This window comes from Chromobacterium sp. CCUG 30098 (genome assembly GCF_059916605.1).
The window spans coordinates 1-57,671 of the sequence record NZ_JAUCGS010000016.1 but is presented as its reverse complement, the minus strand read 5'-3'; the positions used below and the strand labels follow the sequence as shown (position 1 = coordinate 57,671).

Annotated in this window: 47 protein-coding genes (1 of these 47 running past the window's edge); 27 read left to right on the top strand and 20 right to left on the bottom strand. The window is 66.4% G+C overall.

Translation table 11 applies throughout. The features are described from left to right. On the top strand, positions 1–967 hold the 3' portion of the coding sequence (locus QUG03_RS22280) for a phage late control D family protein (protein ID WP_500821022.1). The gene continues 98 nt to the left of window position 1, outside the view; the window shows 967 of its 1,065 coding nt (coding positions 99–1,065); its start codon lies off the left edge, out of view; it ends in the stop codon at positions 965–967. Continuing rightward, positions 964–1,617 carry a phage baseplate assembly protein V gene (locus QUG03_RS22275; protein ID WP_227106023.1) on the top strand — a complete coding sequence of 218 codons (654 nt, stop codon included), beginning with the start codon at positions 964–966 and terminating at the stop codon, positions 1,615–1,617. Before QUG03_RS22280 ends, QUG03_RS22275 begins: the two co-directional genes overlap by 4 nt. Positions 1,618–1,704: 87 nt before the next feature. On the opposite strand, the gene QUG03_RS22270 is transcribed toward QUG03_RS22275, so the two are convergent. Next, positions 1,705–2,043, bottom strand: coding sequence for a hypothetical protein (locus QUG03_RS22270; protein WP_107801526.1), 339 nt, complete (start codon positions 2,041–2,043; stop codon positions 1,705–1,707). 433 nt (positions 2,044–2,476) lie between these two features. Between QUG03_RS22270 and QUG03_RS22265 the strand changes: the two genes are divergently transcribed. The 10 genes from QUG03_RS22265 (at position 2,477) to QUG03_RS22220 (ending at position 14,607) form a co-directional block, all read left to right on the top strand. After that, on the top strand, positions 2,477–3,502 hold the full coding sequence (locus QUG03_RS22265; RefSeq protein WP_500821021.1) for a hypothetical protein: 1,026 nt from the start codon (positions 2,477–2,479) through the stop codon (positions 3,500–3,502). Positions 3,503–3,512: 10 nt separating this feature from the next. Continuing rightward, positions 3,513–5,501 (top strand): hypothetical protein, encoded by a 1,989-nt coding sequence (locus tag QUG03_RS22260; RefSeq protein ID WP_500821020.1) that lies wholly within the window; start codon positions 3,513–3,515, stop codon positions 5,499–5,501. A 13-nt stretch (positions 5,502–5,514) separates the two neighbouring features. Beyond that, positions 5,515–6,576, top strand: a complete 1,062-nt coding sequence (locus QUG03_RS22255) for a ferritin-like domain-containing protein (RefSeq protein WP_227106029.1) — start codon at positions 5,515–5,517, stop codon at positions 6,574–6,576. 140 nt (positions 6,577–6,716) lie between these two features. Further along, positions 6,717–7,949, top strand: coding sequence for a 3-dehydroquinate synthase (locus tag QUG03_RS22250; protein ID WP_500821019.1), 1,233 nt, complete (start codon positions 6,717–6,719; stop codon positions 7,947–7,949). Then, the gene (gene eboE / locus QUG03_RS22245; protein WP_500821018.1) at positions 7,936–9,171 is read left to right on the top strand and encodes a metabolite traffic protein EboE; all 1,236 of its coding nucleotides are present in this window, start codon (positions 7,936–7,938) and stop codon (positions 9,169–9,171) included. Before QUG03_RS22250 ends, eboE begins: the two co-directional genes overlap by 14 nt. Continuing rightward, a complete protein-coding gene (locus QUG03_RS22240; protein WP_500821017.1) occupies positions 9,168–10,109 on the top strand; it encodes a UbiA family prenyltransferase in 942 nt (313 codons plus the stop codon). The genes eboE and QUG03_RS22240 overlap by 4 nt, the downstream gene beginning before the upstream one ends. Before the next feature lie 16 nt (positions 10,110–10,125). Next, positions 10,126–10,824, top strand: a complete 699-nt coding sequence (locus QUG03_RS22235; RefSeq protein ID WP_107801522.1) for an EboA domain-containing protein — start codon at positions 10,126–10,128, stop codon at positions 10,822–10,824. Continuing rightward, positions 10,811–11,701 (top strand): TatD family hydrolase, encoded by an 891-nt coding sequence (locus QUG03_RS22230; protein WP_500821016.1) that lies wholly within the window; start codon positions 10,811–10,813, stop codon positions 11,699–11,701. The genes QUG03_RS22235 and QUG03_RS22230 overlap by 14 nt, the downstream gene beginning before the upstream one ends. A 4-nt stretch (positions 11,702–11,705) precedes the next feature. Further along, on the top strand, positions 11,706–13,121 hold the full coding sequence (locus QUG03_RS22225; RefSeq protein ID WP_500821015.1) for an alkaline phosphatase family protein: 1,416 nt from the start codon (positions 11,706–11,708) through the stop codon (positions 13,119–13,121). A 1,036-nt stretch (positions 13,122–14,157) separates the two neighbouring features. Continuing rightward, positions 14,158–14,607, top strand: coding sequence for a hypothetical protein (locus QUG03_RS22220; RefSeq protein WP_500821014.1), 450 nt, complete (start codon positions 14,158–14,160; stop codon positions 14,605–14,607). Positions 14,608–14,783: 176 nt separating this feature from the next. On the opposite strand, the gene QUG03_RS22215 is transcribed toward QUG03_RS22220, so the two are convergent. The 3 genes from QUG03_RS22215 to QUG03_RS22205 all read right to left on the bottom strand — a co-directional run bounded on the left by QUG03_RS22215 (position 14,784) and on the right by QUG03_RS22205 (position 18,158). Then, a complete protein-coding gene (locus tag QUG03_RS22215) occupies positions 14,784–16,316 on the bottom strand; it encodes a catalase (RefSeq protein ID WP_500821013.1) in 1,533 nt (510 codons plus the stop codon). 125 nt (positions 16,317–16,441) lie between these two features. Then, positions 16,442–17,020, bottom strand: a complete 579-nt coding sequence (locus QUG03_RS22210) for a TMEM175 family protein (RefSeq protein WP_474455226.1) — start codon at positions 17,018–17,020, stop codon at positions 16,442–16,444. Positions 17,021–17,165: 145 nt separating this feature from the next. After that, positions 17,166–18,158 (bottom strand): sensor histidine kinase, encoded by a 993-nt coding sequence (locus QUG03_RS22205; protein ID WP_227106033.1) that lies wholly within the window; start codon positions 18,156–18,158, stop codon positions 17,166–17,168. 159 nt (positions 18,159–18,317) lie between these two features. Between QUG03_RS22205 and argH the strand changes: the two genes are divergently transcribed. From argH to QUG03_RS22190, 3 genes are all read left to right on the top strand, one after another. After that, positions 18,318–19,703, top strand: a complete 1,386-nt coding sequence (gene argH / locus QUG03_RS22200; protein ID WP_107801515.1) for an argininosuccinate lyase — start codon at positions 18,318–18,320, stop codon at positions 19,701–19,703. A gap of 653 nt (positions 19,704–20,356) precedes the next feature. Beyond that, positions 20,357–21,961: an EAL domain-containing protein gene (locus QUG03_RS22195; RefSeq protein ID WP_227106035.1), complete on the top strand. Its 1,605-nt coding sequence runs from the start codon at positions 20,357–20,359 to the stop codon at positions 21,959–21,961. Between the two features lie 120 nt (positions 21,962–22,081). Further along, complete coding sequence (locus tag QUG03_RS22190) at positions 22,082–22,849, top strand: DeoR/GlpR family DNA-binding transcription regulator (protein WP_019103455.1); 768 nt, start codon at positions 22,082–22,084, stop codon at positions 22,847–22,849. A gap of 166 nt (positions 22,850–23,015) precedes the next feature. Here the strand turns inward: QUG03_RS22190 and QUG03_RS22185 are convergent, their stop codons facing one another. After that, a complete protein-coding gene (locus QUG03_RS22185; protein ID WP_227106036.1) occupies positions 23,016–24,605 on the bottom strand; it encodes a GGDEF domain-containing protein in 1,590 nt (529 codons plus the stop codon). Between the two features lie 113 nt (positions 24,606–24,718). Here QUG03_RS22185 and QUG03_RS22180 point away from each other — a divergent pair, with 113 nt between their 5' ends. Continuing rightward, positions 24,719–26,626 carry a ribonuclease catalytic domain-containing protein gene (locus QUG03_RS22180; protein ID WP_500821012.1) on the top strand — a complete coding sequence of 636 codons (1,908 nt, stop codon included), beginning with the start codon at positions 24,719–24,721 and terminating at the stop codon, positions 26,624–26,626. Positions 26,627–26,692: 66 nt separating this feature from the next. On the opposite strand, the gene QUG03_RS22175 is transcribed toward QUG03_RS22180, so the two are convergent. From QUG03_RS22175 to edd, 3 genes are all read right to left on the bottom strand, one after another. Then, a complete protein-coding gene (locus tag QUG03_RS22175; protein ID WP_500821011.1) occupies positions 26,693–27,514 on the bottom strand; it encodes an HDOD domain-containing protein in 822 nt (273 codons plus the stop codon). Between the two features lie 184 nt (positions 27,515–27,698). Further along, on the bottom strand, positions 27,699–28,325 hold the full coding sequence (locus tag QUG03_RS22170) for a bifunctional 4-hydroxy-2-oxoglutarate aldolase/2-dehydro-3-deoxy-phosphogluconate aldolase (protein ID WP_048408066.1): 627 nt from the start codon (positions 28,323–28,325) through the stop codon (positions 27,699–27,701). A 2-nt stretch (positions 28,326–28,327) separates the two neighbouring features. After that, entirely contained in the window at positions 28,328–30,178 is a 1,851-nt protein-coding gene (gene edd / locus QUG03_RS22165) for a phosphogluconate dehydratase (RefSeq protein WP_488906840.1), read from the bottom strand. Between the two features lie 254 nt (positions 30,179–30,432). Between edd and zwf the strand changes: the two genes are divergently transcribed. The 5 genes from zwf to pgi all read left to right on the top strand — a co-directional run bounded on the left by zwf (position 30,433) and on the right by pgi (position 36,274). Continuing rightward, the gene (zwf, locus tag QUG03_RS22160; RefSeq protein ID WP_500821010.1) at positions 30,433–31,911 is read left to right on the top strand and encodes a glucose-6-phosphate dehydrogenase; all 1,479 of its coding nucleotides are present in this window, start codon (positions 30,433–30,435) and stop codon (positions 31,909–31,911) included. 159 nt (positions 31,912–32,070) lie between these two features. Beyond that, a complete protein-coding gene (gene pgl, locus QUG03_RS22155) occupies positions 32,071–32,748 on the top strand; it encodes a 6-phosphogluconolactonase (RefSeq protein ID WP_500821009.1) in 678 nt (225 codons plus the stop codon). Beyond that, positions 32,729–33,754, top strand: coding sequence for a glucokinase (locus QUG03_RS22150; RefSeq protein ID WP_500821008.1), 1,026 nt, complete (start codon positions 32,729–32,731; stop codon positions 33,752–33,754). Before pgl ends, QUG03_RS22150 begins: the two co-directional genes overlap by 20 nt. Positions 33,755–33,758: 4 nt before the next feature. After that, on the top strand, positions 33,759–34,610 hold the full coding sequence (hexR, locus tag QUG03_RS22145; protein ID WP_048415130.1) for a transcriptional regulator HexR: 852 nt from the start codon (positions 33,759–33,761) through the stop codon (positions 34,608–34,610). Positions 34,611–34,615: 5 nt separating this feature from the next. Continuing rightward, complete coding sequence (gene pgi, locus QUG03_RS22140; RefSeq protein ID WP_107801507.1) at positions 34,616–36,274, top strand: glucose-6-phosphate isomerase; 1,659 nt, start codon at positions 34,616–34,618, stop codon at positions 36,272–36,274. 192 nt (positions 36,275–36,466) lie between these two features. On the opposite strand, the gene QUG03_RS22135 is transcribed toward pgi, so the two are convergent. The 6 genes from QUG03_RS22135 to QUG03_RS22110 all read right to left on the bottom strand — a co-directional run bounded on the left by QUG03_RS22135 (position 36,467) and on the right by QUG03_RS22110 (position 42,061). Further along, the gene (locus QUG03_RS22135) at positions 36,467–37,144 is read right to left on the bottom strand and encodes an META and DUF4377 domain-containing protein (protein ID WP_227106041.1); all 678 of its coding nucleotides are present in this window, start codon (positions 37,142–37,144) and stop codon (positions 36,467–36,469) included. A gap of 65 nt (positions 37,145–37,209) precedes the next feature. Then, entirely contained in the window at positions 37,210–37,884 is a 675-nt protein-coding gene (locus QUG03_RS22130) for an META domain-containing protein (protein ID WP_500821007.1), read from the bottom strand. Positions 37,885–38,058: 174 nt separating this feature from the next. Beyond that, positions 38,059–39,435 (bottom strand): NAD(P)(+) transhydrogenase (Re/Si-specific) subunit beta, encoded by a 1,377-nt coding sequence (locus QUG03_RS22125; RefSeq protein ID WP_107801504.1) that lies wholly within the window; start codon positions 39,433–39,435, stop codon positions 38,059–38,061. Between the two features lie 9 nt (positions 39,436–39,444). Continuing rightward, complete coding sequence (locus QUG03_RS22120; RefSeq protein WP_019101645.1) at positions 39,445–39,741, bottom strand: proton-translocating transhydrogenase family protein; 297 nt, start codon at positions 39,739–39,741, stop codon at positions 39,445–39,447. A 10-nt stretch (positions 39,742–39,751) separates the two neighbouring features. Beyond that, entirely contained in the window at positions 39,752–40,873 is a 1,122-nt protein-coding gene (locus QUG03_RS22115) for a Re/Si-specific NAD(P)(+) transhydrogenase subunit alpha (RefSeq protein ID WP_107801503.1), read from the bottom strand. Positions 40,874–41,335: 462 nt separating this feature from the next. Continuing rightward, complete coding sequence (locus tag QUG03_RS22110) at positions 41,336–42,061, bottom strand: substrate-binding periplasmic protein (protein WP_500821006.1); 726 nt, start codon at positions 42,059–42,061, stop codon at positions 41,336–41,338. Positions 42,062–42,388: 327 nt separating this feature from the next. Here QUG03_RS22110 and QUG03_RS22105 point away from each other — a divergent pair, with 327 nt between their 5' ends. Then, on the top strand, positions 42,389–43,324 hold the full coding sequence (locus tag QUG03_RS22105) for a GlxA family transcriptional regulator (RefSeq protein ID WP_107801501.1): 936 nt from the start codon (positions 42,389–42,391) through the stop codon (positions 43,322–43,324). Positions 43,325–43,332: 8 nt separating this feature from the next. Here QUG03_RS22105 and QUG03_RS22100 read toward each other — a convergent pair whose 3' ends face one another. From QUG03_RS22100 to QUG03_RS22075, 6 genes are all read right to left on the bottom strand, one after another. Then, positions 43,333–43,803 (bottom strand): thioesterase family protein, encoded by a 471-nt coding sequence (locus QUG03_RS22100; protein ID WP_500821005.1) that lies wholly within the window; start codon positions 43,801–43,803, stop codon positions 43,333–43,335. Further along, positions 43,796–44,758: an L-carnitine dehydrogenase gene (locus QUG03_RS22095; RefSeq protein ID WP_107801499.1), complete on the bottom strand. Its 963-nt coding sequence runs from the start codon at positions 44,756–44,758 to the stop codon at positions 43,796–43,798. Before QUG03_RS22095 ends, QUG03_RS22100 begins: the two co-directional genes overlap by 8 nt. Before the next feature lies 1 nt (position 44,759). After that, on the bottom strand, positions 44,760–45,662 hold the full coding sequence (cdhC, locus tag QUG03_RS22090; RefSeq protein WP_107801498.1) for a 3-dehydrocarnitine:acetyl-CoA trimethylamine transferase CdhC: 903 nt from the start codon (positions 45,660–45,662) through the stop codon (positions 44,760–44,762). Further along, positions 45,659–46,615, bottom strand: coding sequence for a choline ABC transporter substrate-binding protein (choX, locus tag QUG03_RS22085; RefSeq protein ID WP_500821004.1), 957 nt, complete (start codon positions 46,613–46,615; stop codon positions 45,659–45,661). Before choX ends, cdhC begins: the two co-directional genes overlap by 4 nt. A 230-nt stretch (positions 46,616–46,845) precedes the next feature. Beyond that, positions 46,846–48,918: a M60 family metallopeptidase gene (locus QUG03_RS22080; protein ID WP_500821003.1), complete on the bottom strand. Its 2,073-nt coding sequence runs from the start codon at positions 48,916–48,918 to the stop codon at positions 46,846–46,848. A 392-nt stretch (positions 48,919–49,310) separates the two neighbouring features. Next, the gene (locus QUG03_RS22075; RefSeq protein WP_107801495.1) at positions 49,311–49,796 is read right to left on the bottom strand and encodes a putative pterin-binding protein; all 486 of its coding nucleotides are present in this window, start codon (positions 49,794–49,796) and stop codon (positions 49,311–49,313) included. Between the two features lie 567 nt (positions 49,797–50,363). Between QUG03_RS22075 and QUG03_RS22070 the strand changes: the two genes are divergently transcribed. The 5 genes from QUG03_RS22070 to QUG03_RS22050 are packed head-to-tail and all read left to right on the top strand — an operon-like array spanning position 50,364 to position 57,339. Beyond that, positions 50,364–51,554: an MFS transporter gene (locus QUG03_RS22070; RefSeq protein WP_235085396.1), complete on the top strand. Its 1,191-nt coding sequence runs from the start codon at positions 50,364–50,366 to the stop codon at positions 51,552–51,554. A gap of 29 nt (positions 51,555–51,583) precedes the next feature. Next, on the top strand, positions 51,584–52,735 hold the full coding sequence (locus QUG03_RS22065) for a LuxE/PaaK family acyltransferase (RefSeq protein ID WP_500821002.1): 1,152 nt from the start codon (positions 51,584–51,586) through the stop codon (positions 52,733–52,735). Position 52,736: 1 nt separating this feature from the next. Next, complete coding sequence (locus QUG03_RS22060; RefSeq protein ID WP_500821001.1) at positions 52,737–55,160, top strand: acyl-CoA reductase; 2,424 nt, start codon at positions 52,737–52,739, stop codon at positions 55,158–55,160. Then, a complete protein-coding gene (locus QUG03_RS22055; protein WP_500821000.1) occupies positions 55,157–56,431 on the top strand; it encodes a phenylacetate--CoA ligase family protein in 1,275 nt (424 codons plus the stop codon). The genes QUG03_RS22060 and QUG03_RS22055 overlap by 4 nt, the downstream gene beginning before the upstream one ends. Then, complete coding sequence (locus QUG03_RS22050; protein ID WP_227106064.1) at positions 56,428–57,339, top strand: GNAT family N-acetyltransferase; 912 nt, start codon at positions 56,428–56,430, stop codon at positions 57,337–57,339. Before QUG03_RS22055 ends, QUG03_RS22050 begins: the two co-directional genes overlap by 4 nt. Positions 57,340–57,671: the final 332 nt, after the last annotated feature.

Sequence of the window (57,671 nt, the reverse complement as noted above, 5' to 3'; positions counted from 1 at the left end):
CGTCAGCTATACCGATCACCTGAGCGGCGAATCCGACGAGCTGGACGTGGAATTGGAAGACGTGGACGGCCGCTGGCTGGACGGCTGGTATCCGGACAAGGGCGCCACGCTGGCGTTCAAACTGGGCTATCGCGGCGCGGCGCTGGTGGCGGCGGGCAGCTTCGACATCGACGAAGTGGAATACCGCTCGCCGCCGTCCACCGTGCGCATCCGCGCGTTGGCCACCGGCGTGCAGCACCCGCTGCGCACCAAGAACGGCCGCGCCTATGAGCAGATCACGCTGCAAGCGCTGGCCCAGCGCATCGCCAAGCGCCACCGGATGAAGCTGCAGGGCAAGATCGAGACGGTGAACATAGACCGGCTGACCCAGTACCACGAAACCGATCTGCAGTTCCTGCAACGGGTGGCGGACCAGCACGGCTATGTCTGCAAGGTGATGGACAACAACCGCAAGCTGGTGTTCTGGAAGCGTAGCGACCTGATGCGGAGCGCCAGCGTGCGCCGCTACACCCCGGCCCAGCTGATGGCCTGGCAGGCCCAGGACCAGCTCAGCAAGGTGCCGGCCCAGGTGGACGTCAGCTATCACGACCCGGCCAAGCGCGCGCTGCGCACCGCCAGCGTGCGCGCCGACGCCAAGGCGCCGGGCGGCAAGGCCAGCAGCGCGGACACCGTCAAGCTCACCCGCAAGGCCGCCGGCAAGCGCCAGGCCGAACAGATGGCGGCGGCGGAACTGGAGCGCCGCCAACTGGACCGCACTCGCATGTCCATCACCGTGGACGGCTCGCCGCAGCTGGCCGCCGGCAGCAATATCGATCTGGACGGCTTCGGCAAATTGTCCGGCCGCTACCAGATCCAGCGCGCCAGCCACCGCATCAGCCGCCAGGACGGCTATGTGTGCGAGCTGGAATTGAAACGGGTGAGCGCCGGCGCCGCCCAAAACCCGCAAAAAGAGAGGAGCAAGCCATGATGGACGTACCCCTGCCGGAAGCGCTGGCCACCCTCAAGTTCGGCAGCGTCTCCGCCGTGGACGCCAATACCCAGCGCGTCCGAGTGCGGCTGCCGGAGTTGGGGCGTCTGCGCACCGCCTGGCTGCCGGTGCTCAGCCGCAAGAGCGGCCGCGACAAGGACTACTGGCTGCCGGACATCGGCGAGCAGGTGGCGGTGCTGCTGGACGCGCGCGGCGAGGACGGCGTGGTGTTGGGCGCCATTTTCTCCGCCGCCGACGCGGTGCCGGTGGCCAGCGTCGATAAATGGCATCGCCGCTTCGCCGACGGCGCGACGCTGGAATACGACCGCGCCGCGCATCAGCTCACCGTCAGCGGCGGGGTGCAAAAAGTGGTGGTGGAGGCCGGGGCGGAAATCGTCCTCAAGGCGGGGGCCAAGGTCAGCATAGACGCGCCGGCCACCGAGATCAGCGGCACCTTGCTGGTCAAGGGTCTGCTCACCTATCAGGGCGGCCTGAACGGTTCCGGCGGCAGCGGCGCCAGCTTCTCCGGCAACATCAGCCAGAGCGGCGGCAGCTTCAACAACGCCGGCGGCGACGTGGTGGCCAGCGGCAAGAGCCTGGCCGGCCATGTGCATCCGGCGCCGGGCGGCATGACGGGCGGGCCGGTGTAGGCGCGGCGCTTAGCTGGGCCGCGGCGTCAACAAGCCAGCCCCGACGGATCTCTCCGTCGGGGCTGGCTTGCGTGTTGAATCAATCCCTTAGAGCAAGCGGTTCAACTCGCTGGCCGCATTCAGCTGCATCGCATGCAGCGGTTCCAGCATGAAGGCGAGGTGCTGGTCTTGCGTTCCGCCGTCTGCGCTCTGCCACAGCAGTTGCAAGGCCGCGCCCAGGCTGCTGTTGGCGGCGTCCAGTTCCAACAGGTGGCGGCTGGCGATCTGGCGTATGGATTGGCGGCAGCGGCTCAACTCGTCTATCACCGCGTCCAGCACGCCCAATTCCGTATGTTGCTGACGCAGCGCCTGCAATTGGGCGATGGCCTGCCCCAGCTGACGCGTGGCTTGGCCTTCGGCGGCGGAGGGGAGGGAGGAGAGGGCCATGATGAGGTTTCCAATTGATGTCGGCGCAGCCTGTCCGGGACCGATCGGAAGCGGGCAAGTCCATGGCGGGGCGGCTGCCGGCCTGCGCGGGCCGCGTTCCCGGCGTCGGGAACGCCGGCGCGTCGTGGATTGTCGTCCAGCGCCGAGCTTGGGGTCAAGGCCGGGAAGAGGACTGTCGCGCCCGCGTCGTTTTAGTCCGCATTTCACATTTTCCTTTGCGACTGATCCGCCGCCGGCTATAACCACACTTACAAGTCATGATAAAAGCATGTGTTTTTCTGTGTGTTAATACTAAGTGACTATACGTAGTGCGCTGCATCAGGGAGGGCGGGTCAGCCGCCCGTGAAGCGGCGCCGTCCGTAGCGCGTCGGGCAGGAAGCGGCGGCCAAGGGGGCGGATGGCACCGGGGGTTCCAATACAAGGAGCACGATCGATGTCATTGCAACAGTCTGTCACCGCCAGCGCGCGCTGGGGGTGGCTGCTTCTGGCCTGCGTCGCCGCCGGCGCCCAGGCCGCCGACATGCCGGAGGCCTCCGCGGCCGCCGCGCTCAAGGCCTTGAAAAGCACGCCGGCTGGGCGTCACAGCTATTACACCGGCGGCGTGCACAACACCGTAGGCTGTCTGTTGCCGGGCAGTTGCGTCTATCCGCGCAAGCCCGGCGAACCCAGTGATCCGTTGTTCCCCGAGTGGTGGGTCAGCGATTGGACCATGTATCGCATCTTCAATCAGGCGGCGATCCAGCAATACCCGCCGCCGTACGCCTCGCCGCCAGCCGGCATGAGCGAGGGTCAGGACTACGAAAAGTCCTACGGCGCCAGCTACTACGACGCCAGCTATGTGCCGGCGGACGGCGACGGCCGCGGCGCGATGATGGAACACTATGAAAAACGCTGCCTGCCCATCTTCCCCGGCAGCAACCAGTACAGCTGCTCCTTCGTGTCCTTGGGCAACAAGGCTTATTTCCTGCGCTACGCGGACCGGCCCAAGGGCACGCCGCAGTGCTGCCAGTTCTCCTTGGACAATCACCCGCCGCGCCGCGACTTCATCAAGCATCTGCCGTACAACGCCGAGCAGAGCACGCACCTGAACGGCAGCGTCCAGGCGTACTCGCGGATAGTGCAGCCGGGCAGCATCCTGTTCGGCTACGCCTTCTACAAGCAAGCGACCCGCGACGGCGGCAAGGGCGCGCCGTACCGGCACCCGCAGTCCTTCTTCTTCTCAGGCGATCCCGGCTCTCCGCCGGACGCGCCCATGGTCAGCCAGAACTACAGCCACTTCCGCGCGCAGAAGCCGGACCCGAAACGGACCTGGCTCAAAGTGGCCGAGATGTGCCCGGCCAAGCCGGAATGGTGCTGCCTGTTCGCCACCGATTGCCCGGACAAGGGCAAGACCGACGCGCCGGCGGCCGACAAGGGCAACGCTCAACCCGACCCGAGTTGGGCCACTTTGCAGCCGTAAAGGAACCGCCATGAGTTATCTCGACTCTCCCCGTATTCACTTTTCCGGCTACTTCCAGTCGGACGTGTCCACCGTCAACAACAATGTCTGTTATTACGATTCCGACGCCTTCAAGGAGGAATACCAGCAGTTGTCCACGACCGGCGGCGACGGCGGTTGGAACCCGCAGGGCACCGCCATTTTCCGCTTCGTCAGCTGCAGCGTCACCGGCGCCAGCCTCAACGGCAAGCCGGTCACCAGCAGCGCGCAGGACCCCATCATCGGCATGGCGATGGAAAACGCCGATTGCCGCGCGCCGGGCAAAATGGCGGACCTGGACCCGCAGCAGCAAATGGTGTCCCAGATCTGGGCGCTGCAAGTGCGGCTGACCGACAATGTCGAGCGCGCGTTGTTCATCGGCGACATGCTGCCGGTGGGCTTCATGAATCTGTGGCAGCGCCAGCAGCAGGGCATCCGCTCGGACCAACTGCTGGCCGCCAACTACCAGTCCATCCTGGAAAACGTCCAATGGCACGGGCACAGCCACTCGCCGGTGTTGGAGGCACTGCGCAAGGCCAGCCAGCACGGCCTGCTGGCCATCGAGTTCAATCTGTTCGGCTACGGCCGCGACCCGTCCATTCCCCGCTATACCCAGGGCCATATCGTCGGCACCATCGGTCCTTACCACGACCGCGAACCCCGGTACTTCGTCATGGGCCGGCAAATGACCGCGCAGTTGGACCCCAACCCCAATGAATATCCGATGGTGCCCTCCGGCGGCGTCTACAGCTTCCAGTGCCAGAACCACCCGGAGCGCCAGACGCTGACCGCGGACTTCGGCAACGCGCTGCCCATCGTCGACGCCAGCGGCGCCTTCGTCGACATGGGCACCTTGACGCTTGGGGTGTTGAAACAGCCGGCGCATGCGCCGATCAGCGGCAATCTGCCCAAGGACCAGGTCATCGTGCTGGGCCAGGTGGCCTACGACCCGCCGCAGCCGGGCGCGGCGGCCAGCGACGAGCCGTCCGAGTGGTATCGCCAGACCGCGGCGATCCAGGACTTCGATTACTCGGCCATCCCCGGCGCCAGGCAGGCGCTGGAAGCTTGCCCGGTGTTGCTGCTGGCGCCGTCCGGCGGTGTGTTCCAGGTGCTGGTGCAAGAGTCCATCGACGGTCTCTATGTGCGTTCCGACGAACACGTGCTGCGGCTGAACGCCGGCCAGCAGCTGCCGGTCAGCTTCTTCGCCAGCCGCTACGGCAAGCCGCTGTCCGCGCAGGTGAACGTGGGACTGCTGCCCAACGGCGCCACCCTGATGGGCGGCGGCCAACCGTTGCCGCCGTCGCCGCCGCACAATAAACCGGTGCTGCCGCCCAGGATCAGCGTGCCGGCGGACGCGGTGCACTATCCGGCCTGTTTCCACACCAACGACAACGGCCACGGCCGCGCGGAGATAGGCGCGATCCCGGCCGGACCGGGCAATCCGCGCGGCTATATCGACGGCCAGCTGTACGGCATCGGCTACCAGCTGCAGCATCAGCCGCAGGGTTATGTCAGCAATTACTGGAACTTTGTCAGCGTACTGGCCTTCAACCGCGTGCCGGTGCCGGAACACCCCACCTGGTACGACGATATCCGGCCCATCTTCGTCCAGTACGGCAACCTCTATCCCATCATGAGCAAATACGTGGTGGACCTGGGCGATTACGACTCCGTAGTGCGCCATGTGGACATCCTCAAACTGGCGTTCGCCCTGCCGATGAGCGACCCCAATCACATGCCGGTGACGCGCGACCTGTCCGAAGACAAACGCGCCATCATCCTCAAGTGGCTGAACCAGACCGACGCTCAGGGCAAACCGCTCAAGGGCGCGCCGCCAGCCAAGGCCGCCGTCCTGCCCGCGCCGCAAGCGGTGGACACCGACGCGGTGGCGGTGAGCCTCGACGCCTTGCAAGTTGCCGGCAAGACCGCGGTGGTGATGCAACGCCAGGCGCAGCGCAAAGCCGCGCCGTCCAAGGATTGAGGGAGAACAGGCCATGATTCGCTTGCAACGCAGCATCATCCACGGCATCCGCGCCGCCAAGACCGCGGCCGAACTGCACTACTACCTGCAAAACGCGGTGGAACTGGAGCACGCCACCATCCCGCCCTATCTGACCGCGATGTTTTCGCTGAAGCCGGGCTACAACGAGGAAATCCGCCAGCTGATCCACAGCATCGTGATGCAGGAAATGCTGCACATGTGCATCGCGGGCAATATTCTGATCTCCATCGGCGGCCACCCACAGATCAACAAGCCGCCGTTCATCCCCAAGTATCCGGGGCCCTTGCCGATGTCCATCGGCGGCGATGACTTCATCGTGGGCATCGAGCCCTTTTCCAAGGAGCTGGTGTTCAACACCTTCATGGTGATAGAGGAGCCGGAAGACCCGGTGCCGGTGGAAACGCCCAAGCTCGCCGCCGAGGACGAGCCGGACTACGCCACCATCGGCGAGTTCTACGACGCGATCAAAAAGAAGATCAAGGAACTGGGCGACGGCATCTTCATTCCGGCCACCGTGCCCAAGCAGGTGCTGGGCTGGTTCTCGCCGGAGCGGCTGTTCCCCATCAAGGACATCGCCAGCGCCCTGCACGCCATCAACATCATCATCGTTGAAGGCGAGGGCACCAGCACCAATCCGAACCAATCACCGGGCAACCCGGCGCACTACTACAAGTTCGGCGAAATCTACTACGGCCGCCGCATCGTCAGCACCCCGGACGGCGGCTACGCCTACGCCGGCGCGGAAGTGCCCTACGACCCGGCCGGGGTCTATCCCATGGTGTCCAATCCGCAGGATTACGACTACCAGGACAACACCCAGGCCAAGGTGAGGGTGGAAGCCTACGCCTACAGCTACAGCAGCCTGCTCAACGCCCTGCACCAGGCTTTCAACGGCGAGCCCAAGCGCATCGACACCGCCATCGGCCTGATGTACGACCTCAAGGTGCAGGCGGTCAGCCTGATGGAGACCCCGGTGGCGCCGGGCAGCGCGCAGACGGCCGGGCCCAGCTATCGCTACGTCAACACGCAAGGAGGCATGGACACCAGCGATTAAACGCGTCGGCGGAGGAGTAGCGCCCAAGCGGTCCGGTTAGCGCCGGACCGCGTTTGCCGTCTCTTCCGCCTCGTCGGCGCGCCGCGCGAGGATGTCGCGGCGCGCGGCGGATCATGAACCGGTTTTCTAGGAGCACAGCCATGCCACTGTCAGCCAGCAAGCCAGGCCTCAGCGACGCCGCGGGCGGCCGCAGCGCCGGGGCCATGACCATGCAGCGTTTCAGCGTGCCGTTCGAATACCCGGTGTATTTCGGGCGCGGCCTGCTGAGCGACCCCGGCAACCCGCTGTTGCGGCAAGCCATCTGCCGGCGGGAGCCGGAACGGCGGCACCGCTTCGTGGCGCTCATCGACCAAGAGGTGGCCGCCGCCCACCCGCAGCTGCCGGCCGCGTTCGAACGCTACGCCCGGCGTCACCGCGCCGCGCTGGAACTGGCCGCGCCGCCGCGTCTGGCCCAGGGCGGCGAGGCGTGCAAGAACGAACCGGAGCAGCTGTTCGCGCTGCAAAGCTGGCTGCAGCAATGCCATGTGGACCGCCACAGCTGCCTGGTCATCGTCGGCGGCGGCGCGTTGCTGGACATGGCCGGCTTCGCCGCGGCCACCACCCATCGCGGCGTGCGCGTGGTGCGCATGCCCACCACCGTGCTGGCGCAGAACGACTCCGGCGTCGGCGTCAAAACCGCGGTCAACGCCTTCGGCGCCAAGAACTTCCTCGGCGCCTTCGCCCCGCCGTTCGCCGTGCTCAACGATTACGACTTCATCGCCAGCCTGCCGCGCCGCGACCGCATCGCCGGCATCGCCGAGGCGGTGAAAGTGGCGGCGATACGCGACCGCGCCTTCTTCGACTGGCTGGACGCCAACGCCGAAGCGCTGGCCGCCGGCGACGACGAGGCGATGCAATGGATGATACGGCGCTGCGCCGAACTGCACCTGAACCACATCGGCCAGGGCGGCGACCCCTTCGAGTTCGGCAGTGCCCGGCCGCTGGATTTCGGCCACTGGGCCGCGCACAAGCTGGAAGCGCTGAGCGGCTACGCGCTGCGCCACGGCGAGGCGGTGGCGATAGGCCTGGCGCTGGACTGCCGCTACGCGGTGCTGACCGGCCTGTTGCGCGAAGCCGCCCAGCTCAGCCTGCACCGGCTGCTGCTGCGGCTGGGCTTTGCGCTGTGGCACCCGGCGCTGGACTGGCGCGACGGCGAGCGCCGCCAGGTGCTGGCCGGGCTGGATGAGTTCCGCGAACACCTTGGCGGCGATCTGACCATCACCCTGCTGCAGCGTCTGGGGCAGGGGGTGGAAGTGCACGCCATCGACGCGGATCGGATGAACGCGGCCATAGACTGGCTGCGCGACAGGAGCGATGACCATGTTGCTGCTTGACCCCCAACAACGGCCGGACAGCGTGTCGGCCCCCCATTTGCCCGCGGTCCACATGAGCTACTGCAGCAATATCCATCCCGGCGAAAGCTGGCAGGAATTGCGCGCTCAACTGGGCTTCCACCTGCCGCGCATCAAGGCGCGGGTGGCGCCGGACCGGCCGTTCGGCCTTGGCCTGCGGCTGTCCGCGCTGGCGGCGCGGCAACTGGAAGAGCCGCCGGCGCAGGCGGAATTCCGCGATTTTCTGGCCGAGCACCAATGCTATGTGTTCACCCTCAACGGCTTCCCCTTCGGCGCCTTCCACCGCCAGGCGGTGAAGGACGGCGTCTACCTGCCGGACTGGCGCGACCCGCAGCGGCTGATCTACAGCAACCGGCTGGCCCAGCTGCTGGCGGATCTGCTGCCGGCGGAACTGGAATACGGCAGCGTCAGCACCGTGCCCGGCGGCTACCGCCAGCATCTGAGCGGCGACGGCAGCGGCGCGCTGTGGATCGCCACCCATCTGCTGGAGCACGCCGCCTTCCTGCACCGGCTGCGGCAGGACAGCGGCCGCCGCATCGTGCTGGCGCTGGAACCGGAACCGGACTGCCTGCTGGCCACCAGCGAAGACGCGGTCGCCTTCTTCGAACTGCACCTCCTGAGCCGGGCCGCGCTCAACCAGGTGGCCAAATGGTGCGGCGTCAAACGCGAGGAAGCCGAAGCCATCGTGCGCCGCCACCTGGGCGTATGCCTGGACGCCTGCCATGCCGCGGTGGAGTACGAACAGCCGGAAGACGCGGTGGCGCGGCTGGACCAGGCCGGCATCGCCATCGCCAAGCTGCAGCTCAGCGCCGGCCTGCGCGTGACCCGGCCGGACCGGATGGCGGCCGAGGCGCTGCGCGCCTTCGCCGAAGACACCTATCTGCACCAAGTGGTGGCGCGGCGCGGCAGCGAGCTGTGGCGTTATCCGGACCTGCTGGCGGCGCTGGCGGCGCTGCCGCGGCAGCCGGCCGACGAATGGCGCATCCACTTCCACGTGCCCATCTGCCACGCCGCGCTGGGGCCGTTCGCCAGCACCCAGGATTTTCTTTCGCGGCTGCTGGCGCTGCAACGCCAGCGCCCGCTGAGCGGACATCTGGAAGTGGAAACCTATAGCTGGGGCGTGTTGCCGCCGGCCCACCGCCAGGGCGACCTGGGCGAGGCGATCTGCCGGGAACTGCAATGGGCGGAGGGCCAGCTGCGATGAGCGGACAGCCCGCGCTGCCCATACCCAAGACCAGCGCCCGGCGGCGGCTGTCGCGGCGGCACGCGCGCCAGACCCGCCGGCGCGTGGCCGGGGTCTGGTCGCTGGCGCTGCGGCTGGGACGGGTGTCCAACCTGCCCACGGTGTGGAGCAACGTCCTCGTCGGCGCCGCGCTGTCCGGCCACGTCGCGGCCGGCGGCCCGCTCGCCTTGCTGCTGTTGTCGCTGTCGCTGATCTATGTGGCCGGCATGTATTTGAACGACGTCTGCGACCGGCACATCGACGCGCGCGAACGGCCGGAACGGCCGATACCCGCCGGGCTGGCGTCGGCCCGGCTGGTGCTGCTGGCCGGCTCGGCGCAGTTGGCCGTCGGCGTCGCCCTGTTGGCGGCGCTGGGCCTGTCCGCCTTGCTGGCCGGCCTGTGCCTGGCCGCCACCGTGGTGCTTTACGACCTCTGGCACAAGGGTAACCCCTTGAGCCCGCTGCTGATGGGCCTGTGCCGGATGCAGGTCTATCTGATCAGCGGCCTGGCGCTCGGCGCCGGCGCGCTGTCCGGCCCGCTGCTGCTGGCGGCGCTGGCGCTGCTGGCTTACCTGATCGCGCTGACTTACGTGGCCAAGCAGGAAGGCCGCGCCGGCCTGGGCCGCGTGGCGCCGCTGCTGGGCCTGGCCGCGCCGCCGCTCTACCTGCTCAGCCAACCGTTCCAGCCCTGGGCGTTGCCCTTCCTGCTGCTCAGCCTGGGCTGGAGCGCGCATTGCCTGCGGCTGGCCCGGCCCGGACCCGGCCGCGACATGCCGCGCGCCGTCGGCGGCCTGATTGCCGGCATCGCCCTGGCGGACGCCTTGTTCATCGCCGCCGCGGGCCTGCCGCAGTGGGCGGCGCTGGCGGTCCTGGCCGCCTGGCTGACCCGGAGCTGGCAACGCCGGGTGCCGGGCACTTGAACGGAGAATCTGCGCGATGGAAACGCAAACCATGCTGGCGGACCAACTGCACGCCAGCCTGCTGGACGCGGCGGACCGCCACAACGCCGCCCAGGCGCTGGTGTGGCTGGAGTCCTGTCGCCGTCTGACCGCCGCCGTGCCGGAGCCCGCCGCCGCGCGCCGGCTGTTCAGCGTGGCCAACCGGCAACTGGCGGCGCTGACCCTGTTGCCCAAGGGCGCGATCAAGGCCTTGCAGGCCCAGCATGTGCTGGCCGCCGAAGCCTGGTCGCCCGGCGACGCCGGCCGTGCGCTGCTGCTGCTGCGCGCCCTGGCCGCCGGCGCCGGCGCGGCGCTGGCCTTCGATCTGTATCGCGGCGGCGACAGCCTGGAACAGCAGGCGGTGGTCAAGGCGCTGATCCTGCTGCCCAGGCCGGAAGACTGGCTGGCGCTGGCCACCGACGCCAGCCGCAGCCACGTGGCCGGCGTGTTCCAGGCGCTGGCCTGCGACAACGCCTACCCGGCGCAACAGTTTCCCGATCTCAATTTCAACCAGCTGGTGCTCAAGGCGCTGTTCACCGGCGCGCCGGCGCGGCACATCGCCGGCCTGGAGCGGCGCTGGAGCCCGGAGCTGGAACAGATGGTGGCCGCTTACGCCAGCGAGCGCCGCGCCGCCGGCCGCAGCGTGTCCGACGACGTCGTTTTCCTACTGCAAGGACTGCATCATGAAAATGTTTGATCCGCACATCCACATGACCTCCCGCACCACCGACGATTACCAGGCGATGAGCCGGGCCGGCATCAGCGTGGTGGTGGAGCCGGCGTTCTGGATGGGCCAGCCGCGGCGGCACGTCGGCAGCTTCGACGATTATTTCCTGTCGCTGCTGGGCTGGGAGCGCTTCCGCGCCGCGCAATTCGGCATCCGCCACTTCTGCACCCTGGGCCTCAACCCCAAGGAAACCAACAACCCGGACGTGGCCGACGGCGTGATGGAGCTGCTGGAGCGTTATCTGGACAAGGACGGCGTGGTGGCGGTGGGGGAAATCGGCTTCGACGACGAAACCGAGGCCGAGGAGCGCTACTTCGCCCGCCAGCTGGAACTGGCGATACAGTTCGACCTGCCGGCGCTGGTCCACACCCCGCACCGCGACAAGAAGGCCGGCACCCTGCGCAGCCTGGCCCTGGTGCGCGACAGCGGCATCGCGCCGGAACGGGTGCTGATAGACCACAACACCGAAGAAACCCTGCCGCTGGTGCTGGACTCCGGCTGCTGGGCCGGCCACTCCATCTATCCCAACACCAAGATGGACGAACCGAGGATGGTGGCGCTGGTGCGCCAGTACGGCAGCGAACGCATCATCATCAACAGCGCGGCCGACTGGGGCGTCAGCGACCCGCTGAAAGTGCCCAAGACCGTGGAGGCGATGCGCGCCGCCGGCATCGCCGAGCGCGACATCGAAACCATAGTCTGGCGCAATCCGCTGGACTTCTTCGCCCAGAGCGGCCGTCTGGACATCGAGGAAGCCAACAGCCCGCTGGCGGTGGACCAGCGCCGGCTGTACCAGGGCAACTCCGTGCTGCGCGGCCAAAATCCGCAGGTGGACATCGTGGACTGACATCATGCAACGCACCCTCGTTCTCAACGTGGTGGGCCTGACGCCGCAGCTGCTGCGGCACGCGCCGCACCTGAGCCGGCTGGCGGAGCGCGGCGCGCAGCGCCCGATCACCGCGGTGACGCCGGCGCTGACCTGCCCGGCGCAGGCCACCTATCTGACCGGTCAGCTGCCGCAGGCGCACGGTTGCGTCGCCAACGGCTGGTATTCGCGCGAACTGGCGGAGCCGCTGTTCTGGAAGCAGAACAACGCCTTGATCCAGGGCGAGAAACTCTGGCACGAGGCCCGGCGCCTGCACGCCGGCTTCAGCTGCGCGCAATTGTTCTGGTGGTACAACATGTACGCCGACGTGGACTGGAGCGTGACCCCGCGGCCCATCTACAAGGCAGACGGCCGCAAGCTCCCGGACTTTTACTGCAACCCGCCGGAACTGCACGCGGAACTGCGCCAGAAGCTGGGCGATTTCCCGTTATTCCACTTTTGGGGGCCGGCGGCGGATATCCGCTCCAGCCGCTGGATCGCCGACTGCGCCTTGCATCTCTACCGTTCGCGCCAGCCCACGCTGACCCTGGTTTACTTGCCGCATCTGGATTACTGCCTGCAAAGGCTGGGGCCGGACCATACGGAGGTGGCGGCGGAGGTGGCTGCGGTGGATCAGTTGTGCGGCGAGCTGATCGAGCAGGCGGAGCGCGACGGCAGCCGCGTCATCGCGCTGTCCGAGTACGGGGTCACGCCGGTCAGCAACGATATCGCGATCAACCGCATCCTGCGCATGGCCGGCTGGCTCAAGGTGCGGGAGGAGCAGGGCGAGGACAAGCTGGATTGCGGCGCGTCGGCGGCCTTCGCGCTGGTGGACCATCAGATCGCACATGTCTATGTGCGTCAGCCGGAGCTGGTGCCGGAGGTGAAGGCCTTGTTGCTGGAGCTGGACGGGGTGGAGATGGTGTTGGATCAGGCCGGCAAGCGTTTGCTGGGGCTGGATCATCCGCGCTCCGGCGAGCTGGTGGCGGTGAGCCGGCCGGATCGCTGGTTCAGTTATTACTATTGGCTGGACGACGCGCACGCGCCGGACTTCGCCCGCACGGTGGATATTCACCGCAAGCCGGGTTACGACCCGGTGGAGTTGTTCCTGGACCCGACCTTGAACTGGCCGAAGTTGAGCATTGGCTGGACTTTGCTCAAGCGCAAGCTGGGCATGCGCAGTTTGTTGGAGGTGATTCCGCTGGACCCGTCCTTGGTGCGGGGTTCGCATGGCCGTCCCACCTTGAACCCGGAGCACGGGCCGTTGATGATCAGTTCCTTGCCGGACAGTTTGCCGCCGGGGTCGGTGCCGGCGACGGCGGTGCGGGACATCATCATGGATCATATGTTTGGGGAGGTGGAGACGCGGCTGGCGTATGGGGAGCATGGGGTGATGGAGTAGGGCGGAGGCCCCGCGTGGGCTTTTTTATGGGGTTTGTGCCTTTGGGGGCTCTGTGTTTGGAGAGGATTGTTTTGTTGAATCCGCTGTGCGGATGATGATTTTGATTGCCGGGGCTGCCCGGCTGGCAGGAAGGGGAATTTGCTCGGCCAAATTCCCCTTCACCCCAAAGGCCGCCCTGCAAGCCTGGCCTACGGCTTCCCGCCGGGGCCCGTCAGGCCCGAGGCGCGGCTGAACTCGCGATTTGCTAACGTCAAATCGCTCAAACAGGGCAGCCGCTTAAGACCTCGGGCCTGCTACCCGTCAGCAGGCTTGAAGGGACTAGGGGTGCGTCGAATACGTGGTTTCTTCTTGGTTCTTTGGAGATATCCACAGACCGGGTGGAATTGGAGAGTTATCCCCCAAAGGGACTCACCCAGCCAAGTCATTGATCTTTTTTTAAGAGAGCAAACCACCTCGTGCAGCACCCAGGTGTCCCCTCGGGGCGCGCCGGAGAAAAAGGGGTCTGCAAGGTTTTAAGCGGCTGCTTTGTTTGAGCGATTTGACGCTAGCAAATCGCGAGTTCAGCCGCGCCTTGCAGGCCCCTTTTTCTTCGGGGTTTCGCGTTCTGGGGGACGAGGGGGGATGAAAGGGGGCGGCGGCCCGCCCCCTTCCCGTTCGCCGCGCGGAAAGCGGCACCTAAATCAATATCCGCGTAGCGGATTCAAAACCAGACCATCCAACAAATAAGCCACGCTCAATCTAAGCAACCACCCCACCTTGACCCCGCCCGCCCCCTCGGCAACAATCCCCCCGTTGCCGCCAAAACAAGCGGCACACGGGATTGGCGTCCCGTTACTTAACTATCGATTTGCTTGCGCGGAGCACTGCGCAAGCAGTTTTTCTATGCCTACGCACTCTTGGCAGGTGCGTGGTGGGGGAGTGCCATGCACTCGCCGGTTTGATAGTTAAGTCCGGTACGCCAATCCTGCCACGCGCCTGCCTCACCTCAGTCTTCCCCGGCAGGTGGTTTATCTTGTGTCACAGCAGGAGAAACACCATGCAACACGCTCAAAACTTTCCCCCGCGCCGTCGCTACAAACTGAACGCTCTGGAACAACAAAGCGCACTGCTGCCCTTCGTCCGCTTCTGCCCCGGCCGCACCTACCCGCATTACTGGCAGATGCCCGCGCCCAGCAAGGATCTCCTCGCCGACCACGCCTATGGCCGCGAATGCGCGGCTCACCTGTTGCAATGGCTGAAGGACAATCGGGAATACGTCGGTAAAGGCCTGCTCAGCCGCGTGGCGCGCGACATCGATTTTGACGACCGCGACGGACGCGGCCAGTGGATGGGTTTCTTCAACTATCTGGAAATCATGATGCTGCTGGGGGCCGACCGGGTTCGGGTTTACCGCCATGTCGATAGCCAACACCAGATCTACCTGGCGCTGGGACAGCGCTTCAGCCTGGAAGCGCGCTTCCGCCGCATCCGCCTGCGAAACCGCTAAGCACCTTGCGGTGGGTATCGCTGCGCTCCACCCACCCTACGGCAGGCGGTTTGTAGGGTGGGTGGAGCCGAAAGGCGATACCCACCAAACCCCGCCGACACCGCTGCCACGGCGCGGCGCGCACGCAAAAAAACGGGGCGGCCATGGGCCGCCCCGCTTCACTCAAGCGGCAGAGCTTATTCCTGCAACAACGCCGCCCTGCGCTCAATCCCCTTCGCGTCCACCTTCAAGGCCTTGGCCAGGCGCTCGCCGTATTGGCGGTCCGCCTTGTAGAAGTGCGACAGCATGATGTCGCGGGTCTCGACATTGCGCACCTTGGCCAGATCGCCGGACAGATTGCGGATCAGGTCCGCCTGGTTCTGCGCGCTCAGCGAGCGGTAGAACTCGCCGGCCTGCTGGAAGTTCAGCGTCTTGGCGATGGCCTCCTGCTGGGTGTTGCCCTGCAAGGGCAGGCGGCTGTGCTTGAACTGCGGGTCCTGCGGCTTGGGAGCCAGCCGGCTGGGCTCGTAATTGACGCTGCCCTGGCGGCCGGAGGCGTTTTGCGCGCCGTCCTGATTATTGTTCACCACCTCCACCCGCGGACGGTTCACCGGCAGCGCCTGGAAATTGGTGCCGACGCGGTGCATCTGAGTGTCCAGATAGGAGAACAGCCGGCCTTGCAGCAAACGGTCTTCCGAGGCCTCGATGCCCGGCACCAGATTGGCCGGCGACATCGCCACCTGCTCGGTGGCTTCGAAGAAGTTGGCCGGCACCTGGTTCAGCGTCATGGTGCCCACCTTGCGCTCCGCCACGCCGGTCCACACCTTGGTGGGGTCCAGCGGGTTGAAGGCGAAGCGGTTCATGTCCTCGGGCTGGATCAACTGCACGTACAAGTCCCAGGACGGGTAGCGCTTCTGTTCTATGCTTTGCAGCAGGTCCGCGGTGGCGTGGCTGACCGATTGGCCTTGCACCTTGGGCAGTTCGTCCGGGCGCAGATTGCGCTCGCCCTGATGCGATTTCCAGGTGAACTTGGCGTATTGGTAGCGGCCGTCCGCGGCCACCAGCTTCAGCGCGTGCACGCTGCTGCCGTTCATTTCACGGTAATTGGCCGGGGTGCCGTAGTTGGAGTACACCCGGGTCAGCATATGGGTGGATTCCGGCAAATGGGAGAAGAAGTCGAAGACGCGGTTGGGGTCTTGCTCATTGCTGACCGGGTCCGGCTTCAGCGAATGCACCATGTCCGGGAACTTGATCGCGTCGCGGATGAAGAACACCGGCAGGTTGTTGCCCACCAGGTCCCAGTTGCCCTGGGCGGTATAGAACTTGGTGGCGAAGCCGCGCGGGTCGCGGTCGGTTTCCGGCGCGCCGCGGCTGCCGATCACGGTGGAGAAGCGCACGAACACCGGCGTTTTTTCGCCTTTGCGGAATACCAGGGCGCGGCTGACGTCCTGCAAGCCTTCGCTGGCGACGAAGACGCCGCCGGCGCCCGCGCCGCGCGCGTGCACCACGCGTTCCGGGATGCGCTCGCGGTCGAAGCGCTGCAGTTTTTGCAGTAGTTGAATGTCTTGCAGCAGGGTGGGGCCGTTGGGGCCGGCGGTCTGGCTGTTCTGGTTGTCGCCCACCGGCGCGCCGTTGTCCTGGGTCAGGTTGGCGGCTTGGCTCAGAGCGGCGCTACAAGCCAGCGCCAGGGTGAAAAGCTTGCGGTTCACGGAAAAGGTCAGAACTGACATTGGCACTCCCATAAATTATTAGAACATTTACTAAGGGAGCGGCCATTATCGGAAGTGACGATAGTTTTGTTAAATCTTAAATTACAATTTGTTTGATAGTGTTTATTAATGGAACGAAGACGTCCTCATTTCTCCGCCAGCAGTCGTTCTATGCGGCGGTCCGGCACCAGCCAGATCAGGGCCATCAGCACATACATCGCCGCGGACAGCCATTCCCAGTAAAAGGCGGCGGCGATGCCGATCAGATAGCACAGCGGGGAGATCTTGCCCTTGATGTCCTTGCCCAAGGCCTCGGACAGCCGGGTGCGGTTGCCGGGCAGGCACAGCAGCGATTGCTGCATCAGCCACCAGGCCAGCGCGCACATCAGCAACACCACGCCGTACAGGGCCAGCGGCAGCGGGGCGAAGTGGTTTTCCCCCATCCAGCCGGTGACGAAGGGAATCAGCGACAGCCAGAACAGCAGGTGCAGATTGGCCCACAGCACGCGGCCGTCCACGCGCTGGATGGCGTGGTAGAAGTGGTGGTGGTTGTTCCAGTACAGGCCCACGTAGAGGAAGCTGAGCACATAGCTGAGAAAGACCGGCCAACGGTCTTGCAGCGCCGTCCAGCTGGTGTCGTGCGGCACTTTCAGTTCCAGCACCATGATGGTGATGATGATGGCGAGCACGCCGTCGCTGAAGGCTTCCAGCCGGTTCTTTCCCATGATGTCCCTATCAGCTGTTTCAAGTGGATGATGGGGTCAGTATAGACGGCTTTCAGAGCGTGTTTACGATCGGGCGAGCAAGGGCGGGACAAGGCGTACTCACCGCGCAACGCTCCGCGACGCGCAGCAGATCGTCAACAGGTTCTTAGCCCGGCCGCTGGGCCGGCGCCGGGCGATAAGGCAGGCGGATGCGGGTGATGAAGCGTTCGCCGTCCAGCCGGGCGCTGAGCGAGGCCTCGGCGTCGAAATACAGCTCCAGCCGCTCGGCCAGATTGTCCAGCGCCATGTGGTGGCCGGGCGCGGCCGCCGCCGGCTCCGGATTGACCGGATTGCTCAGCGTCAGCTCCAGCTGATGTTCTAGCTGGCGCGCCTGGATGCGGATTTCGCCGCCGTCGGCCAGCCGTTCTATGCCGTGGAACACCGCGTTTTCCGCCAGCGGCTGCAGGATCAGCGGCGGCAGCGCCGCGTCCAGCGGGGCTTGCACGTCCCAGCTCACTTGCAGGCGCGCGCCCAGCCGTTCGGCCTCGATCGCCAGATACATCGCCGCCAGTTCGATTTCGCGGCCCAGCGTGGATTGCCGCGCTGGATCGCCCAGCTGGGCGCGGAACAGATCGGCCAGGTTTTCCAGCACCATTTCCGCCTTGTCCGGCTGCTTGCCGATCAGCGCGATGGCGGCGTTGAGGCTGTTGAACAGGAAATGCGGGCGGATGCGCGCCTGCAGCGCGATCAGCCGCGCCTCCGACAGCGCCGGGGACAAGGCGCGCGCGCGCAGATTGAGGTAATGCTGCATCAGCCCGCCCACCGCGCCGGCCAGCAGCACCTGGCCCCAGGGCATGGGCGCCAGCGGGTTGAGCAGACGGCCGCAGAAGGCAAAGGACAGCAGGCAGATGGCGGCGGCGCTCAGCGTCACGCGCCGGCCGCGGTAGAGGCGGCGGCCCAGCAAGGCCAGCAGGCCCAGGCTTAGCAAGGCGCCGGGCACCAGCAGGCTGGACAGGCGCAGCAGCCGCCAGGGCAGCGGCTCGCCGCCGTCGTCCAGCAACAGGCCGCCCAGCAGGAACAGGCCGAGCAGCAGCAAGGCGCGCAGCAGCACGCCCAGGTTGCGGTAGTCGGGCAGGTCGGACGGGGGCGGTAGCGGCATGAGGGCGCGGCCGGAAATAGGATAGCCGCATCATAGCAAGGAAAACCCGCACTGGCCGAAGGCGCTCGCCGCTGGCATAGTAGGGGATTCCCGGCGGCGCCGCGCGCCCCCGGAGTTTCGCCAAGTTTTTCGTCCGCAGCCATCGTAGAAAGCATCGCCATGCAAGATCAACACGCCTGGTCCGGCCGTTTCTCGGAGCCGGTATCCGAACTCGTCAAGAAATACACCGCTTCGGTGGATTTCGACCGACGACTGGCCGAATTCGACATCGAGGGCTCGCTGGCCCACGCCGCCATGTTGCAGCGCGCCGGCGTTCTGTCCGCCGAAGACCTGGCAGCGATCCGACGAGGCATGGGCGAAGTGCTGGACGATATCCGCGCCGGCCGCTTCGAGTGGAGCGTGGATCTGGAAGACGTGCACATGAACGTGGAGCGCCGGCTGACCGACAAGATCGGCGACGCCGGCAAGCGCCTGCACACCGGCCGCAGCCGCAACGACCAGGTGGCCACCGACATCCGCCTGTGGCTGCGCGCGCAGATCGACGCCATCGTCGGCCTGATCGGCGAGTTGCAGCACAGCCTGCTGGACCTGGCCGAGCAGCACGCCGAAACCGTGCTGCCCGGCTTCACCCATTTGCAGGTGGCGCAGCCGGTGACCTTCGGCCACCACATGCTGGCCTATGTGGAAATGCTGGCGCGCGACGCCGAACGCATGAGCGACTGTCGCAAGCGCGTCAACCGCCTGCCCTTGGGCGCGGCGGCGCTGGCCGGCACCACCTTCCCGATAGACCGTCATTACACCGCCCAGCTGCTGGGTTTCGACGATGTCTGCCACAACTCGCTGGACGCGGTGTCCGACCGCGACTTCGCGATTGAATTCACCGCCGCCGCCAGCCTGGTGATGGTGCATCTGTCGCGGTTGTCCGAGGAGCTGATCCTGTGGATGAGCCCGCGCGTCGGCTTCATCGACATCGCCGACCGCTTCTGCACCGGCAGTTCCATCATGCCGCAGAAGAAGAACCCGGACGTGCCGGAGCTGGTGCGCGGCAAGTCCGGCCGCGTGGTGGGCCACCTGATCGCGCTGGTGACGCTGATGAAGGCGCAGCCGCTGGCTTACAACAAGGACAACCAGGAGGACAAGGAGCCGCTGTTCGACACCGCGGACACCTTGATCGACACCCTGCGCATCTACGCCGACATGATGCGCGGCGTCACCGTCAAGCCGGAGGCGATGCGCGCGGCGGTGCTGCAAGGCTTCGCCACCGCTACCGATCTGGCCGACTACCTGGTGAAGAAGGGCGTGCCCTTCCGCGACAGCCACGAGGTGGTGGCGCTGACGGTGCGCCACGCGGAGCAGCAGGGCGTGGACATCGCCGACCTGTCGCTGGCCAAGCTGCGCGAGTTCTCGCCCTTGATCGACGAGGACGTGTTCGCGGTGCTGAGCCCGGAAGGCAGTCTGGCGCAGCGCGACCATGTGGGCGGCACCGCGCCGCGCCAGGTGCGCTTGCAGATCGAGCGCCATCGTCAACGCCTGCAGCCGCGTTAAGCCCCTTAGAACCTGTTCAAGGTCGGCTGCGCTTCCTGAGATGCGGCGCGCGGAGCGCCGCTCCGTCTCGCTCTTGCCCGCAAGCCTTTGAATAGGCCTTTGATGGCCGTCAGGCCGCGCCCCGCCATCCCGGTGGCGCGCGGCCTGTTCTTGTTTGGGGGCCTGCCGATTGCGGCAATTTATATCAAACAACAGTCAATCAAAGACATTTTATTAAATAAATCTTTCTAATTAGCTTTTCTGTCTCCGGCTAAACCGTTATCTTTAGCGCCAGACTTGCGGGAGCTTCGAAAAATCGCGACGGCGGCCGACACGCCGCGCGGCTGGTTTTCCAAATTTCTCCAAGAACGTGTTTACGATCCAGCGAGCCAGAGCGAGACCAGGCGTTGCGGTTGAGAAAGCGGAATGCACACGTGGTGCATGAGTGTTTCGAAGCGCTGCTCACCGTGTCGCGTCTCACGGCGCGCGGCAGATCGTAAACAGGTTCCAAGGGACGGCGCGGCAACGCCCGCCTATCCCTCATCCTGGCAGTCCCCGTCTATCCATGCTGTTCTCGCCAGCGCCAGCCGTGCCGCGGATTGGCGCGCGCCGCCATGGCCGGACGCGGGGCCGCTTCTTGTCATTACAGTCACTCAGTCACGCCGGGGAACAATGTGTTTTGTCGCCATCGCTTCCGTCACCTGATCAGCCGAGGCAATCAATTCCGCGGCAGCCTCAACGCCGCGGAATGGGCCTTGGTCTTGCTGGTGGCCGTGTTGCCGGCGGTGATAGGCCTGCCCCTGACCTGGAACCGCTACCAGCTGGACGTGCAGGCGCAGCTGCAAAGCGCGGCGGGGCGCGCGGTCAATTCGGTGGACCGGGTGTTCAGCCAGGTGGACCGCTCATTGCGGGAGGCCGCGCCGTTGGCCGGCCAGCCCTGCCCGCAGGCGCGCGGCAAGCTGGTGTCGCTGGCGGCCTTCGATCCCTATATCCGCTCGCTGGGGCTGATGGACGGCCGCCGCCTGTACTGCACCTCGGTGCTGGGCGCGCAGTACTCGGATCTGCCCTTCACCCCGTCGGCGCCGCAGCAGCTGATCTACCGTCTGGACTCCGGCCCCTTGTACCCCAAGCGTCCCTTCCTGATGCGCACCTTGCTGGGGGAGCGGGGGCAGGCCGTCGTCGCCAGCGTGGAGCTGGCCTATTTCAGCCCTCTGCTGCCCTGGCAGGCCGACGACGGCCACAGCGGTTCGCTGCTGGTGCTGAATCACAAGGAGGCGGTGCAGTCAACATTGCCGGGCGCCGCCGAGGTGCCGGCCAGCGCGGTGCTGCGGGTGATCGCGGCTTCGGAGCGCTTTCCGCTGGCGGTGCACAGCTGGGTGGACGCCGACTACCTGTGGCGCGGCGCGTCGGCGCGTCTGCTGCGCGCCCTGCTCTTGTTGCTGCCGGTGGGCGTGGTCGGCGCGGTCCTGCTGCTGGGTTATCTGCGCAAGCGCGGCTCGGTCAGCGGGGAAATCCTGCTGGCCTTGCGCAATCAGGAGTTCCTGCCTTACTACCAGCCGGTGTTCGACGCCTGCGGCCGCCGCTGCATGGGGGTGGAGGTGTTGCTGCGCTGGCAGCATCCGCGTCAGGGGCTGACGCCGCCGGATCTGTTCATCCCGGTGGCGGAGGCCTCCGGCATGATCATCCAGATCACCCGCTATCTGATGCGGCGGGTGGCCGCCGACATGGCGTCGCTGCCCTTGCCCGATCGCTTTTTCGTGGCGCTGAATCTGTCGCCCAGCCATCTGCAGCATGCGCAACTGGTGGAGGACTGTCAGGCGTTTTTGCGACACTTCCCGAAGACGCCGCCGCGGCTGGTGCTGGAAGTGACCGAGCGCGAGCCCATCCGGGTGACGCCGCAAAGCCAGCAGGTGATGGCCGCGCTGCGGCGGATGCGGGTGCAGATCGCCATCGACGACTTCGGCACCGGCCACAGCAGCCTGGCCGAGCTCAACCGCATTCACGCCGATCATCTGAAGATAGACCGGGTGTTCGTGGCGGCGATAGGCAGCGACTCCATCGCCAACCGCATCCTGGAGATGATCATCGACCTGGCCAAGCAGCTGCGCATCTCCATGGTGGCCGAGGGCGTGGAAACCGAACAGCAGCGCGCCTATCTGCAGCAAAGCGGCGTGCATTATCTGCAAGGCTATCTGCTGGCGCGGCCGATGCCGCTGGAACAGCTGCGCGATTTTCTGTGGGGGCGTCCGCCGCTGACCGAGGGCCAGCCGGTCTCCTGAGCAAAAAATACGCAATAAACGAACACTATTGGCCGATATCAAGCCGGAATAGTGGTTCTGTTTGCCGCTGACCCGCAAAATATGTTACTAAAGTGACGTGATTTTCGATTCCGAATAGTTATGAGCCGCTCACCCCGTCACGACAAGATTCTGCAGCTGGTCCGCGAAAACGGCTTCATGCCGATCGAAGAGTTGGCCAGACTGCTCGATGTCACCCCGCAAACCATTCGCCGCGATATCAACCAGCTGTGCGAGGCCAATCTGTTGCGCCGCTACCACGGCGGCGCCGCCCTGGGCAGCAGCGTGGAGAATGAGGACTATTTCGCGCGCAAAGGAAAATTCCAGAGCGAAAAAGCGCATATCGCGGACATGATCGCCAGCAGCATTCCCGATCACGCCTCGCTGTTCATGAGCATAGGCACCACCATAGAGGCGGTGGCCCAGGCGTTGACCAGCACGCACAAGGGTTTGCGGGTGATCACCAACAACATCCACGTCGCCTCCATCATGTCCACCAATCCGGATTTCACGGTGATGATCACCTCCGGCACGGTGCGCGCGTCCGACGGCGGCATCACCGGCGTGGCCACGCTGGACTTCATCAACCAGTTCAAGGTGGATTACGCCATCATCGGCGTGTCCGGCATCGAGCCGGACGGCTCGCTGCTGGACTTCGATTACCGCGAGGTGCGGGTGGCGCAGGCGATGATGTCCAACGCCCGTCACCGCTACCTGGCGGCGGACCACAGCAAGTTCGGCCGCAACGCCCTGGTGCGCATGGGACACATCAGCGAGTTCCACACCGTGTTCACCGACGCGCTGCCGCCGGAGCCGGTGACCAAGCTGCTGGAAGAGCAGGGCGTGCGCCTGGTGCTGACCGAGGCCTGAGACGCTTCCAAAGCCGCTTCGGCGATACGGCGTTAACAGGTTTTGAGCACGCGTATCGTCAACAGGCGTCCTGGATGCGGCGCTGAGCGCCGCGCCCGAAAAAAAGCCCGGAACCTCTCGGTGGTCCGGGCTTTTTCGCGTCCGGGCGGGGGCCCGGCGGCGGGGCTCAGTCCTGCATGATCTCCACCCGGTTGCGGCCGTTGGCCTTGGCCCGGTACAGCATTTCGTCGGCCTGGCGCACCAGCTCGGTGCTGCTGGCGGCGGTGTCCAGCGAGCTGATGCCCACGCTGAAGGTCTGGCGGAAGTCGCCGTCCGGCGCGCGCTGCTCTATCTGGCTGAAGTCCTGGCGCAGCTGGTCCATCAGCTCGCGCGCCTGCGTCTGATGGGTGCCGGGCAGCACGATGGCGAACTCCTCGCCGCCGTAGCGGCCCACCAGATCGCTGCTGCGCAGCCGTTCCTTGAGGAAGCGCGCCAGATTGATCAGCAGCTCATCGCCGGCCGGATGGCCGTGGCTGTCGTTGATGGTCTTGAAGAAGTCCAGGTCCAGCATCGCCAGCGACAGCGGCCGCTGATCGCGGCGCGCGCGCTGGATGCCGTACTCCAGCTGGCCGTGCAGATGGGAGTGGTTGAGCAGGCCGGTGAGGCTGTCGTTGATGATGTAGGAGCGCAGCTTGCGGTAGCGGCGCGCGCGGTTGATCACGGTGACGATCAACTCCTCCGGCGCCACCGGCTTGGTCAGGAAGCCGTCTATGCCCAGGGTCAGCGCGTCCAGCTGCACCGCCTGGCGTTTTTCCACCGACAGGAACACCACCGGGATGCCGTCCAGCAGCCGCTGCTGGCGGATCACCTTGGCCAGCTCCATGCCGCTGCACTGCGGCATGTACATGTCCATCAGGATCAGGTCGGGGCGGAACTGCTCTATCATGTCCAGCACCCGTTCCGGCTGGGTCTCCTCGCGGGTTTCCACCCCCTGGGCGTTGAGCACGCTGGAGTAGAGCCCGGCCAGCGATTCCATGTCCTCGACGATCAGCACGCGCAAGGGCTCGCGCTTCTCGCCCAGATCGCTGAAGCTCAGCTGGTCAATCAGCTGATGCGCTTGCAGCGGCCAGTCCAGCAGGCTGCCGGCGCCGGCGCGCACCGCCGCCAGCCGCGCCTGGAAATCGTGCAGCGGCGAGGTCAGGATCAGCGGACAGATGCTGCTGATGGTGGGGGCCAGCAAAAGGATGGGGTCGTTGGCGGCGAACTCGGTGAAAGCCACCACCGCTTCCGGCGCCTTGTCCTGCAGCGCCTGGGCCAGCTTGGCCGCCTGCTGGATCACTTTGGCGTGGATGCCGTAGCAGGACAGCTGCTGGATCAGCGGCGTGGCGTCCACGTCTTGCGGCAGCCATAGATAGAGGGTGACCAGGCCGCCGCCCAGCAGGGCGTCGTAGTCGATCTCCGGCAGGCCGTCCTTGCGCTCCATCATGCCCAGCTGGCTGACCAGGCCCAGGTGGTGGCGCAGCCGGTTGTAGCGCTCGCTTTCCGACGGCGCGGTCTGCGGTTGCTGGATCCAGCCTTGCAGCAGCCGCGACAGGGTCTGGATTTCCCCGGTGATTTCGTTGAGGTCCTGCTCGCGCACCATGTCCTCCAGCCGCAGGATAAGCGACAGCAGGTGGGCGGCCAGCGGCCGCTCCCAGCGGGTGACGAGCAGGTGGCCGATGCGATCGATTTCCTGTGCCAGATGCACACGTTGTTTGAAAGCCTGATGTTGCGACATGATCAAGTATTCCCCGGTGGACCCGGTCGTCCAATATTCAAGTTCTGAAGCCGCGCCTGAGGCGCGCTGTTATAATCCGCCGTTGGATTGCAACGGCCTGGCAAAAATTTTTAATGAACGTTTTTTACGAAGAGAGCGGCGGCTTTAAGGTCGGCAGCATCGTTTCGCGCAATGACGCTAGTCTGCAAGTGGATACCCAGCATGGCAAGCGCGCCAAGATCAAGGCGGCGAATGTTTTTCTGGAGTTTAGCTCCGCATTGGGCGATTTTCTGCCCATGGTAGAGCAACTTGCCGCGGATATTGACCTGGATTTCCTGTGGGAATGCTGCCCGGACGACGAGTTCGGCTATGAGGCGCTGGCGGCCGATTACTGGGGCCGCGCGCCGTCGGCGGCCGAGGCCGCCGCCATCGTGTCGCGGCTGTACGGCGCGCCGATGTATTTCTACAAAAAAGGCAAGGGCCGCTACAAGAAGGCGCCGGAAGACGCGCTGAAGGCGGCGTTGGCCGGGCTGGAGCGCAAGAAACGCGAGCAGGAGCAGATCGACCAGTGGGTGGCGGAGCTGAAAACCGGCCAGCTGCCGGAGGCGATCCGCGGCCAGCTGATGACCTTGTTGTGGAAACCCGACAAGAACACGCTGGAGTTCAAGGCCTTCGACCAGGCCTCGCGCGAGCTGAGCCTGCCGCCGCTGCGGCTGGCGGACAAGGTGGGCGGCATCTCTTCGGTGCCGGACTATCTGATGGCCGGCTTCATGCTGGAGTTCTTCCCCAAGGGCCGCGGCTTCGGCAAGTACGAACTGCCCACGCTGCCGGAAGAGCTGCCGCTGTCGCCGGTGCGCGCCTTCTCCATTGACGACGCCAACACCACCGAGATCGACGATGCCTTGTCGGTGCAGGATTTGCCCAACGGCAACAAGCGCGTCGGCATCCACATCGCCGCGCCGTCGCTGGGCATAGAGATAGGCTCGCCGCTGGAAAAGCTGCTGCTGTCCCGGCTGTCCACCGTGTATTTCCCCGGCGACAAGATCACCATGCTGCCGGACGATCTGGTGGAGATGTTCACCCTCAAGGAAGGGCACGACTGCCCGGCGCTCAGCCTCTACGTGGAGGTGACGCCTGAGTTCGAGCCGGTGGCCTACGAGAACCGCATCGAGAAGGTGCATATCGCTGCCAACCTGCGCCACGCCGCGCTGGAGCAGTTCTTCAACGAAGAGACGCTGGCTTGCGATCCGGGCGTGGACTATCCGTTCAAGCAGGAACTGATCTGGTTCTGGCAGTTCGCCGAGGCGCTGGAGAAGCGCCGCGGCAAATACGACCCGACCCGGCCGGTGCAGATGGATTACAACTTCGACGTGGTCGACGGCAAGGTGCTGATCACCTTGCGCAAGCGCGGCGCGCCGATGGACAAGCTGGTGTCCGAACTGATGATTCTGGCCAACAGCGAGTGGGGCCGGATGCTGGCCGAGGCCGACATCCCCGGCATGTACCGCGCGCAAAGCATGGGCAAGGTGAGGATGACCACGCGGCCCGAGCCGCACACCGGCTTGGGCGTGGCTCAATACGCGTGGGCCACGTCGCCGCTGCGTCGCGCCACCGACTTCATCAACCAGCGCCAGCTGATGTCGATGATCCGCGGCGAGAAGCCGCAGTTCGAGCAGGGCGACGCGATGTTGTTCGCCATCCTGCGCGATTTCGACACCACTTACTCCGCCTACCTGGGCTTTCAGGACCGGATGGAGCATTTCTGGTGCCTGCGCTGGTTCAGCCAGGAAGGCGTGTCCGATCCCACCGCCGCCTTCATCAAGGAGGACTTGGTGCGCATCGACGGCCTGCCGATGCGGGTGCGCATCCCGGGCCTGCCGGAGCTGGCGCGCGGCGACCGCATCCAGCTGGCGGTGATCCGCATCGACGAGCTGATGCAGGAGATCGAGCTGCGCTGCGTCGGGGTGCTCGGCCATGTCGACGCCGCTGAGGACGAGGCGTCCGAAGCGGAGGCGAGCGAGGCGGACGGCCAGGCCGGTTGAGTCCGCAGTGCGAGAAACGCGAAAAGGCGGCTTAGGCCGCCTTTTTTGCGTCTGGCTGGACGGCGCTTAGAACATCTCGTCCAGCGCGGTGCAGGCCTCGCGCAACTCCGGCAGCGCCTCCGCCAGCCCCTCGCGCGGCAGGCCGGCGCGCTCCATCACGCTGACCGGCAAGGTCGCCAGCATGTCTTCCTCGCTCATGTCGTGGTTGAAGCCGGAGGTCATGAAGGAGGCCAGGCCGATCAGCAGCGCGAACGGCGACACTTCCTCGTTCAGCAGATCGTGCTGGTTGAAGATGGCTTCCTGGATCTCGTCCGGGAAATTCCAGCGCCGCGCCAGCTCGGCCCCCACCTCGGTCAGGTCCATGCCCAGCAGCATGCGTTCGGTGGCCACCCGATCGGCGCCGCCGGCGACGATGCGGTCTATCTGCAGCGCCTGTTCCGGCACCGCCACATAGAGCACCAGTTCGCCGATATTGGACAGCAGGCCGCAGGTATAGCCCAGCTGCGGGTCCAGCCGGGCCAGCTTGGCCAGCCGTTTGGCGGCGTTGGCCATCGCGAAGCTGCGCTGCCAGAACGCCTTCATGTCGAAGCCCTGGATGCCCAGCGTGGCGCCGGTGACGCCGGAGGCGATCACCAGCACCCTGAGGTTGTCGAAGCCGAGCAGGATGATGGCGTCGTCCAGAGAGCCCACGCGCCGGCTGCCGCCGAAGCGCGCGGTATTGGCCAGCCGCAGCACGCGCGCGGTCAGCACCTGGTCATGTCCCACCTTGTCGGTAATTTCATCGATGTTCACGTCGGTGCGGTGAAAACTGGCCACCAGCTCCTGGACCACTTTGGGCACCATGGGCAGTTTGCCCGACGCTTTTTCAAATATTTCCGCCACTTGCATAGGGGTCTCCAATAGGTGAGCCGTCGCCGGCGCGGGCGTGGGCCGGCAGGCGATGAAGTCCTGCTTCTTGAGCTTAGGCAATTGGCGGGGGAAAGGAAGGACAAAACCGGACAGGGGCGGGCCGGCGGCGGGCGGCCCGCCAAAAAAAACAGGGCCGGGAGGCCCTGTAAAGAAGCAACGTCGTTTAATTCCTGTGCAGCTGGCTCGCTTCCAAGGCCAGCTGGGTGATGCGGTCCCAATCGCGGTTGGCGATGGCGTCGTCCGGAGTCAGCCAGCTGCCGCCCACGGCCAGCACATTGGGCAGCGCCAGGTATTCCGGCGCTTTCTTGATGTCGATGCCGCCGGTGGGGCAGAAGCGCAGATCGGAGAACGGGCTGGCCAGCGATTTGAGCAGCTTGACGCCGCCCACGGCCTCGGCCGGGAACAGCTTCTGGATGGTGAAGCCCTCGTCCTGGGCGCGCATCGCCTCGGACGGGGTGGCGATGCCGGGAATCAGCGTCAGATTGGCGGCGCGGGCGGCGGCGCCCAGCTCCGGGGTGAAGCCGGGGCTGACGCCGAACTGCGCGCCGGCGTCGATGGCGGCTTCCACGTGGGCGCGGGTGCGCAGCGTGCCGGCGCCGACGATGGCGCCCGGCACTTCGTCGCGCATGCGGCGCATCGCCGCCAGCGCGGCCTTGGTGCGCAGCGTCACTTCCAGCACGCGCACGCCGCCGGCCACCAGCGCCTGGGCCAGCTCAACGGCCACGGCCGCGTCGTTGACGATGATCACCGGAACAACCGGGCCTTGGCGCAGCAGGGTCAATGCGTCCATATTCATTTTCTCCAAGAAGCGGGGTGGAAGTCGGGATGGCGGAAGCTGGTGGCGCCGGCTTCGGCGTGGTCGGCCACCGAACGGAACACCGCGAACAAGTCCCGTCCCATGCCAAAATCATTATGCGTCAGGTCGGCCTGCGCCGGTTCGCGCGCGGCCCATTCGGCCTCGTCCACCAGCACGGTCAACTCGCCGCTATTGGCGTCCAGCCGCACCGGGTCGCCGTCGCGCACCTTGCCGATCGGTCCGCCGGACAGGGCTTCCGGCGAGACGTGGATGGCGGCCGGCACCTTGCCGGAGGCGCCGGACATGCGGCCGTCGGTGACCAGGGCCACCTTGAAGCCGCGCTCCTGCAAAATGCTCAGGGCCGGGGTCAGTTTGTGCAGTTCCGGCATGCCGTTGGCGCGCGGGCCCTGGAAGCGGATCACCGCGATGAAGTCTTTTTCCAGCTCACCGCGCTTGAACGCCGCCAGCATGTCGTTCTGGTCGTGGAAGATCAGCGCCGGCGCTTCCACCACCCGGTGTTCCGGCTTGACCGCGGACACCTTGATCACTGCGCGGCCCAGCTTGCCGGACAGCAGCTTGAGGCCGCCGTCGGCGGAGAAGGGGTCGGCGGCGGTGCGCAGCACGCTGTCGTCGCCGCTGTCGGCGGGCGCGTCCCGCCATTTGAGTTCGCCCTGATCCAGCCACGGTTCCTGCGCGTAGCGAGACAGGCCGCGGCCGGCTACGGTGCCCACGTCCTCGTGCAGCAGGCCGGCGGACAGCAGTTCGCGGATCACGAAGCCCATGCCGCCGGCGGCGTGGAAGTGGTTCACGTCGGCCTTGCCGTTGGGGTAGGCGCGGACCAAGAGCGGCACGACGGCGGAGAGCTCGTCGAAATCGTCCCAGTTCACATCGATGCCGGCGGCGCGGGCGATGGCGACGATGTGCATGGTGTGGTTGGTGGAGCCGCCGGTGGCCAGCAGGCCGACGATGGCGTTGACGATGGACTTCTCGTCTATCATCTCGCCCACCGGGGTGAAGGCCTTGCCCTGGGCGGCGATCTTGGCCGCCTGATGGGCGGCGGCGCGGGTCAGCGCCTCGCGCAGCGGGGTGCCCGGGTTGACGAAGGCGGCGCCGGGCAGGTGCAGGCCCATGATCTCCATCAGCATCTGATTGGAGTTGGCGGTGCCGTAGAAGGTACAGGTGCCGGGGCCGTGGTAGGACTGGCATTCGGATTCCAGCAGCGCGTCGCGGCCCACCTTGCCTTCGGCGTACAACTGGCGCACCTTGGCTTTTTCATCGTTGGCGATGCCGGTGGTCATCGGACCGGCGGGAACGAACACCGCCGGCAGGTGGCCGAAGGACAGCGCGCCTATCAGCAGGCCGGGCACGATCTTGTCGCACACGCCCAGATACAGCGCGGCGTCGAACATCTGGTGGGACAGCGCCACCGCGGTGCTCATCGCGATGATGTCGCGGGAGAACAGGGACAGCTCCATGCCCGGCTGGCCCTGGGTCACGCCGTCGCACATCGCCGGCACGCCGCCGGCGAACTGGGCGGTGGCGCCGGCCGCCAGCGCCGCCTCCTTCAGCTGCGCCGGATAGGTTTCCAGCGGCTGGTGGGCGGACAGCATGTCGTTATAGGAAGAGACGATGGCCAGATTGGGGCGGTGCTCTTCCTTTAGATGTATCTTGATGCCGTCGGGCATGGCGGCGAAGGCGTGGGCCAAATTGGTACACGACAATTGCGAGCGCTCCACCCTTCCCTGATGGGCTGCTGCGCGCAAGCGGTCCAGGTAGGCGGCGCGCGTTGCCCGGCTCCGGTTGACGATGCGCTCGGTAACGGCGGACAGGGTGGAATGCAAGGCCATGATGACGTTCCGTGTTGAAGTGGGTTGATAGTAGTTTTACTACACTCAAAATGCAAGACGCGCTCCAGCGCCGTCCCGCCATGATACGCCCGGCGGCGCGAGGCAACACCCGCCAGTGCTGCGATTGGGAGAATTGTTTGCTTTGGGGCAAAAGGTGTTGCAAAAGCGGCCTGCGTCAGTGAGATGACATGGACAAGGTAAAAGCTGGTGGTAATATAACTACATCTACAAACGTCTCGAGATGGAAGATCAGGATGGATACCCGTACTATGCCAACCCCGGCCTTCGATATGGTCTTGTTCGGCGGCGCCGGCGATCTGGTGATGCGCAAGCTGCTGCCCTCCTTGTATCAGGCGCACGCCGCCGGCCTGCTCAATCAGCAGGGCCGCATCCTGGCGCTGGGCCGCAAGGACTTGAGCCGCGACGACTACCTGGCCTTTGTCGAGAAGAACTCGCGCCAGCACGTCAAAGCCCATTTCGACGCCGCCGCCTGGGACAGCTTCTGTGCGCGGATCGAATACCTGAAAGTGGACGCCTCGCAGCCGCGGGATTTCCCGGCGCTGGCGGACAAGCTCAAGGGCGACGACGACCGCGTGGTGGTCTGTTATCTGGCCACCGCGCCCAATCTGTTCGCCGGCATCTGCGAGAACCTGGCGGCGGTGGGCCTCAATAGCGGCAATGTGCGCGTGGTGCTGGAAAAGCCGCTGGGCACCGACCTGGATTCCTCCAACGAGATCAACGACGACGTGGCGCGCTTCTTCAAGGAAGAGCAGCTGTACCGGATCGACCACTACCTGGGCAAGGAATCGGTGCAGAACCTGATGGCGATCCGCTTCGCCAACGCGCTGTTCGAGCCGCTGTGGCGGCGCGAATGGATACACGATGTGCAGATCACCATCTCCGAAGATCTGGGCGTGGGCAGCCGCGGCGACTTCTACGACGGCACCGGCGCGCTGCGCGACATGGTGCAGAACCACCTGTTGCAACTGCTGTGCATCGTGGCGATGGAGCCGCCGGCCAATATGGAAGCCGACGCGGTGCGCGACGAAAAGCTCAAGGTGTTGAAGGCCCTGCGCCCGTTCAGCGAACAGGACGTGGCGGCCAAGACCGTGCGCGGCCAGTACAAGGCCGGCGCCGTCGGCGGCCAGCCGGTGGTCGGCTATCTGAACGAGCAAGGCATCCCCGCCGACAGCCAGACCGAAACCTTCGTCGCGCTCAAGGCCGAGATCGACAACTGGCGCTGGGCCGGCGTGCCTTTCTTCTTGCGCACCGGCAAGCGGATGCAGGAGCGGGTCGCCGAGATCGTCATCAACTTCCGCGACGTGCCGCACCAGCTGTTCAACGGCCCGATGAGCGGCAGCCACACCGCCAACCGGCTGGTGATCCGCCTGCAGCCGGAAGAAAGCATCCGCCTGTACTTCCTGGCCAAGGAGCCGGGCGACAATATGCGCCTGCAGTCGGCCTACCTCGACCTGGACTTCTATAAAGCCTTCAAAGTGCGCCGCGCCGACGCCTACGAACGCCTGCTGCTGGACGTGATCCGCGGCAAGCTGGCGCTGTTCATGCGCCGCGACGAGCTGATCGAGGCCTGGCGCTGGGTGGAGCCCATCATGGACAGCTGGAGCCGCAGCAGCAATCTGCCGCCCAAGCAGTACACCGCCGGCACCTGGGGCCCGGCGGCGTCCAGCGCTTTACTATCACGCGATGGGATAGGCTGGCACGAGGAATGCTGAGCCGTATAGAGGCATCCATCTGCTGCGCGTCCCGACCTCGAATGCTGCGGTGCTCGCCGTACTACCGTACGGCTGCGCGTCTCGCTTCGACCTCGGGCCGCTCGCGACGATGACCGCACCAGTGTTTGACCTTCACTTCTTACCCGCGGAGCGCCGCTGATGAACTGCGTAGAATTCTCCGATAGCGAGCAACAGTCCACCGCGCTGGCCAATAGCGTGGCCTCGCGCTTGTCCGCCGCCATCGCCAGCCAGGGCGCCGCCGTGCTGGCGGTGTCCGGCGGTAAATCGCCGATCCCCTTCTTCCATATGCTCAGCACCATGGCGATAGACTGGTCCAAGGTGACCGTCACCCTGGTGGACGAGCGTTTTGTGCCGGACAGCCATCCGGACAGCAACGCCGCGCTGGTGCGCGTCCACTTGCTGCGCGACCGCGCCGTGGAGGCGCGCTTCCTGCCCCTGGTCGGGGACGCCGCGGACATCGACGCCGACGTGGCGCGCGCCAACGCCGCTTTCGTTCCGCCCACCGTCGCCATCCTGGGCATGGGCGAGGACGGCCACACCGCTTCGCTGTTCCCCGGCGCCGACGAGCTGGCGGCCGGCCTGGACCCGGCGTCCGCCGCCGCCTTCCTGGCGGTGGAGCCCAAGACCGCGCCGCACCGCCGGGTGTCGATGAGTTACGCCGCGCTCTTGCGCGCCGGCTGCCTGATCCTGTCCATCCAGGGCGACAAGAAGCGTCAGGTGCTGGACGCCGCCGCCCAGGGCGTCAGCGATGCGTTGCCCATCAGCCATTTCCTGGCCCAGAACAAGGTGGAGCTGGATGTCTACTGGTCTGCCTGAGCAATGGCCGCGGCTGCTGGCCGACATCGGCGGCAGCAACGCCCGCTTCGCGCTGGAGACCGCGCCCGGCGTGATCGAGGACATCGAGGTGCTGCCCTGCGCCGGCCATCCCACGCTGCTGGACGCGGTGCGCGCCTATCTGGACCTGGCCGGTGCGCGTGCGGTCGCCCACGCGGCTTTCGGCATCGCCAACCCGGTGCTGGGCGACTGGGTGCAGATGACCAATCACCATTGGGCCTTCTCCATCGAGGCCACGCGCCAGGCGCTGGGCCTGACCACGCTGTTGGTGATCAACGATTTCACCGCGCTGGCGCTGGCCCTGCCGCATCTGCCGGCGAGCGAACTGCTGCACATCGGCGGCGGCGAGGCGGAAGCCGGCGCGCCGCTGGCGCTGATCGGCCCCGGCACCGGCCTGGGCGTGTCGGCGCTGATTCCCTATCCGGGCGGCCATGCGCCCTTGTCCGGCGAGGGCGGCCACGTCGGCTTCGCCCCCTTCGACGAGCGCGAGGCCGACATCTGGCTTTACGCGATGCGGCGCTTCGGCCACGTGTCCGCCGAGCGTCTGTTGTCCGGCTCAGGCATCCCCTTGATTTATCAGGCCTTGTGCGAGCGGGCCGGCGAAACGGCCGCGGCGCTGGACCCGGCCGAGGTCACCGCGCGCGGTCTGTCCGGCGCCTGCCCGCGTTGCCGCGAAACCCTGGAAGTGTTCTGCGGCATGCTGGGCGGCGCGGCGGCGAATCTGGCCCTGAATCTCGGCGCCCGTGGCGGCGTGTATCTAGGTGGTGGTATCGTGCCGCGTCTACGCGGTTTTTTTGAACAATCACCATTCCGCCGCCGCTTCGAGGATAAGGGACGGATGTCCGGCTATCTGGCCGCGATTCCGGTCTATCTGATCGTCAGCTCCTACCCGGCTTTGCCGGGCGTGGCCGCCCATCTGGCGGCCGAACTGGCGAGCGCCCGCGCCCGACTCCGGGCGCATCCTGACGACGGCGCGGCAGGAGAGTAAATACATGCTTGAACGTATCAGGAGCCAATTGGAGATCCTGTCCTCGGCCGAGCGCAAAGTGGCCGAGCTGGTGCTGGAACAGCCTTACACCGTGATCCAGGCGGCGGTGGCCGACATCGCCAAGAACGCCGGCGTCAGCCAGCCCACCGTGATCCGCTTTTGCCGCACCGTGGGCTGTTCCGGCCTGCCGGACTTCAAACTGAAGCTGGCCGGCAGCCTGGTCACCGGCGTGCCCTATGTGCATTCCAGCGTGCGCCCGGAAGATCCGACTTCGGAAATCGTCGCCAAGGTGTTCGACAACACCGTGTCCGCGCTGCTCAAGTGCCGCAACGACGTTAATCCGCAATCGATAGAATCCGCGGTCCGCTTGTTGACCGACGCGCGCCGCATCGAATTCTACGGCCTGGGCAACTCCGGCATCATCGCCGCGGACGCCCAGCACAAATTCTTCCGCTTCGGCATTCCCACCGTCGCCTATTCCGACACCCACATCCAGATGATGGCGGCCTCGGTGCTGGGCCCGGGCGACGTGCTGGTGGCGATCTCCAGCTCCGGCCGCACGCTGGAATTGCTGGAGGCCGTGGACGTGGCGCTGTCCGCCGGCGCCAGCGTGGTGGCGCTGACTACCAGCGGTTCGCCGCTGGCGCGCCGCTCCACCGTGGCCTTGATCGCAGACACGCTGGAAGACAATGAAACCTATAGCCCGATGATTTCGCGCATCGTGCATCTGGTGCAGATCGACATCCTGGCGGTGAGCGTGGCGCTCAAGCGCGGGCCGGGTCTGATCAGCCAGCTGGAAAAAACCAAGCACAGCCTGAAGAACCGAAGGCTGGACAACAAAACCGAAGAGGATTGACCATCATGAGCGAACTGACCGAACTACCGGCCTGGCAGGCACTATGGGACCATTTTGCCGAGGCCAAGCACCAGCACATGCGCGATTTGTTCGTCTCCGATCCGGAGCGGGCGGAGCGCTATGCGCTGGAGGTGGGCGGCCTGTTCCTCGATTACTCCAAAAACCGCATTACCGACGACACCCTGAAAGGCTTGATGCAGCTGGCGCGCGAAGCCGGGCTGCCGGCCAAGATCAAGGCCATGTTCAAGGGCGAGAAGCTCAACAGCACCGAAAACCGCGCGGTGCTGCACGTGGCCTTGCGCAACCGCACCAATTCGCCCATCCACGTGGACGGCGAAGACGTGATGCCCAAGGTCAATTCGGTGCTGGAGCGCATGGGCAAGTTCGCCCACGCGGTGCGCTCCGGCGAATGGCTGGGCTATACGAATCAGCCCATCACCGACATCGTCAACATCGGCATCGGCGGCTCGGACCTGGGCCCGCTGATGGTCTGTAGCGCGCTCAAGCCCTTCGGCCACCCGCGGCTGAACATGCACTTCGTCTCCAATGTGGACGGCGCCCAGCTCAAGGAAACGCTGAAAAAGGTTCATTCCGAGACCACGCTGTTCGTGGTGGAGTCCAAGACCTTCACCACCCAGGAGACGCTGACCAACGCGCTGACCGCGCGCGACTGGTTCTTGCAGCGCTCGCGCGATGAAAGCGCGGTGGCCAAGCACTTCGTCGCGGTGTCCACCAACCAGAAGGCGGTGGCGGACTTCGGCATCGACCCGTCGAATATGTTCGAATTCTGGGACTGGGTGGGCGGCCGCTACAGCCTGTGGTCGGCCATCGGCCTGCCCATCATGCTCTATCTGGGCGAGGAGAACTTCACCGAACTCCTCAACGGCGCCCACATCATGGACCAGCATTTCAGAAACGCGCCGTTCGAGCAGAACATGCCGGTGCTGCTGGCCATGATAGGCGTCTGGTACATCAACTACTACGGCGGCGGCAGCCATGTGATCGCGCCCTACGATCAATACCTGCACCGTCTGCCGGCCTTCATCCAGCAGCTGGACATGGAGTCCAACGGCAAGCAGGTGATGCTGGACGGCCAGCCGGTGAATTTCGAAACCGCGCCCATCATCTGGGGCGAGACCGGCATCAACGGCCAGCACGCCTTCTTCCAGCTTTTGCACCAGGGCACCCATATCTCGCCGATCGACCTGATCGCCTCGGTGCAGAACTGCTCCAGCCTGCCCGGCCACCATGAAATCCTGCTGGCCAACGTCTTCGCCCAGGCCGAGGCCTTCATGCGCGGCAAGACCGCGGACGAGGTGCGCGCGGAGCTGGCGGAGCAGGGCCTCAAGGGCGAGGCGCTGGAAGCGCTGGTGCCGCACAAGGTGTTCGGCGGCAACCGCCCCACCAACACCTTGCTGATGAGCCGCTTGAACCCGCGCAATCTGGGTTCGCTGATCGCGCTGTACGAGCACAAGATCTTCGTTCAGGGCGTGATCTGGCACATCAACAGCTTCGACCAGTGGGGCGTGGAACTGGGCAAGCAATTGGCCAAGACCATACACGCGGAACTGACCGGCAAGCTCAAGCACGCCGAGCACGACAGCTCCACCCGCCGTTTGATCGAGCTGTACCGCCAGGTCAACGCCGACGACTGCAAGTGCTGAGCCGGACGGCGGACCAATGAAAACGCGAGGCCTGGGCCTCGCGTTTTGTTTGGATCACGCCCGCTGTGCACGATTTGCCGCGCGGCGGCGATACGGCGTTGAAAACAGCCTCGAAATGCTCATGCGCCCTGTGCGCGCTCCGCTTTCTCCGCCGCAACGCCCGGTCTTGCTCGCGAGCTCGTGAATGGGCTGTTATTTCTTAACGACTTCCTGCTCCACCACCATGTCCAGCACCCAGCGGAGGGACGAAGCGTCGGCCGGCGGGTTCGCCACCTTGAATTCCTTCAGGCGCAGACGGTAGGCGATGCCCGGCTCCGGCTTGAAGCCCTCGATCTCGCCGTAGTGCAGCTGCCACGGCTGATCCTTGCTTTCGCGGATCTGCAGGCATTGCATCGGCGCCACGCCGGTGCAGGGCTTGCGCTCGGCGGCCACGTAGACGAAGCGGGTGACGCCGCCTTCCAGCGAGGGCTGGCGGTCAAAGCTCAGCGTCTTGTCGCCGGCCTGCAGGGTCAGCTTGTCGCCGGCCAGCTTGACCGCGGGCTTGGCGCCCAGGAAGGCGGCCAGCGCGCGGTCGCGCTCCATCGCCTCCGGCGGACACATCATCAAGGTGCTGGCCAACTGCTTGCTGACCAGCTTGCCGCCTTCCAGCGACACCGGGCCGAACATGCCGTTGCAGCCGGCGCGGGCGGACACGCCGCCGTCCTTGAAGCTGAGGGTGATCGGGTGTTCGGCGGCGTCCTGCTTCCATTGGCCGGCCAGCGCCTCCAGTTTGATATCCGCTTGAGCGTCCATTTTGGCTCCGGTTTGCGGGGTGGCGCAGGCGCTCAGGGCGGCTGCGGTCAGTGCGGCGAGCAAAAGCGATTTTTTCATTATCGATGTTCCGTGGTTAAGGGCAGGGACGGGCTGCACTTGGAGCGCCCGCCGTTCTCAAGAGTTCAGCGCAGTTTGCTGACTTCCTCGCTGTAGACGATGCGTTCCAATGTCCAGCGCGAGCCGGCGTCGGCCTGCGCCGCCGGTTTCAGCTTGATGTAATAGCTGACGCCGGGCTTGGGGTGGAAGCCGGCGATTTCGCCTTGCAGCGGCCGCCAGCTCTGTTCCGCGCGTTCGCGCACCTGCAGGCAGTCGCGCGAGGCTTCGCCGTTGTGGCAGGCCTGGCGTTCCGGCGCCACGTACAGGTATTGCAGCTTGGCCGGCTGCGTCGCCGGATCGGCGTCCGGGGTCAGCCGCACGAAGCGGTATTCGGCGCGCTCCGATTTCAGCACCAGTTTCTGCGCGCGGCCGTCCGGCAAGACGCGGAAGGGGCTGGAGAGGAAGGCGACGAAGTGCTGCTCCATCTCCATCAGCGGCGGCCGGCAGGCCATGCGGGTGGTGGCCACCTGCGGCTTGCCCTGGGCGTCCAGGGTGCGGACGAAGCGGTTGCAGCCGGCGAAGCCGGTCATCTTGCCCGGGTGGAAAGCCAGGGTGGGCGCCGTTTGGCCCACCGGCGCGGGCTCCACCATCCGCCATTCGGTTCCCTGCAGATTGGGCATGGCCAGCGCCGGCAGCGGCAAGGCCAGCGCGCCCAGCCACAGCGCCGCCAGGCGACGGGCGGAGAAGCCAGTATTTTGCATTGCCATACTCCATGTATAAACAAAAACTAATATTTGTTTACAATACACCGGGCGGGCGCCGCTTGTGAAGCGCGGCGGGGCGGAAAAGCGGGGATAGAAATAGATGGAAACAAAAAACCGCCCAAGCTTAAAACATTGGGCGGTTTTGAAATGCCGGAGGCATGGGGCGGAGCCTTACAGCTGCTCCACTCCCCTGAGCAGTTCCTCCACCACCTTCTTGGCGTCGCCGAACACCATCATGGTCTTGTCCATATAGAACAGCTCATTGTCCAGACCGGCGTAGCCGGCGTTCATCGAGCGCTTGACCACGATCACGCTGCGCGATTTGTGCGCGTCCAGGATGGGCATGCCGTAGATCGGGCTGGTCTTGTCCTTCTGCGCGGCCGGGTTGACCACGTCGTTGGCGCCTATCACCAGCACCACGTCGGTGTTGGAGAAGTCGGAGTTGATCTCCTCCATCTCCTGCACCTGTTCGTAGGGCACCTCGGCTTCGGCCAGCAGCACATTCATATGGCCCGGCATCCGGCCCGCCACCGGGTGGATGGCGTAGCGCACGTTGACGCCTTTCTGATGCAGGATTTCGGCGAACTCCTGCAAGGCGTGCTGGGCGCGGGACACCGCCAGGCCGTAGCCGGGCACGATGATCACGCTGTCGGCGTTGGCCATCAGGAAGGCCGCGTCCTCGGCGGAGCCGGATTTGTGGTTCTTGGGCCCGCCGTCGCCGGCGCCGCCGCCCGTGCCCGCCTCGGCGCCGAAGCCGCCCAGCAGCACCGCGACGATGGAGCGGTTCATCGCCTTGCACATGATGTAGGACAGAATCGCGCCGGAGGCGCCGACGCAGGCGCCGGCGATGATCAGCACCGGATTGTTCAGCGTGAAGCCGATGCCGGCGGCCGCCCAGCCGGAGTAGGAGTTGAGCATGGACACCACCACCGGCATGTCGGCGCCGCCGATCGGAATGATCAGCGTCACGCCCAAGGCCAGCGCGATGGCGAGCATGGTCAGGAAGGCGGCCTGGCTGTCGCTGAGGAAATAGACCACGCCGAAGCCGACCATGGCGACGGCCAGCAGCAGATTAAGCAGGTGCTGGCCTTTGAAGTTCACGGCCTTGGAGCCGAAGCGGCCGGACAGCTTGCCGTAGGCGATCACCGAGGCGGTGAAGGTGATCGCGCCGATGAAGGCGCCGATGAACAGCTCCACCTTTTGCACCTGGGTGTGCTCCACGCCGCTGTGGAAGATGGCCGCCACCGCGATCAGCACCGCGGACAGGCCCACCAGCGAGTGCATCGCCGCCACCAGTTCCGGCATGCCGGTCATCTGCACGGTCTTGGCCTTCCACGCGCCGATGGCGCCGCCGGCGACGATGGCGGAGGCGATCAGCGCCAGCACCGGCTTGTCCATGATCAGCAGCGTGGTGGCCACGGCGATGAGCATGCCTATCATGCCGTAGAGGTTGCCGCGCAAGGCGGAGGCGGGGCTGGACAGGCCCTTGAGCGCCAGGATGAACAGCACCGCGGCTACGAGATAAAGAATTGCGGACAGGTTTTCCATCGTGGTCCCTTATTTCTTCTTTTTCTTGAACATGTCCAGCATCCTCTGGGTGACCAGGAAGCCACCGAAGATATTGATGCTGGCGAGGAAGATGCCGATGGTGCCCAACACCGAGGTGAGGGTGATTTCGGAACCGTTGATGTCCACCACCTGCAGCATGGCGCCGACGATGATGATGCCGGAAATGGCGTTGGTCACCGCCATCAGCGGGGTGTGCAGCGCCGGGGTGACGTTCCAGACCACGTGGTAGCCGACGAAGACGGCCAGCACGAAGACGGTGAGGCTGGTGATGAAAGGATCGACCATCTTGTTCTCCTTAATCGGCGGCGGGGAAGCGGACCTGGCCGGCGTGGGTCACCAGCGTGGCGGACAGGATCTCGTCTTCCAGATTGAGGTTCAGGCCTTCCGGCGTCAGCAGCAGGCCGAGGAAGGTCAGCAGGTTCTTGGCGTACAGGCTGGAGGCGTCCGCCGCCAGCAGGCCGGGCAGATTGGTCTGGCCGACGACGGTGACGCCGTTGTCCAGGCGCACGGTCTCGCCGGGCCGGGTCAGCGCGCAGTTGCCGCCGGTTTCCGCCGCCAGGTCCACGATCACCGAACCGGGCTTCATCTCCGCCACCACATCGGCCGACAGCAGCTTGGGTGCCGGCTTGCCGGGGATCAGCGCGGTGGTGATCACGATGTCCGCCGCCTTGGCGTGCTTGGCCACCAGTTCGCCCTGGCGCTGGCGGTAGCTCTCGGACATTTCCTTGGCGTAGACGCCGCTATTGGCCATTTTTTCTTCCTCGCTCATCGGCACCTCGATGAACTTGGCACCCAGCGATTCCACCTGCTCCTTGGTGGCCGGCCGGACATCGAAGGCCTCCACCACCGCGCCCAGGCGCTTGCCGGTGGCGATGGCCTGCAGGCCGGCCACGCCCACGCCCAGGATCAGCAGCCGCGCCGGCTTCACCGTGCCGGCCGCGGTCATCAGCATGGGCATGAAGCGCGGATAGTGCTGGGTGGCCAGCAGCACCGCGCGGTAGCCGGCGATATTGTTCTGGCTGGAGAGCACGTCCATGCTCTGCGCGCGGGTGCTGCGCGGCAAGAGCTCCAGCGCGAAGGCGGAGACGCGCTTGGCGGCCAGCGCCGGCAGGCTGTGGTTGTGATAGGGGTTGAGCTGACCGATCAGCGCCGCGCCGTCCTTCAGCGCGGCGATGCCGTCCTCGTCCAGCGGGCGCACCGTCAGCACGATGTCGGCCTGGGCCAGCGCCGCGGCGCGGTCCGCCGCGATGGCGGCTCCGGCTTCCTGATAGGCCGCGTCCGGCTGCGCGGCCGCGAGGCCGGCGCCGCTTTCCACCGTGACGGCGTGGCCGCCGGCGACGAGCTTCTTCACCGTGTCCGGCGTAGCGGCCACGCGGTGTTCACCGGCCAGCCTCTCGGCTGGGATAGCGATATGCATGGTCTTCCTTTCCTGCGATTAGATAACAAAGTTTCCAGATAGCGAACGCCCGTGCGGCGCAAAATCGAACGAGCGTTTGAATTCAATTAAAGGCATGCGGGATTTTTCCGCGCAACACTTATATTGCCGACCGTATACCGTCGGACAATTTCGACAGTGAAAGGGCCGGATGCTAGCAAAACCCTACAGCAGCGATGTGACGTGAATCAGACAGAGGCCAGTCAGCGGCTGTTGGAGCGGGAATGCGGAAGAAAGACGGCGAAGCGGCCGTTGGCGGGCAGGCGGAACAAGGCGCGGAGGCGGGTGCGGCCGGTCGACGCGCATATGCTGCCGGCAAGGCTTATGCAGGACACTAGCGTTGATGGCGCGGCTTGTAAAGCTGCGACAAGCGCCAGTTGCCAGCCGGCGCGCGCGGCCGCGGAGGCGGGCGCCGGCTGTTGCGCGCGCGCGACGGCGGGCCGGTTAGGAGGCCGGCCGCTGGGCTTCCGCCAGCAGCCGCGCCACGGTGCCGTCCTGCAGCATGGAGCGCATCGCCAGCGAGATGCGGCGCTTGTACGGGGAGCGCGGAGACAGGCCGATGCGGCGCGGCTCCGGCGAATACAGCAGCAGCGGCGAGCGTCTCACGTGCTGGCGGAATTCGGCTTCGGCGGCCAGCTCGGCGGTTTGGCGCTCGTCGGCGATCAAGGCGTCGATGCGGCCGGCCTTGAGCTTGCGGAAGTTGGAGTCCAGCGACGGGGCCGGCTCGCGCCGCAGGCGCAGATCGCCGTCGAACTCGTCCTGATAGCGGACGCCTTCCACCACGCCGATCAAAAAGGGATAGAGCTGGCGATAGCTGCGCAGCGGCCGCGGGTCGTCGGAGCGCTGGTACAGGGCCAGCCGGCTGCCGCTGGCGAAGGCGGGTTCGATGAAGTCGATGAATTCGCGGCGGGAGGCGGTGTTCTTCACGCCGATCACCACATCGGCCTTGCCCTGGCGCAGGTATTGCAGGCAGCGCGCCAGCGGGCAGGGCAGGAAGACCAGCCGCAGCTTGGCGCGCCTGGCCACCTCCCGCATCAGCTCGGTGTAAGGGCCTTGCGGCACGCCATGGGCGTCCATGGTCTTCCAGGGCGGGAACAGATTGTAGGCGAAGACCAGTGTCGGCTCCGCCGCCGCGCACTGCATGCCTGCCAGCAGGCAGACCAGAGCCAAAAGAGACTTGAGTTTCACAATGATGAACAGGTGCGAACGGGCGTCGGCGGCCCCGCGCTGCCGACTGCGGCCAGTGGGTCATTATCGGACGGCCTGGCGCGGCGCGGGCGGAAAAATTCACCGTTCCGAAAAAAACCATGGAAACAATATGGTATTGGAAATGTCCGCATCGGCAACCTGTCCCATTGGCTGGCGCGGCGCGGACCGGCGTGGATCGCCGCGCGTCGGCTTGCCGTTTTCAGTGGATGAACGGTAGGCTGTTGATTGTAAACATGTTTAACGAAGGCGCGCCATGGGTTTCATCATTGCCGCGGACAAGGGCTGAGCATGCGGGATTTCAGCTTTGTGCTGCTGCCCGAGTTTTCCATGCTGGGTTTGCTGGCGGCCACCGAGCCCTTGCGCGTGGCCAACCGCTTTCACGGCGGGGCCTATCGCTGGCGGCTGCTGAGCGCCGATGGCCGGCCGGTGGTCGCCAGCAACGGCATGTCCTTGGCGGCGCATGGCGGCTGGGGCGAGTCGGAGGCGGCCGACGCGGTGCTGGTGGTGGCCGGCTTTCATCCGCTGCGCCACGGCGGGGCCGGCCTGCTGGCCTGGCTGCGCGCTCAGGACGCCGCCGGCCGGGTGCTGGGCGGCATCGACACCGGCTGTTTCGTCCTGGCCGAGGCCGGACTGTTCCGGCAGCAGCGGCTGACCCTGCACTGGGAGGCGCTGCCGGCGTTCCGCGAGCGCTATCCCTTGCTCAACGCCACGCAGGAGCTTTACGAACTGGGGCCGCGGCGCATCAGTTCCGCCGGCGGCACCGCCTCCATCGACATGATGCTGGCCCTGATGGCGCGCAGCCATGGCCATGATCTGGCGGTGCAGGTTTCGGAGCAATTCGTGCTGGGGCGCATCCGCGCCCAGAGCGATCATCAAAGGCTGGAACTGGGCGCGCGTTACGGCGTGCACAGCCGCAAGCTGATCCAGGCCCTGGCCCTGATGGAAAAACATATGGACGCGCCGCTGGACAGCGCGGCCTTGGCGGCCGGGGCGGGGGTGACGGCGCGTCAGCTGCAACGCTTGTTCCGCGCCCAGTTGGGCGCGGCGCCCAATGTCTTTTATCTGGGCTTGCGCCTGGAACACGGCCGGCGCTTGCTGCGCCAGAGCGGGCTCAACGTCACCCAGGTCAGCGCGGCGTGCGGCTTCGAGTCCGCCAGCTACTTCGCGCGCGCTTATCGCCGCCGCTTCGGCTGCGCGCCGGGGACGGAGCGGCGCGAGGCGTGAACCGCTTCTCAGCGCATCTCGATGCGGCGGCCGCAATCCTCGGGCCAGGGCAGGCCGGCTTGTCGCCGCGCCAGCGCGTCCAGGCTGTGCCGCACCGGCGCGGAGTACGGCGCGCTCCGGCCCAGCCCGGGGTCCACATTGAGCAGCATCAGCTCGCAGCCGGCCGCGGCGTCGGCCTCCTCGTCGCGATGCAGGCTCAGATAGAGCCGCAGCCGCTTGGCGTCGCGCTCCAGTAGCCGCCCCTCCACCCTCAGCTCGGCTTGTTGGCGGATTTCGCGCAGATAGCGCAGATGCAGCTCCGCCGTGTACAGGGTGTGGCCGCCGCGCTCGCGCGCCGCGGCGTCCATGCCGATGCGCTCCATCAGCGCGTCCACCGCGTGGCTGAACACCAGCAGGTAATAGGCGTCGCGGACATGACCGTTGTAGTCCAGCCATTCCGGCCGCGTTTGCGCGCGGAGCAGGACGAGGCGCTTATTCATGCGCGGCCAGCCCATGCTTGCGCTTGGCGGCCGCCACCGCTTCCATGATTCCAATCAGGCAGTCGTCTCGATAGCGTTCCAGATCGGCGATGGAGCGTTGGCCCAGCTGGCGCGCGCAACCGTCCACCACCCGGTCTATCAGCGCCTCGCTCAAGTCCGGGGCCGGCAGCCGGGTCCAGGGCAGTTGCAGCGCCGGGCCGAACTGGCTCAGAAAGTGGCGCATGCCGGCTTCGCCGCCGGCCAGGGCGTAAGTCTGGAAGGTGCCCATGAAGGCCCAGCGCAGGCCGGCGCCGAAGCGGATGGCGTCGTCGATTTCGCCGGTGGTGGCCACGCCGTCGTTGACCAGATGCAGCGCTTCCCGCCACAGGGCCTCCAGCAGCCGGTCGGCGATGAAGCCGGGCACCTCGTGACGCACGCGCAGCGGCCGCATGCCCAGCGCCGTATAGACGCGCTCGGCGGCGTCCAGCGCCTGCGGCGCGGTGTCGCGCCCGCCCAGCACCTCGACCAGCGGCAGCAGATAGACCGGATTGAAGGGGTGGCCCACCACGCAGCGCGCCGGACGGCGGACATCCTGGTAAAACTCGGAAGGCAGCAGGCCGGAGGTGGAAGAGGCGATGATGACCGTCTCCGGCGCGGCCGCGTCGGCGCGGCGATGCAGCTCCCGTTTCAGCGCCAGCGTTTCCGGCGCGCTTTCCTGGATGAAGTCGGCGGCGGCGGCGCAGTCTTCCAGCCGGGAGACGAAGCGCAGCCGCTCGGGCGCGGCGCCGGCGGCCAGGCCGCGGCGTTCCAGCGCCGGCCAGGCGCGCTCCACTTGGGCGCGCAGACGCGCTTCGGCCTGCGGCGCGGGGTCCCAGGCCAGCACGTCGCGGCCGGCCGCCAGCGCGCGGCAGGCCCAGCCGCCGCCGATGACGCCGGCGCCCAGCAGGCCCAGGGTGGCGATGTCGGTACGGTGCATCTCAATCTCCTTTTACGCCGCGCGGCGGCAGGCCCAGGCGGATCCGGCCTTCCGCCGGCGTCAGCACCCGCGCGCCCATCAGGTCCAGCAATCGCCGCGCCTGTTCCACCAGCGCGCCGTTGCTGGCGTACACCCCTTTGGCCAGATACAGATTGTCTTCCAGCCCCACCCGGACATGGCCGCCCAGCAAGGCCGCTTGCGCCACCATGGGCATTTGCAGCCGGCCGATGCCGAAGGCCGCCCACTGCGCGCCCGGCGGCAGGCTGTCCACCATGGCCTTCATCGTGGTGGTGTCGGCCGGCGCGCCCCAGGGGATGCCCAGGCAGAGCTGGAACAGCGGCGGCGCGTCCAGCAGCCCCTCGCTCAATAATTGTTTGGCGAAGCGCAGGTGGCCGGTGTCGAACACTTCCAGCTCCGGCTTGACGCCCAGTTGCTGAATGCGTCGCGCGCCGTCGCGCAGCTGCCCGGGCGTGGCCACGTAGAGGAAGTCGCCGTCGCCGAAGTTGAGCGTGCCGCAGTCCAGGGTACAGATTTCCGGGCGTAGTTCCTCCACGTGCAGCAGGCGCTCCAGGCCGCCGACCAGATCCGTGCCCGGCCCCAGCGGCAGCGGCCGCTCGCCGGGGCCGATCTCCACGTCGCCGCCCATTCCGGCGGTCAGATTCAGAATCATGTCCACGCCGGACGCGCGGATGCGGTCCACCAGCTCCCGATACAGCGCCGGCTCGCGGCTGCCCTTGCCGGTGAGCGGGTCGCGCACATGGCAGTGCACCACGGTGGCGCCGGCGCGGGCCGCTTCCACCGCGGCGGCGGCGATCTGCTTGGGCGTGACCGGTATCGCCGGGTGCTTGCCCACGGTGTCGCCGGCGCCGGTGACGGCGCAGCTCAGCACGATGTCCCGGTTCATGGCCCGTTCCCTTCGCCTTGGCGCAGATAGGCCTGGACCGCGGGCAGGCCGGGTTTGCCGTCAAAGGAGGAGACGCCGTCCAGCCAGCGTTCCAGCGGCTGAGGGTTGGCTTGCAGCCATTGGCGCGCGGCGCGCGCGGGCGGGACCCGCTTGAGGATGGCGTTCATCACCTGGTTTTCCATGTCCAGGCTGAAGCGCAGCTGACTGATCAGCTTCCCGGCGTTGGGACAGCGCTGCATGAAGCCGTTGGCCACCACGGTATAGACCTTGGAGCCGCCGTATTCGGCGCCGAAGACCTGGTCGCCGCCGGCCAGATAGCTTAGCCGCATCAGGTAGTTCATCGGATGCGGCTCCCAGGCGAGGAACACCACCATGCGTTGTTGCCGGATGGCGCGGGATACCGCGGCCAGCATGCCGCTTTCGCTGGACTCCACCAGGGTGAAGCCTTTCAGGCCGAAATCGTTGTTGGCGATCATCCGCTTGATGATGGCGTTGCCCTGGCTGCCGGATTCTATGCCGTAGATCTTGCCGTCCAGCTGTTTGCGAAAGCGCGCGATGTCGGCGAAGGTGCGCAGGCCCTGCTCCGCAAGCTGGCTGGGCACCGCCAGCGTGTATTTGGCGCCGCTCAGATTGGGCTCGGGCAGCACTTGCAGCGCCTTGGCCTGTAGAAAGGGCGTGATGGCCGGCGTTTGCGACGGCACCCAGTAGCCCAGATACACGTCGATCTGCTGGTTCTTGAGCCCGGTGAAGGCGATGGGCTCCGAGGCGAGCTGGGTGCTGGGCTGGTAGCCCAAGCCTTGTAGCACGGCGGAGGCCAGGCCGGTGGTGGCCGCGATATCGGTCCAGCCGATGTCGGCGAAGCGTATCTTGCGACAGCTTTCCGGCTCCGCGGCCCAGGCCTGGGCGGCCAGCGCGCCGCACAGCAGCGCCAGCCAGGGGGTGGAGAGTTTCATGTCGGCTTCTCCCGCAAGCGGTTCCGTTGCCGACGGGCAGCGCCGGGCCGCTGGGTTGGAAGGCATGGCCGTGGCCATGTCGACGCCGCGGACTCGGAGGGAGCCGGAGCGCAAGGACCAATCTAGGCGGGCGGCGCCGAATAGTAGCGCACGGGAGCGACCAATGCCGTCACCCGGGCGACCGGGCCGGCCTCGACGAGGGAGGCCGGCGCCGGTTGCGGAACCCGGGTTTACGGGGTCAGGTACTGGCTGCCGTCATAGGAGCCGACGAAGGTCCAATTGCTGTTGCTGACGCCGGTGGTGGGAAAGTAGCCGTAGTTCGCGTTCTTCAGCACGAAGTAGTCGCGCGTGGAGCGATAGGGGTTGTCGTAGACGTAGACGTCCCCCACCGTGCCGGTTCGGCTGTCGCTCCAGCTGTTCAGGCGGCTCTTGCGCTGCGCGGTCAATATCGCCAGATCGTAGGACTGGGTGGCGGACAGCGGGGCGCCGTTGTAGCTGTCCAGGAACTGCCAGCCGGCGTTGCTGCCGCCTTCGGTCGGGAAATAGCCGTAGCTGGCGGTTTTCAGCTGGAAGTAGTCGCGGGTGTTGCGGTAGGGGTTGTCGTAGACGTAGACGTCGCCCGGCGTGCCCGCGCGGCTCTCGCTCCATTTTTGCAGCGCACCCTTGTTGTAGGCGGCCAGAATCATCGCGTCGTAGCCTTGCGCGCCGGGGCGGCGCAGCTGGATGGCGCTGCCCAGCGTCATCTGGGTGACGCCGTCGCTGACGGTGACGCGTATCGGCGCGTACGCGCCTTGCAGCGCCTGAGCGGGCGCGGTCAGCGTCGCCGTCGCGCCATTGCCGGTGGATCCGCCGAAACCGGTCGGCACCTGCCACTGGTAACGCAGGGTCTTGCCGCCGGCGTTGACGACCCGCGCCTCCACGTTGAACGTGCCGCCGGCGTTGACGGAGGCCGGCAGCGACACGCGTCCGGCCAGGCCCTGCTGTTCCAGCGGATAGCGATAGAGCAGGTTTTCGTCGCGGTTCAGCCAGATCGGCTGCGACAGGACGGGCAGGCTGCTCACGGTTTGCCGGGTGCTCGAGTTGGCCTTCAAGCCCCATTTGTCGAAGAACGGGGTCAGATTCTGGCCGGCGACGCGGCTGGTTTCGATGATGAAGCGCTGGCGCTTGTCCTCGTCGTTGGCGGGCAGTTCGGCGAAGGGCATGCTGCGGTAGCGCTGTCCCAGCCGGCTGTAGAAATCCTTGCCGAAAGCCAGGTCCAGCTGCCAGAACATCGCCGCGCGCACGAACAAGTCCGTTTGCGCCTCGTAAGACGGCTGCGCCTGGTTCAGGTGCTGGCGCACCAAGTCCCATTTGCCGCCGGTTTCCAGCCGCGAACGCTGACCCAAGGCGCGCTGCACATAGAGCGAGGTCAGGTTCACCGTCACCTCGGTCTGGTCGTTCCAAGTCATCGCCGGCATCTGGTAGTGATGACCCAGCTCATGCCAGGGGCCCCAGCCGTCCTGCTGCAGCAATTTGGAGTTGGCCACCGAGCCGGCGCCGCCGACATTGGTGCCCAGCCAGTAATTGCTGGCCGACATATAGCCGCCGCTGCTGTCCGGCTTGGTGACGAACTGGTATTGGAACGGCGTCGCCGCGTGGGGGTAGGGGTTGCCGGCGGCCAGGCCGTATTGTTCCTCGGCCAGGGTGACGATGCGATCCCACAGCGTCATGGCGGCGGCCGGATCGTCCACTTGCTGGCGCAGGATGGGCAGCGGCATGGTCACGATCATGCGCTTGCCCACCAGCTCCGCGTAGGGCTCGGCCGACAGGCGGTTCAGCATGGCGTTCCAGTCCGCGCTGCTGTGCTGACCCAGCACGAAACGCGGTATTTCGCGGCCGCCGCTTTGCAGCGTGGCCACGATCTTGCCGCTGCCGGGCTGGCTGCGCGGCGCGAAATAGATCACGCCGTCGTTCTGCGCGGTGATCTGATTGAGGCCGGGGCGCAGCTGGACCACCTGATTGGACGGCATGGCGCTGTTGGCGTTGGCGATAGGCACCAGCCACAGCTCCGGGGGCAGATTGGGCGGCGTGCCCTGATAGGCGATATTGACGCTCAGCGCTTCGCCCTTGCGGGCCCAATAGCCGGTGGACTGGGTGGGATGGGTGAGGAAGCCGCGGCGGTGCGCCAGCAGCCATTCCCCCGGATCGCCGCGCTGTTCCAGCGTCAGCTGGCGCGGCGCGTCGGCGAAGGCGGACAGAGAGGGCAGGCTGGCGGCCATCGCGGTGCCAAGCCACAGACAGGAACTGAGCTTAAATGCGTGCATATTTCTCTTATTCCATCAGGCCATGCCGGACTGCTGCGGGCGCAGGGCACGGCCTGTCCAGTTGCGGGTTGCGCCCTGGCTCCCGCTGGCATGAAGGGCGGGAGCCTACCCACTGGAGTCCGCTTCTTATTCCAAAGTTCTTATTTTATTCAGGTAAATATTTACTTGGGACTAACTGGATTTATTCAGAGCATTGACATTTTTAGTCGAGAATTCGGCTAAAAGCGGCTCATAAAAACCGCTCTCGCGGCTGAGGCCAATCGGCGCAACGCGGCATCAGCGCTTGGCTAGCGGCTTAAGAGCCGCTAACAAAACTCAGTTTTACGGCTGAGGCAAGTCGGCGCAACGCAGCATCAGTGGTTTTGTTAGCGGGTCTAAGCGCTACGCCGCGCTCAACGCACCACCAGCGCCTTCACCCGCCAGGCCAGCTTGGCGTCGATGTCGGCGGTTTGCAGTTCGCGGAAGTCGTTGAGCGGATACATCATCCACTGGCTGAAGCCCATCTCCTCCAGCGGCCGGCCATTGATGCGCAGCGCCAGGATGGGCTGATAGCGGCTTTGGTCGCCGGGCGGAATCACCACCTTGTACTGGTCTTCTGTGACCACTTCCACCGGCCGCCCGGTCGCGCCCACGGCGCGCAGAATGGCGGAGAGCGTGGGGCCGGTAAAGGCCGACTTCGGCGTCCAGGTGGTCTTGGTCTGGATGGTGCGCTGCTGCAGGCGCTCCAGATCGGCCTTGCTGAAGTGGTATTCGCCGGCGCGGGTCTGATTGGACACCTTGATCTGGCCGGTGACCACCAGCGCCGGCGGCGCGCCGGCCAGCGCAAGCGCGGCGCAGAACATCGACAGGAAGGCGGCAAAGGGCAGGACGGATCTCATGGGGATGGGCTCCTGAAGGCATGGGGGATGTCAGTGAAGATGACATTTTAACCATGGGAATCCATTGTCATGCTTGTTGCAAAGCAATGAAAACGAGCTCTTTGCGGGCTGGCCGTCTGCATGAGGCTGCGCGATTTAAATTCTTATTTGGAAAATCATCATTCAATCCATTGGTGGTTTTGATTGGAATCGTCCCTCCAAATATTAATTGACTTGCCATTTGCATATTATTTTATGTTATGGTTTATTTGTATAAATATCCGTCGCCAAACTTGGATATTAATATATTTACTCTAGAATAACTGTCCAATAGGGCAGTCAATTCAATTCGCAAGCCTGTCTATAATCTCGCCCCTTCTAAGTACGCCGATGTCATTCTTCGGCGCTGCTTGATCACCGAAACAAATGCCGCGCAGTTCACTTTTCCGCGTCGTTTTTTATTGTCGGTTTTAAATGGTCCGTGTTTTTTATAGGACCGCCATTAAATTACCTAGATATTTTATGAGTCAAAACTCAATTCAATCCCTGCTGCCTATTTCCCGGGGCCGGGCGTTAGGCTTTTGCCTATTGCTGGCCGCTTTTGAACTGCTGACGTATATCGGCAGCGATATGGTGATGCCGGCCATGTTGCAAGTCGTCGCGGACTTGAACGCCGACGCCCGCCACGTGCCCACCGCGCTCAACGCCTATCTGCTGGGCGGGGTGGCCCTGCAATGGCTGATTGGCCCATTGTCCGACCGTTACGGCCGCAAACCGCTGCTGGTGGCCGGCGCCGTCGGCTTCGCCCTGGCCTGTCTCGCCGCCGTCGGCAGCCGCGACATCGAGCTGTTCAATCTGCTGCGCTTCATCCAGGGCCTGTCGCTGGGCTTCGTGATGGTGGTCAGCTATCCGGCGCTGCAAGAAGCGTTTCCGGAAAAAGACGCGGTGCGCCTGATGGCCTTGCTGGCCAATATCGCGCTGCTGTCGCCGCTGGTCGGCCCGCTGCTGGGCAGCTTGTTGCTGGGCCTGCTGCCCTGGCGCGGCCTGTTCGCGCTGATCGGCGCGCTGGCGGCCCTGGTGGCCGTCGGCCTGTGGCGCTGGATGCCGGAAACCCTGGGCGCGGAGCGTCGCGACGGCAGCCGGCTGGCGGCAAGCCCGCTGCGCCTGGGCCGCAGCGCGCGCCAGTACGCGGCGCTGCTGCGCAACGCCCCCTTCATGCAGGGCAGCGTGGCGCTGGGCCTGCTGTCCATCCCGCTGGTGGGCTGGATCGGCCTGTCGCCCTTGCTGCTGATGCGCGGCCTGGGCCTGTCCGGCATTGAATATGGCCTGTGGCAGCTGCCGGTGTTCGGCGGCCTGATCGCCGGCAATCTGACCTTGAACCGGCTGGCGGCGCGCCTGGAGCTGGAGCGGGTGCTGCGGCTGGCGTTGCTGCCCTTGTTCGGCGGCCTGGCGGCGATGCTGGCGCTGACCTGGTCCAGCGGCGCGCTGCCGGCGCTGGCGGCGGGCCTGACGCTGTACGCCTTCGGCCTGGGCCTGGGCCACGCCACCCTGTACCGCTTCACCCTCTACGCCAGCGACAGCGGCAAGGGCGCGGTGGCGGCGATGCTGGGCATGATCTCCACCGCCTTGCTCGGCCTGGGTTGCAGCGCGCTGGCCTGGCTGGGCGCAGGCGCCGGCCTGCAAGCCTTCGCCGGCTGGGCCGCGCTGGGCGCCGGCCTGGCGGCCTGGCCGCTGTGGCGCTTGCTCAAGCAGCGCGCTTACGCGCTGCAAGCGGCTTGAATCCCCTTCCTCATTCCCGGAGCTCCACCATGCTGAACCATGTCGACGCGCTGTGCGCGCTGGAACACCCTTATCGCGCCGATGCCGACGGCGACCGCCTGTTCGACGCCGCCATGCGCGAGCTGAGCCATTACCACTGCGAACACACGCCCGGCTACCGCCATTGGCTGAAGGCCAACGGCCTGGACGCCGCCGCGCTGGACGGTCTGGACGGTCTGGACGGTCTGGACGGTCTGGACGATTGGTCGCGGCTGCCGCCGCTGTTCGCCAACTACTTCAAACGCCAACTGGTGGTGAGCGCCGCCGGCCAGGACGCGCTGGAGCTGACCTCCTCCGGCACCACCGGCCAGAAAAGCCGCATGCGTTACGACGCGCGCAGCCTGGGCGCGGCGCAAAGCATGGTGGACCGCATCTTCCGGCATTACGGCTGGGACACGCCGCAACAGCCGTGCAACTACCTGCTGCTCAGCTATGAGCCGGCCGGCGCCATCACCCTGGGCACCGCCTACACCGACCAATTCCTGTGCAAGTACGCGCCGGTGAACCAGGCCTGTTACGCCTTGCGCCACAACGGCCACGGCAATGAGTTCGATCCCTTCGGCGTGATCCGCGCCTTGCAGGACTTCGCCGAACAAGGCCTGCCGGTGCGCATGCTGGGCTTCCCCGCCTTCCTGTGGTTCGCGCTGGAACGGATGCGGGAACTGGGCCTGCCGCCGCTGCAACTGCACCCGGAATCGCTGGTGTTCCTGGGCGGCGGCTGGAAAACCCACGCCGACCGCGCCATTCCCAAGACCGAGCTGTACCGGCGGCTGGGCGAGCAACTGGGCATTCCGGACGCGCGCTGCCGCGACGGCTACGGCGCGGTGGAGCACCCGGTGCCTTACGTGGAATGCGAACGCCATCGCTTCCACCTGCCCAGCTACGCCCGCGCCGTGATCCGCGACACCGCCAGCCTGCGACCGCAGCCTTACGGCGCCGCCGGCTTCCTCAACCTGCTGTCGCCCTACATCACCTCCAGCCCGGCCCACAGCATCGTGATGGGCGATCTGGCCGTGCTGCATCCGGCCGAGAGCTGCGGCTGCGGCCTGGCCACCGACTGGTTCGAACTGCTGGGCCGCGCCGGCACCAGCAAGAGCCGCAGCTGCGCGGTGGCCGCCTCCGAATTGATCAAGGAATCCTGATATGTATCTATTGAACGGAACACTGAACGCCGCCGCGGACGCCGCCGCCGCGCTGGCGCAATTGCAAGCCGGCCTGCCGGCCGCGCTGGCCCGGCCGCCGGCCTTGGACGCGGTGCTGGATTGCGCCGAGCGCTTCGCCGCCGCGCTGCCGGCACGGGCGGAGGCCCTGGGCCTGGACGCCGCCGCCGTCGACGCGCTGCAAGGTTTTTGCCGGCGCGAGGCGCTGGAAGCCAAGGTAAGCCGAGAACTGGGCGAACAGGCCTTCTCGCTGCGCCGCTTCGACTACCGTCAGCCGCGCTTCGAAAGCTGGCGGCCGCTGGGCCTGGTGGCCCACATCACCCCGGCCAACGCGCCGCTGCTGCCCTTCATGGCGGTGTTGGAAAGCCTGCTGGCCGGCAACGTCAACTGGCTGCGCCCCAGCGGCAGCGACCAAGGCCGCAGCGCGCGGCTGCTGGCCGATTTTCTGAGCCACGACGCCGCCGGCGATCTGGCCGCCCACGTGGCGGTGCTGCCGCTGGCCACCGACCAACTGGCTGGCCTGCTGGCCCGCGCCGACGCGGTGTCCGCCTGGGGCGGTGACGCCGCGCTGGAAGCGATCCGCCGCCAAGTGCCGGCCGGCTGCCGCTGGATACCCTGGGGCCACCGCATCAGCTTCGCCTACCTGGACCCGGCCGCGGCGACGGAGGCCGATTACGACGCGCTGGCCGACGACGTCTGCCGTTTCGACCAGCAAGCCTGCTCCAGCCCGCAATGCCTGCTGGTGGACAGCGAGGACGAAGCCGTCTTGCGCGGCGCGGCCCAGGCCATGGCCGCCGCGCTGGCGCGGCGCGCGCCGGCCTGGCCGGCCTTGCAGCCGGACGTGCAGGAAGCCGCGGAAATCTCCAGCCAGCTGGCCATGTTGCGGCTGGACCAGTCTTTCGCCGGCGTGGCCGGCGCGGTGGAGCAGGGCGAGGGCTGGCGCGTGGCCTGGGCGCAGCGCCAGGAACTGGCGGCCTCGCCGCTGTTCCGCACCCTGCAACTGCGGCCGGCGCCGCGCGCGCGGCTGGTGGAACTGCTGCTGCCCTGGCGCACCCATTTGCAAAGCTGCGGCCTGATCGCCGCGCCGGAACAGCTGCCGGCGCTCAGCCGCCTGCTGCTGGACGCCGGCGTCGGCCGGCTGTGCCCGGCGGGAGCGATGCACGACGGCTACGCCGGCGAGCCGCACGACGGCGTCTACGCGCTGAGCCGGCTGACGCGGCGGGTGTCGGTCAGCCTGCGCGACGGCCAGCTGCCGGGCCATGCGACGCTGGACGCCTTGCCGCCGCCGCCGGCCGGCCTGGACGCGCTGCCGGTGATGGACAAAACGGCCTTCCAGCAAGCCGAGATGGGGCCGGCCGCCCAGCTGTTCTTCCGCAGCGGCGGCAGCAGCGGCAAACCCAAACTGGCCGGCTTCAGCTACCGCGACTACCACCGCCAGATGCAGGCGGCGGCGGACGGCCTGCTCGCCGCCGGCCTGGACCCGGCGCAAGACCGGGTGATGAATCTGCTCTACGGCGGCAACCTCTACGGCGGCATGCTCAGCTTCTTCACCATCCTGGACAAGCTGGGCGTGCCGCAATACCCGATGGGCGGCCCGGTGGACGACGACTTCAGCCAGATCGCCCACTTCATCGTGTCCCAAGGCGTCAACACCCTGGTGGGGATGCCGGGCACCTTGCAGCGCCTGTTCGAATGCGAGGAAACCGCGCTGCGCGCCTACGGCGGCGTGCGCAAGCTGTTCTGCGGTGGCGAACACATCAGCGACGGCCAACGCCAGTTCCTGGCCGGCTTCGGCGTGGAGCTGATCCGCTCCGCGATGTACGGATCGGTGGACGCCGGCCCGCTGGGCCACGCCTGCGGCCATGGCCGCGACGGCGAATTCCATCTATTGGCCGATATCCAGTGGCTGGAAATCCTGGAGCAGGACAGCGACCGCCCGGCCGCGCCCGGCGCCGTCGGCCGCCTGGCCTTCACCTCGCTGGCGCGAGAAGGCCAAAGCGTACGGCGCTATGATCTGGGCGATCTGGGCCGCTGGCTGCCCGGCCGCTGCGGCTGCGGCCTGCCGGCGCCGCGCTTCCAGCTCACCGGCCGCCACGGCGCGCTGCTGCGTGCCGGCACCATCTTCGTCAACCCGGAAGCGCTGTCCGCGCCGCTGGGCCTGGCTGTGCAATGGCTGGTGGACCACGCCGCCAGCGGCGGCGACCGCATCCGGGTGCTGGCCGACGGCGATGCCGCGCAGGTGCGCGCCCGCCTGCTGCAACATCCGATGCTGAACGAGGTGGTCAGCGGCGGCCTGCTGCAACTGGACGTCATCGCCACCCCGGCCGGCCAGTTCCAGCGCCATCCGCAAAGCGGCAAGACCCCGCTGGTGTTGGACCTGCGCCGCAACACGGAGCCGGCGCGATGAAGGCCGCCACGGAGGCCGGGCTGCGCCGGCTGGTGGAACACGCCCGCGCTCACTCGCCGTTTTTCAGCGCGCTGTACCGCCAGCTGCCGGCGGACTGGACGCTGAGCGATCTGCCGCTGATCGAGCCGGCGGACTACTGGCGCCAATGCCAACCGCTGGAAAACTGGCCGGTGCTGAGCGGCCCGCTGGCGGACGGCCATGTGTTCAAAACCGGCGGCTCCACCAGCGAGGGCAAGCTGTCAGTGTTCCGCCGCGACGAATGGCAGGCCTTTGTGCGCGCCTTCGGCCAGGGCCTGGGCCGGCAGCTGCTGCCCGGCGACCGCGTCGCCAACCTGTTCTTCGCCGGCGATCTCTACACCAGCCTGCTGTTCATCCACGGCGCGCTGTCGCACTCGCCGGCGCCGGTGGTGGAGTTTCCCTTCACCTGCAATGTCGAGGACGCGGCGCTGGCCGACGCCATCGATACGCTGGACATCAATGTGCTGGCCGGCGTGCCGGTGCAGCTGGTGCGCTTCGCCAGCTGGCTGCAACAGGCCGGCCGCGCGCTGCCCGGCGTGCGCTGCCTGCTTTACGGCGGCGAAAGCCTGTTCGCCGAACAACTGGCCCTGCTGGGCCGGGCGTTTCCCAATGCCCGCATCGGCTCCATCGGCTGCGCCAGCGTGGACGCCGGCCTGATCGGCGCCGCCGGGCCGGATTGCGCCCAGGGCGAACACCGCGTGTTCGACGCCGACACCATCGTCGAAATCATCGACGAGGCCAGCGGCCTGCCGATCACGGAGCCGGACCGCAAAGGCCTGCTGGTGGTCAGCAATCTGCAACGGCGGCTGATGCCGGTGATCCGCTATCCCACCGGCGATCTGGCCTGCTGGCGCGAGCCGGCCGGGCGGCCGGAACGCAAATTCGCGCTGCAAGGGCGCGCCAGCCGCGGCCACCGCGTGCGCGTCTGCACGCTGTCCTTGTTCCCGGACGAGCTGGACCCGCTGCTGCGGGGACAGGACGGCGTGCTGGCCTGGCAGCTGCTGGTGGGCCGCCGCGACGGCGTCGACACCCTCAGCCTGCGGGTGGCCAGCGAATACGCGCCGGCCCCGGCGGCGGAGCCGCTGCGCGAACGGCTGCTGGCCGCGCAACCGGCCTTGGCCGAACTCTGCCGCCAGGGCCTGCTGCGGCTGGACGTCGCATATTGCGCGCCGGAGGCCATGCTCACCCATCCGCGTTCCGGCAAGCTGATGCGCGTGGTGGACCAGCGCGCTTACGACGAGGTGGCGGCATGAGCATCGCCATCCGCGATTTCCAGGCGGACGACGCCGCCGGCGTCAGCGCTTTGTTCCGCGCCATCTACGGCGAACACTACGTCTATCCCGACGTGTATCTGCCGTCTATGATCCGCCGCCACAACGCCGCCGGCCGCTGGCATTCCGCCGTCGCCGTGAGCGGCGGCCGGGTGCTGGGCCACGCCGCGCTGTGGCGCGACCCGCATTGTCCGGGCAGCGCCGAGCTGGCGCTCAACGTGGTGCACCCGGACGCGCGCGGCCAGGGCCTGGCCACCGCGCTGGGCCGCCATCTGCGCGCCCAAGGCATTGCCCTGGGCCTGAGCATGCTCACCATCAAGCAAGTGTCGTCCCACGGCCAGAGCCAGCGCCTGGCCAAGACCCTGGGCTTCCACACCACCGGCCTGCTGCTGGACTACGTGGCCTCGCCGTTTGGCCAGCCGCAGCCGGAAAGCATCGTGCTGGGCTGCCTGCCGCTGCAAAGCCGGCCGATCCCGGCGTTGAACTGGCCGGCGGCGTGGCGGGAATGGCTGACGCCGCTGACCCGCGCCTTCGGCAGCGCGCCGCCGCCGGCGCAGGGGCCGGCCGGCGGACTCAGCATCGCTAGCCACGGCCGGCGGCTGGAAGTGGGGCTGGAGGACGTCAGCGGCGGCCGGCTGCGGGAAGTGGCGGCGCTGCCGGCCGGACGGCTGGTCTACGTCAGGCTGGCGCTGGGGCCGGACGCCCCGCGCGCGGCGGACGCCTTGCAACAGGCCGGCTTCGTCTGCGGCGGCCTGGTGCCCGGCCCGGACGGCAGCTGGCAGGCGTTGCTGCTGCGCGGACACGGCCGGCAGGAACTGGCGCTGAGCTGCCCCTTGGCCAATCGTCTGCATCAGTTGAGCCGGCAGGTGGCGGCGGCGGTTGCCGCCTGAGGCCCGTGCCTCCCCTGCGCCTTGACGGCCTCTGCCAGCCTGTTTAGGCTTGGTCCCGCGCTGCGCTCAATCACGCCGCGTCGGGCTGGCAAGCCTATAAATTACTAGACCGCAGACAAGTCGTGTCCGCCTTTGGCACTGCTACGTCTGCTGCCACGCCGTACCCATTCGGGACGGGCCGTGGCAGGGAGTCCTCTGGACTGCCGGTCGTTGGTCTAGTAAGCCGGTCTTGCCACCTTGTCATGTGCCTGTCCCAGCCTCGCCTGGGCAGGTTTCCAAAGCTGACATGGAGACCGTGATGACCTTTTCCACCTTTCCTCCCGCAATGCCCC

Excerpts from the sequence above, each read along its gene's own strand:
- QUG03_RS22080 (WP_500821003.1), bottom strand. The coding sequence starts at position 48,918 with ATGCACGCATTTAAGCTCAGTTCCTGTCTGTGGCTTGGCACCGCGATG.
- QUG03_RS22075 (WP_107801495.1), bottom strand. The coding sequence starts at position 49,796 with ATGAGATCCGTCCTGCCCTTTGCCGCCTTCCTGTCGATGTTCTGCGCC.
- QUG03_RS22170 (WP_048408066.1), bottom strand. The coding sequence starts at position 28,325 with ATGGACGCATTGACCCTGCTGCGCCAAGGCCCGGTTGTTCCGGTGATC.
- QUG03_RS22255 (WP_227106029.1), top strand. The coding sequence starts at position 5,515 with ATGATTCGCTTGCAACGCAGCATCATCCACGGCATCCGCGCCGCCAAG.
- QUG03_RS22270 (WP_107801526.1), bottom strand. The coding sequence starts at position 2,043 with ATGGCCCTCTCCTCCCTCCCCTCCGCCGCCGAAGGCCAAGCCACGCGT.
- QUG03_RS22120 (WP_019101645.1), bottom strand. The coding sequence starts at position 39,741 with ATGGTCGATCCTTTCATCACCAGCCTCACCGTCTTCGTGCTGGCCGTC.
- choX (WP_500821004.1), bottom strand. The coding sequence starts at position 46,615 with ATGAAACTCTCCACCCCCTGGCTGGCGCTGCTGTGCGGCGCGCTGGCC.
- hexR (WP_048415130.1), top strand. The coding sequence starts at position 33,759 with ATGCTTGAACGTATCAGGAGCCAATTGGAGATCCTGTCCTCGGCCGAG.
- QUG03_RS22180 (WP_500821012.1), top strand. The coding sequence starts at position 24,719 with ATGAACGTTTTTTACGAAGAGAGCGGCGGCTTTAAGGTCGGCAGCATC.
- QUG03_RS22065 (WP_500821002.1), top strand. The coding sequence starts at position 51,584 with ATGCTGAACCATGTCGACGCGCTGTGCGCGCTGGAACACCCTTATCGC.
- QUG03_RS22060 (WP_500821001.1), top strand. The coding sequence starts at position 52,737 with ATGTATCTATTGAACGGAACACTGAACGCCGCCGCGGACGCCGCCGCC.
- QUG03_RS22275 (WP_227106023.1), top strand. The coding sequence starts at position 964 with ATGATGGACGTACCCCTGCCGGAAGCGCTGGCCACCCTCAAGTTCGGC.
- QUG03_RS22250 (WP_500821019.1), top strand. The coding sequence starts at position 6,717 with ATGCCACTGTCAGCCAGCAAGCCAGGCCTCAGCGACGCCGCGGGCGGC.
- cdhC (WP_107801498.1), bottom strand. The coding sequence starts at position 45,662 with ATGAACCGGGACATCGTGCTGAGCTGCGCCGTCACCGGCGCCGGCGAC.
- QUG03_RS22105 (WP_107801501.1), top strand. The coding sequence starts at position 42,389 with ATGCGGGATTTCAGCTTTGTGCTGCTGCCCGAGTTTTCCATGCTGGGT.
- pgi (WP_107801507.1), top strand. The coding sequence starts at position 34,616 with ATGAGCGAACTGACCGAACTACCGGCCTGGCAGGCACTATGGGACCAT.
- zwf (WP_500821010.1), top strand. The coding sequence starts at position 30,433 with ATGGATACCCGTACTATGCCAACCCCGGCCTTCGATATGGTCTTGTTC.
- edd (WP_488906840.1), bottom strand. The coding sequence starts at position 30,178 with ATGGCCTTGCATTCCACCCTGTCCGCCGTTACCGAGCGCATCGTCAAC.
- QUG03_RS22130 (WP_500821007.1), bottom strand. The coding sequence starts at position 37,884 with ATGCAAAATACTGGCTTCTCCGCCCGTCGCCTGGCGGCGCTGTGGCTG.
- QUG03_RS22210 (WP_474455226.1), bottom strand. The coding sequence starts at position 17,020 with ATGGGAAAGAACCGGCTGGAAGCCTTCAGCGACGGCGTGCTCGCCATC.
- QUG03_RS22125 (WP_107801504.1), bottom strand. The coding sequence starts at position 39,435 with ATGGAAAACCTGTCCGCAATTCTTTATCTCGTAGCCGCGGTGCTGTTC.
- QUG03_RS22220 (WP_500821014.1), top strand. The coding sequence starts at position 14,158 with ATGCAACACGCTCAAAACTTTCCCCCGCGCCGTCGCTACAAACTGAAC.
- QUG03_RS22150 (WP_500821008.1), top strand. The coding sequence starts at position 32,729 with ATGTCTACTGGTCTGCCTGAGCAATGGCCGCGGCTGCTGGCCGACATC.
- QUG03_RS22205 (WP_227106033.1), bottom strand. The coding sequence starts at position 18,158 with ATGCCGCTACCGCCCCCGTCCGACCTGCCCGACTACCGCAACCTGGGC.
- eboE (WP_500821018.1), top strand. The coding sequence starts at position 7,936 with ATGTTGCTGCTTGACCCCCAACAACGGCCGGACAGCGTGTCGGCCCCC.
- QUG03_RS22115 (WP_107801503.1), bottom strand. The coding sequence starts at position 40,873 with ATGCATATCGCTATCCCAGCCGAGAGGCTGGCCGGTGAACACCGCGTG.
- QUG03_RS22240 (WP_500821017.1), top strand. The coding sequence starts at position 9,168 with ATGAGCGGACAGCCCGCGCTGCCCATACCCAAGACCAGCGCCCGGCGG.
- QUG03_RS22260 (WP_500821020.1), top strand. The coding sequence starts at position 3,513 with ATGAGTTATCTCGACTCTCCCCGTATTCACTTTTCCGGCTACTTCCAG.
- QUG03_RS22190 (WP_019103455.1), top strand. The coding sequence starts at position 22,082 with ATGAGCCGCTCACCCCGTCACGACAAGATTCTGCAGCTGGTCCGCGAA.
- QUG03_RS22100 (WP_500821005.1), bottom strand. The coding sequence starts at position 43,803 with ATGAATAAGCGCCTCGTCCTGCTCCGCGCGCAAACGCGGCCGGAATGG.
- QUG03_RS22225 (WP_500821015.1), top strand. The coding sequence starts at position 11,706 with ATGCAACGCACCCTCGTTCTCAACGTGGTGGGCCTGACGCCGCAGCTG.
- QUG03_RS22230 (WP_500821016.1), top strand. The coding sequence starts at position 10,811 with ATGAAAATGTTTGATCCGCACATCCACATGACCTCCCGCACCACCGAC.
- QUG03_RS22265 (WP_500821021.1), top strand. The coding sequence starts at position 2,477 with ATGTCATTGCAACAGTCTGTCACCGCCAGCGCGCGCTGGGGGTGGCTG.
- QUG03_RS22055 (WP_500821000.1), top strand. The coding sequence starts at position 55,157 with ATGAAGGCCGCCACGGAGGCCGGGCTGCGCCGGCTGGTGGAACACGCC.
- QUG03_RS22050 (WP_227106064.1), top strand. The coding sequence starts at position 56,428 with ATGAGCATCGCCATCCGCGATTTCCAGGCGGACGACGCCGCCGGCGTC.
- QUG03_RS22235 (WP_107801522.1), top strand. The coding sequence starts at position 10,126 with ATGGAAACGCAAACCATGCTGGCGGACCAACTGCACGCCAGCCTGCTG.
- QUG03_RS22135 (WP_227106041.1), bottom strand. The coding sequence starts at position 37,144 with ATGAAAAAATCGCTTTTGCTCGCCGCACTGACCGCAGCCGCCCTGAGC.
- QUG03_RS22215 (WP_500821013.1), bottom strand. The coding sequence starts at position 16,316 with ATGTCAGTTCTGACCTTTTCCGTGAACCGCAAGCTTTTCACCCTGGCG.
- QUG03_RS22175 (WP_500821011.1), bottom strand. The coding sequence starts at position 27,514 with ATGCAAGTGGCGGAAATATTTGAAAAAGCGTCGGGCAAACTGCCCATG.
- QUG03_RS22095 (WP_107801499.1), bottom strand. The coding sequence starts at position 44,758 with ATGCACCGTACCGACATCGCCACCCTGGGCCTGCTGGGCGCCGGCGTC.
- QUG03_RS22185 (WP_227106036.1), bottom strand. The coding sequence starts at position 24,605 with ATGTCGCAACATCAGGCTTTCAAACAACGTGTGCATCTGGCACAGGAA.
- argH (WP_107801515.1), top strand. The coding sequence starts at position 18,318 with ATGCAAGATCAACACGCCTGGTCCGGCCGTTTCTCGGAGCCGGTATCC.
- pgl (WP_500821009.1), top strand. The coding sequence starts at position 32,071 with ATGAACTGCGTAGAATTCTCCGATAGCGAGCAACAGTCCACCGCGCTG.